Genomic DNA, 56287 nt, shown 5'->3' with positions numbered 1-56287 from the left:
AGCGCCACAGCTTCGAGCCCGTGGGGGCCACCAGCAGGTAAAGCCCCTTCTCGTCGGCCAGTTTCACGGGCTTGGCGCCCGGCTTGGCCTTCTTGATCGCGGTATCGGTCAGCGGCATGGAGCCCTCCGGAACCGGCCCGCTGCGGGTGGATACCCCCATGCGTCTGAGCCGGTACCCCTAACAATACCCCCAGCCCCCGCCGGCTTGCAATGCCCCCAACTGGACGACAGAAAACAAGAAAGCCCCGTGGTTAGGGGCTTTCAAGGGGGGTCGGGGGTCTGGATCGGACTACCGAAAACGCATTGCTGGCGGAGAGGGCGGGATTCGAACCCGCGGAGGGCTATTAACCCTCACACGCTTTCCAGGCGTGCGACTTAAACCGCTCATCCACCTCTCCGGCAAGCCTGCGATTGTAGCAGCGCGACCGAGGGGGCACCGGCAGGCCGGGCGAAAAAAAGCCACCCGAAGGCGGCTTGGCAGGCACGCCGGGGCAGCGCCCCGGCGGTCACGCAACAGCTTACATCGGGGCCTTCTTGCCACCCTTGTACGTGTACAGGGTGGTGGCGGCGTTCTTCAGCTCGCCGTTCGGCTCGAAGCTGATCGTGGAGGTCACGCCCTTGTAGGCCGACTTCGCCAGGAAGGGGGTGTAGACCTTCGGGTCGGTGGACTTGGCGGCCTTCATGGCTTCGACCAGCAGGAAGGTGGCGTCGTAGGTGTACGGGCTGTACACCTGGAACTGGCCGGGGTACTTCTTGTCGTACTTTTCCTTCCAGGCCTTGCCGCCGGGCATCTTGTCCAGCGAGGCGCCGCCTTCGGCGCAGATCACGTTGTCGAGCGACTTGGCGCCAGCGGCCAGCTTGATGATCTCGCTGGTGCAGATGCCGTCACCGCCGAAGTACTTGACGTTGCTCATGCCCAGCTGGTCCATCTGGCGCAGCATCGGGCCGGCCTGGGGATCCATGCCGCCGTAGAAGATGGCATCAGGCCCCTTGGACTTGATGGCGGTCAGGATGGCCATGAAGTCGGTGGCCTTGTCGTTGGTGAACTGCTCGTCCACCACCTGCATGCCCTTGGACTGCGCGGTCTTCTTGAACACTTCGGCGACGCCCTGGCCGTAGGCGGTGCGGTCGTCGATGATGGCGACCTTCTTCAGCTTCAGCGTGTCGGCGGCATACAGGGCCAGCGCGGCGCCCAAGGCGTTGTCGTTGGCGATGATGCGGAAGGTGGTCTTGTAGCCGGGCTTGGTCAGGTTGGGGTTCGTGGCCGCGCCGGTGACGTGCGGGATGCCGCAGTCGTTGTAGACCTTGGAGGCGGGGATCGTGGTGCCGGAGTTCAGGTGACCGACCACGCCGGCGACCTTGGCGTCGCACAGCTTCTGCGCGGCGGCGGTGCCCTGCTTCGGATCGGCGGCGTCGTCTTCGGCCTGGATCTCGAGCTTGACCTTCTTGCCGCCGATCGTCACGCCCTGGGCGTTCAGTTCCTCGATGGCCATGCGGACGCCGTTCTCGTTGTCCTTGCCGTAGTGGGCCTGGGCACCGGACAGCGGAGCCACGTGGCCGATCTTGACGACCATGTCTTGCGCGAAGGCCAGGCCGGATACGGTGGCGATCGCCGCTGCGGCAACCAACTTGATTTGCATAAAACCTCCAGAGTAGGGAAAGGGGTTGAGAACACTATTTTGCTCAACGGGCGCGACCATATCGCAATTTACAGGCCCGGGCCATAGGGAAACGTCTAGGAACCGGGCTGCCCACGCGGGCATCAGCCGAGCGAATGCGGGGCAACCCGTACTGATGCGGCAAGCGTCCGCCCGTTCAGGGCCCGGGCCGCTGACGCGCCTTCATTTCCTCGGCGACAGCATGGGCAACGGCCTCCCGCACCGCGACGTCGATGCGCTCGCGCAGACGCGGCGCGAGCGCCGCGGTCTGCTCCACGACCACGGTGGCGATGGCCTCGCGCAGCTTGCGATCGAGCACCAGGTCCACGCGCTGCAGCACGCGCTGCGCGATCTGGTCGGCCGATGGCGGCAGCGGCACCGGCGGCGTGGCCGGCGTGCTGGGCTTCTGGACCACCTCCGTGAGGGTGGGCACGAACCGGGGCGGTGCGCGGCCGGCCATCAGCGGGCCTCCCGTGCGGCGAGGTCGTGCCGCGTGATCGCATAGCCGCGGTCGGCGTAGTGCCGCCAGCGCTGGCGGGCCTGCGCACGGTCCCCGTCGTCGGCCGTGACGAGTTCGATCAGCCGCTCGAAGCGCTCGAAGGCCTCGGGCACCGGCCCGCCCAGGTTCACCAGCACCTGCTGGTGCGGCGCCGCCGCGGCCGAGGGCGCCAGCACCACCGGCGAGGCCGCCAGCACCGCCGGCTCGGCCCGCTGCGCGTGGCAGTGCGGGATGAACTCCAGCGCGGAGAAGGTCCACAGCGACACGTCGAGCGCCTCCAGGTCGTCCGGCTCGCCGGTGACGACGATCCGCGCACCGGCGCCACTGGCCTTGCGCACCAGGCGGCACGCGTAGGCCAGCTTGTCCGGCACGTTGAAGTGGAACGCGACTTCCGTCATGCCGGGCGCATCAGGCCGCCGCCGGGCGCGCGCGGCGGCGCGGGGCGGGCGCCGCCGGGGATGCGGCCGCGGAAGTGCCGGCCATCAGGTACTCCACCAGCAGACCCACGGGCCGGCCGGTCGCGCCCTTGGCGGCGCCGCCCTTCCAGGCCGTGCCGGCGATGTCGAGGTGCGCCCAGGGATAAGCCTGCGCGAAGCGGTGCAGGAACTTCGCCGCGGTCACGGCGCCGGCGGCGCGGCCGGCGACGTTGGCCACGTCGGCAAAGTTCGTCTTCAGGCCCTCGGCATATTCGTCGTCCAGCGGCATGCGCCAGCAGGGGTCGAGGGCGGCCTCGCCGGCGGCCTGCAGGCTGGCGGCCAGCGCGTCGTCGGAGGCGAACAGGCCGCTGCGCACCGCGCCCAGCGCGATCACGCAGGCACCGGTGAGCGTGGCGATGTCGATCACGGCCCGCGGCTTGAAGCGTTCGGCGTAGGTGAGCGCGTCGCACAGGATGAGCCGGCCTTCGGCGTCGGTGTTCAGCACCTCGATGGTCTGGCCGCTCATGCTGGTCAGCACGTCGCCGGGCTTGTAGGCATGGCCGTCGGGCATGTTCTCGCAGGCGGCGATGAGGCCGACCACGTTGACCTTGGGCCTGGCCTCGCCCAGCGCGCGGAAGGCGCCGAGCACGCTGGCCGCGCCGCTCATGTCGAACTTCATCTCGTCCATCTCGGGACCCGGCTTGAGCGAGATGCCGCCGGTGTCGAAGGTGATGCCCTTGCCCACCAGCACCACCGGCGCCTCGCCCTTGGGGCCGCCGTCGTGGCGCAGCACGATGAAGCGCGGCGGCTGCGCGGAGCCGCGCGCCACGCCGAGGAAGGACCCCATGCCCAGGCGTTCCAGCTCCTTCTGGCCCATCACCTGGCAGCCGAAGCCGTGCGCCTTGGCCAGCTTCTTCGCCTCTTCGCCCAGGCGGGTGGGCGTGGCCACGTTGGGCGGCAGGTTGGCCATCTCGCGCGCCAGCTCGACGCCCGCGGCCGTGGCCCGTGCACGATCGAAGGCGGCGCGGCGCGCTGCGGCATCCCACACGCCGACCACCACCTTGCGCAGGGCGCGGCCCTCGGGCTTGGACTTGGTGGCCACGTAGACGTAGCTCGCATCGGCCGCGGCGCAGACGGCGGCACGCACGGCATCGTCACCGGCGGTGGCGGGCAGCAGCACGACCAGCCGGCGCGCCGGCGTGCCGCGCACCGTGGCCACCGCGGCCTGCACGGCCGCCATCACGCGGCGGCCGCTGCCATCGCCCGCGCCGGCGAGCACCACGCGCGCCGCGGCCACGCCCTCGGCCCGCCAGGCCTGCAGCAGCTTGCCGGGCTTGGCCTCGAAGTGGCCGCTTTCCAGGGCCGTCGCGACCAGGTGCGAGACCGCGTCCTGCCCGTGCGACTGCCCCTCGGGCACCACCACCACGAGCACGTCGCACTTCTCGGCGGCCGCGGCCGCCGCATCCAGGGTCTTGAGTTCAAAGTCCATAATCCGGCGATGTTATTCCATTCGACCCTGCGCAAGGAGTTGGCGCGCAGCTTCGGGGCCACCCTGGTGGTGCTGGTGACCATCGTGATGACGATGACGCTCATCCGCACGCTCAGCCAGGCCAGCCGCGGCAGCGTGAACCCGCAGGAAGTGATGATGGTCATGGGCTACACGGTGCTGGGCTACCTGCCGCCCATCCTCACGCTGTCGCTGTTCATCGCCATCGTCAGCACGCTGTCGCGCATGTACCGCGACAGCGAGATGGTCATCTGGTTCGCGGCCGGGCGCGGCCTGTCGTCGCTGCTGCGGCCCCTGTTCGCCTTTGCCTGGCCGGTGCTGGTGGTGGTGGCCGCGCTCGCGCTGGTGGTCTGGCCCTGGGCCAACCAGCAGACGCAGGAACTGAAGGACCGCTATGGCCGCCGCGGTGACCTGGAACGCGTGGCGCCCGGGCAGTTCCAGGAGTCGGCCAGCGGCCGGCGCGTGTTCTTCCTGGACAAGGACACCCCGGACAACCGCTCGGGCCGCAACATCTTCATCTCCACGATCGAACGGGACCGCGAGACGGTAACCTCCGCCCGCAGCGGCCGCGTGGAGACCATGGGGGACAACCAGTTCCTGCTGCTCGCCAACGGCCAGCGCCTGGAAACCTCGCTCAAGGACGGCGGCCTGCGCATCAGCGAGTTCGAGGAGCACGGCAGCCAGGTGCGCTCCGGCACCCTGGCCGCCGAGCAGGAAAGCCCGGCCAAGACGCGCTCCACCCTCGCGCTGCTGCAGGAGCCAAGCCGCATCAACCTGGCCGAGCTGGCGTGGCGGGTGGGCCTGGCGCTGGCCGCGCTCAACTTCGTGGTGCTCGCCATCACCGTCTCCAGCGTGAACCCACGCGTGGGCCGCAGCGGCAACCTCGTCTTCGCGCTGTTCGCCTTCATCGTGTACTACAACCTGCTGAACCTGGGGCAAAGCTGGATCGGCTCCGGCCGCACCGGCTTCTGGGCCTTCATGCTCACCCTGCACGGCGGCACGCTGGCCGCCAGCGTGCTGTGGCTGGCCAAGCAGCACAACAACTGGGCCCTGGCGGGCACCCTGCGGCGCCTGCGCGCCGGCCGCGCATGAAGACCATCCGCCGCCTCATCTATGTCGAGGTCTGCTACGCCGTGCTGTTCGTGGCGGTGGGCTTCCTGGCGCTGTTCTTCTTCTTCGACTTCGTCGACGAACTGGGGGACCTGGGCAAGGGCGTGGAACCCTACCGCGTGACGCAGGCGCTGCTGTACGTGGCGCTGCGCATCCCCAGCCACCTGTACGAGCTGCTGCCCATCGCGGTGCTGATCGGCACCATCTTCGTGATGGCGCGGCTCGCGCAGTCGTCCGAATACACCATCCTGCGTACCAGCGGCCTCGGGCCGGTGCGGGCGCTGCGGGCGCTGCTGGTCCTGGGCCTGGCCTTCACGCTCATCACCTTCGCCACCGGCGACTACCTCGCTCCACTGGCCGACAAGACGGCGCAGCTGCTGAAGGCGCGCTTCCAGGGGCGCATCTCCGTCGGCCAGACGGGCGCCTGGCTGAAGGAGCGGCAGCAGGACCACTCGTTCAACGTCAACGTGACCGCGCTCTCGCCCGAGGGTGACCTGCAGGGCGTGCGCATCTTCGAGGCCGACGCCCGGGGTTTCCTGGTGGCCATCACGCAGGCGAAGCGCGCGCGCTTCGGCGACGACGGCGCCTGGCTGCTGCAGGACGCCGAGCGCACCGCTTTCCCGCCGCAGGATGCCGCCACCGCCCGGGTAGAGCGCACGCAGCACCCCACCCTGCGCTGGCCCACCGAGATCACGCAGGAGATGGTGTCCGTCGCCCTGCTGCGGCCCGACCGCATGAGCACCATCGCGCTGTTCCAGTACAGCCGCCACCTCGAGGCCAACCAGCAGACCTCGCAGCGCTACGAGATCGAGTTCTGGCGCAAGCTGTTCTACCCGCTGTCCTGCATGGTGATGGTGGTGCTGGCCCTGCCCTTCGCCTACCTGCACTTCCGCTCGGGCAGCATCACCACCTACGTGTTCGGCGGCGTGCTGATCGGCATCAGCTTCTTCCTGCTGAACAACGTCTTCGGCTACATCGGCAACCTGCGCGACTGGGAGCCCTGGCTGGCCGCCGCCGCGCCCGGGCTCATCTACACGGCGCTGTCGCTCGGCGCCTTCGGCTGGCTCGTCCTGAGGCGATGACCATGGGCAAGGCGATCATTCTCTTCGGCCACGGATCACGCGATCCGCTGTGGCGCCTGCCGATGGAGGCCGTGGCGGCACGCGTGCGCACCGCCCAGCCGGGCGTGCCGGTGCGCTGCGCGTACCTGGAACTGAACGAGCCCTCGCTGGGCGCCGCCTGCGACGAGCTGGTGGCTGCCGGCGCAACCACCCTCACCGTGGTGCCGATGTTCCTGGGCACCGGCCGCCACGCCCGGGAAGACCTGCCCGTGCTGGTGCGCGAGGTGGAGGCGCGGCATCCCGGCGTCACCGTGGCGCTGCGCCGCTCCGTTGGCGAGGACGACAGGGTGCTGGATCTGGTCGCCCGCATCGCGCTGGAGTAGGCCTGGATGGCATAATGAATTCTTCTCTTAGAAGAATTTCAGTATGAACCTTCACCAGTTCCGCTTCGTGCAGGAGGCCGTGCGGCGCAACCTGAACCTCACGGAGGCGGCCAAGGCCCTGCACACCTCGCAGCCCGGGGTGTCCAAGGCCATCATCGAGCTGGAGGAAGAGCTGGGGGTGGAGATCTTCGCCCGCCACGGCAAGCGGCTGAAGCGCGTCACCGAGCCCGGCCAGCACGTGCTGCGCAGCATCGAGCTGATCCTGCGCGAAGTGGGCAACCTCAAGCGCATCGGCGAGCAGTACAGCGCCCAGGACAGCGGCACGCTCTCCATCGCCACGACGCACACCCAGGCCCGCTACGTGCTGCCGGTGCCGGTGGCGAAGCTGCGCGAGGCCTACCCCAAGGTCAACATCAGCCTGCACCAGGGCTCGCCCGCCCAGGTGGCCCGGATGCTGATCGAGGAGGTGGCCGAGATCGGCATCGCCACCGAGTCCCTGGTCGACTACCCCGATCTCGTCACCCTGCCCTGCTACGAGTGGCAGCACGTGCTGGTGGTGCCCAGCGGGCATCCGCTGGCCCGCAAGGAGCGCGTGACGCTGGAGGACATCGCCGCCGAGCCGCTGGTGACCTACCACCCCTCGTTCACCGGCCGCACGCGCATCGACCACGCCTTCGCGGCGCGCAAGCTCACGCCACGCATCGTGCTGGAGGCCATCGACTCCGACGTCATCAAGACCTACGTGCGCCTCGGCCTGGGCATCGGCATCGTGGCCGAGATGGCCGTGCGCGACGAGTCGGCCGCCGCCGACCTGGTCGTGCGGCCGCTCGGGCCGCTGGTGGGGCAGAACGTCGCGCGCGTCGCCTTCAAGCGCGGCGCCTACCTGCGGCAGTTCGTGATCCGCTTCGCCGAGCTGCTGAGCGACCGCCTGGACCGCAACCTGATCGCCAAGGCCCTGGCCGGCCACGGCTCCGACTACGACCTCTGACCTTGCCACCATGACCACGCCCCGCACGCCCGCCGTCACCACCAAGCTGCCCGCCGTGGGCACCACCATCTTCACCGTCATGTCGGCCCTGGCCGCCGAGAAGGGCGCCGTCAACCTGGGCCAGGGCTTCCCGGATTTCGACTGCGACCCGAAGCTGGTGGATGCCGTGGCCGGCGCCATGCGCCAGGGCCTGAACCAGTACCCGCCCATGACCGGCGTGCCCGCGCTGCGCGAGGCGATCAGCGCCAAGGTCGAGGCCCTTTACGGCCGGCGCTACGACCCGGCGAGCGAGATCACCGTGACCGCGGGCGCCACGCAGGCCATCCTGACGGCGGTGCTGGCCATCGTGCGCCCGGGTGACGAGGTGATCGTGCTGGAGCCCTGCTACGACAGCTACGTGCCCAACATCGAGCTCGCGGGCGGCACCGTGGTGCGCGTGCCGCTGGTGCCCGGCACCTTCCGCCCCGACTTCGACCGCATTGCCGCGGCGATGACGCCGCGCACGCGCGCCATCATGATCAACTCGCCGCACAACCCCAGCGCCACCGTCTGGACGCGCGAGGAGATGCAGCGCCTGGAGGACCTGCTGGCCCCCACCGACGTGTTCGTGATCAGCGACGAGGTCTACGAGCACATGGTCTACGACGGGCGGCCGCACGAGAGCGCGGCGCGCTTCCCGGGGCTGGCGGCCCGCTCGTTCATCGTGTCCAGCTTCGGCAAGACCTACCACGTGACCGGCTGGAAGGTGGGCTACGTGGCCGCGCCCGCGGTGCTGACCACCGAGTTCCGCAAGGTGCACCAGTTCAACGTGTTCACCGTCAACACGCCGGTGCAGCACGGGCTGGCCACCTACATGGCCGATCCCGCGCCCTACCTGCAGCTGCCGGCCTTCTACCAGCGCAAGCGCGACCTGTTCCGTGACGGGCTGGCGCGCACCCGCCTGCGCATGCTGCCCAGCGAGGGCACCTACTTCCAGTGCGTGGACATCTCGCAGGTGAGCGACCTGGGCGAAGAGGCCTTCTGCCGCTGGCTCACCACCGAGATCGGCGTGGCCGCCATCCCGCTGTCGGCGTTCTATGGCGATGGCTTCGACCAGCGCGTGGTGCGCTTCTGCTTCGCCAAGAAGGACGAGACCCTGCGCACTGCGCTGGACCGCCTCGCCAGGCTCTGAGGCCCGGTCAGCAACGGACCAGGTTGCGACAGAAGCGGTCCAGCTCGCGCACCGTGGCCTGGCCGGCGACCGGGCGCTTCGCGTTCGAGCCCACGTCCAGGCTGAGCTTCACCTCGTACTTGCGGAAGAACTCGTCGAACAGCTCGCCGCCCAGGGTGCCCACAGCCGTGAGCGTGTCGGCGCGCGCATCGTGGTTCAGCAGCACGGCACACAGGGGCTGCGTCGCCGGGCCGGACAGCACCTCGGCGCCGCGCGCGGGGTCGTACTGGCTGTGGTCCGCGCAGCAGTGGATCAGGTCGTCCTGCAGGCCGCGCTGCGCGCGCTGGGCGCGAAAGCTGATGAAGCTGACGTCGCGCGTGGGGTACACGAGCTGGTGCGAACAGATGGCCGAGAACGCGACGATGCTGCGCCGCGCGCCCACGCCGCCCGGCCACTGGTAGACGCCGCCGGCCTTGCTGCTCAGGGCGACCGGCGCGGCCGCCTTGCCCAGGTCCAGCAGGAACACCGGCGTGGCCTCGAACGGGTAGTGGAACACGTAGTTGGTGCGCGGCTTGAGCGAAGCGGCCTTCAATGGATCACCGCGCTCGTCCACCAGCAGCGCACGGCCATGCGTGCGCGCCTGCACCGGCCCCTGCCAGGCGGCCAGGGCGGCGGCCAGACCGCCAGCGCCGGCGGCCCGCGCGGTGCACGATTCAAGAAAGCTGCGTCGATCCATCTGCGGTTCCATGAGAGCGCTGACGGTAGCCAAGGCGCGCGCCGGGCGGCATTCGGTTTTGTACCGCAGCCCAAAGTTGGCATGCGTATGATCGCGCTCCATGGAGAAGGAGCATGACCGCTGGCCACGGCCGGGCCTGCGAGACGTCACGGGGGGACTGATCGGCGGCGCCGTGGCGCTGGCCTACGCCTTTTCCTACGCGGCGCTGCTGTTCCCGTGGCAGTACCCCGGACTGCTCTCGCTGGCACTCGGGCTGGCGCTGGTCAACGCGGCCGTCGGCGCGCTCTGGCTGGCGCTGCGCAGCCAGCTGCCCTTTGCCGTGGCCGGACCGGACGGCAACACCACCTCCATCCTGGCCGGCATGACCGCCGCGGTCGCCGGCAGTGTGTCGACGGCCGTGCAGGGGCCCAACCTGCTCGCGCTGGTCATGGCCACGACCGTGCTGTGCGGCGTGCTCTTCCTGGTGCTGGGCACGGCGCGCCTGGGCTCGGCGGTGCGCTTCATTCCCTATCCCGTGATCGGCGGCTTCCTCGCCTCCACCGGCTGGCTGATCGCCACCGGCGGTCTCCGCGTGGTCACCGATTTCCCCGTTCCGGGCGTCTGGATGCTGTGGCTGTCCACCCGCGTGCGCGATCCGCTGGTGATGACCACCATCGCCCTCGGGCTGCTGTACGTGGTCATCCTGCGGCGATGGCGTCATCCGGCGGTCATGCCGGGAGTGCTGGTGGGGACGGCGGCGGTGCTGATCCTGGCGCTGAAGCTCCTGGCGATCCCGGTGGAGAACGCGCGTGCGGACGGCTGGCTGTTCGACGCGGGTGTGGCGGCCACGTGGTCGCCGCCCTGGGCACAGGACTGGTCGGCGCTGCAGTGGCAGCCGCTGCTCGTGCAGTGGGTGGACATGCTGGCCGTGGTCGCCGTGGCCGTGATCACGCTGCTGCTCAGCTCCTCGGGACTCGAAGTGATGGCGCGCCGCGACATCTCCTTCGACCGCGAGTTGCGCGAGCACGGCTGGCTGAACCTGGCCATCGCCGCCTGCGGCGGCTACCTCAGCATCGTCTCCGTGGGCCGGTCGGCCGTGCTGCTGGAAAGCGGCGTGACCAGCCGACTGGCGGGCGTGATCAGTGGCCTGGTCTGCCTGGCCGCCATCTGGCTCTCCCCCTGGCTGCTGGGCTGGCTGCCGCGCCCGGTGCTGGCGGGCTTCCTGCTGTACATCGGCATGCTGCTGCTGCACGAATGGGTGATCGTCGCGCGGTCCCGCCTCACCCGGTCGGACTGGCTGCTGGTGATCGTGATCCTGGGCACCACGGCCATGGTCGGCTTCACCGTGGCCGTGCTGGCCGGCATCCTGGCCAGCTGCCTGAACTTCGCGCTCAGCTACAGCCGGCTCGGCGTGGTCCAGCATGACCTGGATGGCACCGGCATCCGCAGCTCGGTGCAGCGGCCGGCCCGCCATCGGGACATGCTGTCACGCCACGGGGCGGCCATCCGCGTCATTGTGCTGCGGGGCGTGATCTTCTTCGGCACCGCCAGCACCGTGCTGGATCGCGTGCGCGGCTTCCTGCAGGCACCGGCCGGACCGATCGAGCGCGACCTGGTACTGGACTTCAGTCACGTGGACAGCGCCGACTCGTCCGCCGCACTCACCTTCACCAAGATCGCGCAGCTGGCGGCGGCCAACCAGGTGCGGCTGGTCGTCTGCGGCCTGGGGCGCGGGACGGAAGCCGCCTTTGCCCAAGCCGGCCCGGGCGTCGTCATCCGGGCCTCGCTGGACCTGGCCCTGGACGAAGCCGAGGAGGGCCTGCTGCTGTCGCAGGGCCTGGACCCGCAGGTCAGCGAGGAGTCTCTCGCCGGCTGGCTCTCGCGTGAGCTGGGCGGTGAGCAGCATTGGACCGCACTGGAGCCCTACCTGGAGCGCCGGCAGTTGCGCAGTGGCGAGACGCTGATGACCCAGGGCGACCCGTCCGACGACGGCCTCTACCTCATCGAGCACGGCCGGCTTGCGGTGCGGCTGCCGCACCAGGGCCGCGGCCAGCGGCTCGCCAGCCTGATGGGGGGCACCCTGGTGGGCGAAATGGCCCTGTACGACCGGGCACCGCGCTCGGCGAACGTGGTGGCGGAGCGCAAGAGCGTGGTCTGGGGCCTCAGCCGCGCCGGCATGGAACGGCTGCACGCGACGGCGCCGGAGACGGCGATCCAGGTGCACGCGTTCATCATGCGCACCATGGCCGAGCGCCTGCGGCTGGCCAACAGCGCCATCGCCGCGCTGCAGCGCGGGGCCTGACGCGGCCCGCGCGCCATCACGCGTCCAGCTGCGCCCAGACCTTGTCGAGCCGCTTCAGGCTCACGGGCTGCGGCGTGCGCAGCTCCTGCGCGAAGAAGCTCACGCGCAGCTCCTCCAGCAGCCAGCGGAAGTCTTCCATGCGCTCGTCCTGCACGCCCTTGCGCTCGGCCAGCAGACGCCAGTAGCGCTGCTCCTGCGGGCGCAGCTCGGCCAGCCGCGCCGCATCGCGCGCGGGGTCGCCGCGCAGCTTGTCCAGGCGCAGCACGATGGCCTTCAGGTAGCGCGGCAGGTGCTGCAGGCGGGGCCAGGGCGTGGCCGCGAGGAAGCGCCGCGGCATCAGGCGCTGCAGCTGCTGCGTGGCGTCGGCCACGGCCTCGGGGTGGTTCCGCGTGTCCTTGATCTTGCGCGCCGCTGCCGCGTAGTCGACGAGGATCGTTCCGGCCAGCCGCGCGACCTCCTGGGCGATCAGGTTCAGCCGGCCCCGGCCCTCTTCCACCCGCCGCTGGAAGTCGGCCGCCGTCGCCGGCAGGGGATCGAGCAGGAAGGCGCGCTCCAGTGCCACCTCGATGATCTGGTCGCGCAGTTCCTCCTGCGTGCCCAGCGGCATGAAGGCGACCGCCATGCGCTGCAGGTCCGGGATGTTCTTCTCCAGGTACTTCAGCGCGTCGCGCAACTGCAGCGCGAACAATCGGCGCAGGCCGGCACGGTGCTTCGCGGCCGCCACCTCGGGCTCGTCGAACACCTCGATGCCCACCGCATCCTGGCGGTCGATCAGCGCCGGGAAGCCGATCAGGCTGGTGCCGCCGCGGCGGATCTCCAGCAGCTCGGGCAGCTCACCGAACGTCCAGGCGGTGTAGCGCTGCTCGGCCTGCACCGCAGGGGCGGCGGCTGGCGCCGGCCCGGAGGCTCGCGTGGGGGTGCCGACTGGCGCCGGCGCCGGCGCGACGGACGCAGGGGACGGCCCCCCGGGCGCCGGCGCCTGCGACCGCAGGCCGGCGAGCGCCTGGAAGGCCCCGCGCGCCTGCGCGCCCAGCTCCGCCTTCAGCGCGCCGAGGTTGCGTGACTGGCCGAGCTGGCGGCCGTGCTCGTCGACCACGCGCACATTCATGAACAGGTGCGCGGGCACCATGTCGAGCTTGAAGTCGGTGCGCTTCACGTCCAGGCTGGTGGCATCGCGCACGATCTTGAGCAGGGCATCCGTCAGGCTGCCGCGGGCCCAGCGGTCCGGTTCGGCCAGGGACTGGGCGATGCGTGTCGCCGCCTCGGGCAGGGGCACGAAGCGCGAGCGCGGCTTCTGCGGCAGGCTCTTCAGCAAGGCCTGCACCTTGTCCTTCAGCATGCCGGGCACCAGCCATTCGGCGCGCTCCTCGGCCACCTGGTTCAGCACGAACAGCGGCACGGTCACCGTCACGCCGTCGCGCGGGTCGCTCGGCTCATGCAGGTAGGAGGCCGTGCAGTCCACGCCGCCCAGCTTCACCGTGCGGGGAAAGGCGTTGCTGGTGATGCCCGCGGCCTCATGCCGCATCAGTTCGTCGCGGGTGAGCCGCAGCAGCTCGGGCTTGCCGCGGCTCGCCTCGCGGTACCAGCGCTCGAACGAGGCGCCGTCGCACACGTCGCGCGGCACCTGCTGGTCGTAGAAGGCGTAGATCAGCTCCTCGTCGACCAGCACGTCCTGGCGGCGCGCCTTGTGCTCCAGCTCCTCCACCTGGCGCACCAGCTTCTGGTTGGCCGCCAGGAAGGGCAGCCGCGTCTCCCACTGGCCCGCGACCAGGCCTTCGCGCAGGAAGATCTCGCGCGCACCCGGCAGGTCCGCCCGGGCGAAGGGCGTGCGCCGGCCGCTGTAGATGACCAGACCGTAGAGCGTGGCCCGCTCCAGCGCCACCACCTCGGCGGCCTTCTTCTCCCAGTGCGGGTCGAGCAGCTGCTTCTTCAGCAGGTGGTCCGCCACCTCCTCCACCCACTGCGGGTCGATGTTCGCCATGCCGCGGCCAAACAGGCGCGTGGTCTCCACCAGCTCGGCGCACACCACCCAGCGGCCGGGGCGCTTCTTCAGGTGCGCGCCCGGGTGGCGGTGGAACTTGATGCCGCGCGCGCCGAGGTAGACGTCCTCGTCGTCGAGCTTGCAGCCGATGTTGCCGAGCAACCCGGCCAGCATCGACTTGTGCAGCGCCTCGTAGCTGGCCGGCTGCTCGTTCAGGCGCCACTTGTGCTCCGTCACCACCGTCAGCAGCTGGCTGTGCACGTCGCGCCATTCGCGCACCCGCCGCACGTTGATGAAGTTCTGCCGCAGCAGCTGCTCGTACTGGCGGTTGGAGAGCTTGTGGTCCTTCCCGTGGCCCCCACGGGCCTCGTCCAGCCACTGCCACAGCCGCAGGTAGCCCGAGAACTCGCTCTTCTCGTCGTCGAACTTCGCATGCTGCTGGTCGGCCTGCGCCTGCAGGTCGAGCGGACGATCGCGCACGTCCTGCAGGGCCAGCGCCGAGGCGATCACCAGCACCTCGTGCAGCGCCCCGCGGCCGCGCGCCTCCAGGATCATGCGGCCCACGCGCGGGTCGAGCGGCAGCCGCGCCAGCTCCGCACCGATGGGCGTGAGCTCGTTGGCGTCGTCCACCGCGCCGAGCTCGCCGAGCAGCTGGTAGCCGTCGGCGATGGCGCGCCGCGACGGCGCCTCGATGAAGGGAAAGTCTTCCACCGCGCCCAGCCGCAGCGACTTCATGCGCAGGATGACGCCGGCCAGCGACGAGCGCAGGATCTCCGGATCGGTGAAGCGCGGGCGGCCGGCGAAGTCGGCCTCGTCATACAGGCGGATGCAGATGCCATTGGCCACCCGGCCGCAGCGTCCGGCACGCTGGTTGGCGGCTGCCTGGCTGATCGGCTCCACCAGGAGCTGCTCCACCTTGCTCCTGAAACTGTAGCGCTTGACCCGCGCCGTGCCAGTGTCGATCACGTAGCGGATGCCCGGCACCGTGAGCGAGGTCTCGGCCACGTTGGTGGCCAGCACGATGCGGCGGCCGCCGTGGCTGTCGAATACGCGGTCCTGCTCGGCCTGCGACAGGCGCGCGAACAGCGGCAGCACCTCGGCGTTGCGTGTCATCACGTCGTGGGCCAGGTGCTTGCGCAGGTGGTCGGCCGCCTCGCGGATCTCGCGCTCGCCGGGCAGGAAGACGAGGATGTCGCCGGGTGCGTTGCCGCGCCACAGCTCGTCCACCGCCTCCGCGATGGCATCGTTCAGGTCGAACTCGCGCGATTCCTCGAACGGCCGCCAGCGCTGCTCCACCGGGTAGGTGCGGCCGGAGACCTGGATCACCGGCGCCGGCCCGCGGGCCGATGCGAAGTGCCGCGCGAAGCGATCGGCGTCGATGGTGGCGGAGGTCACCACCACCTTCAGGTCGGGCCGCCGCGGCAGCAGCTGTCGCAGGTAGCCGAGCAGGAAGTCGATGTTGAGGCTGCGCTCGTGGGCCTCGTCGATGATCAGCGTGTCGTAGGCCGACAGCAGCGGGTCGGTCTGCGTCTCCGCCAGCAGGATGCCGTCGGTCATGAGCTTGACCGAGGCCGTGCGCGCCAGGCGGTCCTGGAAGCGCACCTTGTAGCCCACCACCTCGCCCAGCGGCGTGGCCAGCTCCTGCGCGATGCGCTTGGCCACGCTGGAGGCCGCGATGCGCCGCGGCTGCGTGTGGCCGATCAGCCGGCCCTTGCTGCCCGCGGCCGCGTTCAGACGGCCTCGCCCCAGCGCGAGCGCGATCTTGGGCAGCTGCGTCGTCTTGCCCGAACCGGTCTCGCCGCAGACGATGACGACCTGGTGCGCCGTCATCGCCGCCATGATCTCCTCGCGCCGGGCGGACACCGGCAGGTGGTCCGGGAAGGTGATCGAGAGGGGGGCGGGTGCGGATGCGGGGGCGGGAACGGGGGCGGCAGCCAAGGCGGCGATGGCGCACGGCGCGCCGGGAAAAGCCCTGGATTATCGGGCCGGCGGCGTTTCGTCCAGCGGCAGCTCGGTCATGCGGCCCGTGACGGGGTCGGACACGGCCAGCCGGCTGGCGTAGCTGAGCGCCGTGCGGGCATTGGCCCGGGCAGCGGCCACCGCCTGCGAAGGCCGCACCTCGGTGTGCGCCGCCACGAGGCCGATGCCCACCTCGGCCACCCAGTCGGTGCGCTCGGCATCCAGCGCGGCGGCCTGCCCCGAGGTGCTGAGGCCGACCGGCCGCGACAGGCGCCGGCGCAGGGTGCGCGCGAGCTCGTGCATGCGCTGCAGGTCCGAGGGGTTGCGCAGCAGCAGCAGGAAGCCATCCTCCCCCAGGCGCCCCATCTCCACCTGCGGCGGCACGCAGCGGCGCAGGCGGCTGGCACAGATGAACAGCGCATGGTTGAAGGCGGCGCGGCCGTGCAGGCTCTCCAGGGCGTGCAGGTTGGCCACGCAGATCGCGATCAGGCCCACGGGGCGGACGCCCTCCTCGCGGCGGAAGAAGACGCTGCCCACCATCTGCCCGGTTTCACTGTGCGAGCGCATGCGGGTGACAGGGTCGTAGCTGGGCCCATGGGCCATCACCGCCGCCAGTTCCAGCAGGTAGCTGTAGCGCGTCCACAGCGCGGTGGCCATCACGCCCAGGTAGGCGATGCCGGCGACGGCGCTGGCCGCATGCACCGTCCAGGGCGCATCGCGGTCCAGGGCGATCCAGCACAGGCCGCTCACCGCGACCAGCATGCAGGCCACGCCGGTGACGGCGATCCAGGCCTGCCGGTCGCCGCGCACGGCGGAACGCAGCGTCATGCCCAGCATGACCGCGCCCACGCTGAACGAATAGCCGGCGCCCCAGGCCAGGGCACTGAGCGCGTCGTCGGCCCAGCCCAGGCCCAGCGCGGCCAGGCCGGGCACGCCCAGCAGGAGCAAGGCGCGGCGCGTTACACCGGGCTGGCGCGTCAGACCCAGCATGGCCAGCAGCATCATCGCCAGGCCGATGGAGGAGAAGACCGCCACGTGCGCGAGCAGCCTCGACTCGACAGTGCCCGTCACGGGCAGCAGGCCGAGGAAGGCGATGACGTACAGCGCCGACAGGCCGGCCGAGACGGCCGCCATGTTGGCCACGCGGCGATGCGCGCGCGCAAAGGCCGCGATCGACAGCACCATCATCAGGGCGGCGGTGCCGAAATAGGCCCCCCAGAAGCCCGCGACCAGCGTGTTCATGACCGCGACGATACGACGGTCGCTGCGCTTACACTGTGCCGTTTCTCACGATTGACCGTCCCCTCCGGCCGATGTCCGCCATCTTCAACTTCACTTTCGTCCCCTGGTTCCGGTCGGTCGCGCCCTACATCCACATGCACCGTGGCAAGACCTTCGTGGTCGGTGTCGCAGGCGAGGCCATCGCCGCTGGCAAGCTGCCCGCCATCGCGCAGGACCTGGCGCTGATCCAGAGCATGGGCGTCAAGGTCGTGCTGGTGCACGGCTTCCGCCCCCAGGTGAACGAGCAGCTGCGCGCCAAGGGCCACGAGGCCCGCTACTCGCACGGCATGCGCATCACCGACAGCGTGGCGCTCGATTGCGCCCAGGAGGCCGCGGGCCAGCTACGCTACGAGATCGAGGCCGCGTTCAGCCAGGGCCTGCCCAACACGCCGATGGCCGGCTCCACCGTGCGCGTGATCTCCGGCAACTTCATCACCGCGCGGCCGGTGGGCATCGTCGACGGCGTCGATTTCCAGCATTCGGGCCTGGTGCGCAAGGTCGACATCGCCGGCATCCGGCGCACGCTGGACCACGGCGCGATGGTGCTGCTGTCGCCGTTCGGCTTCTCGCCCACCGGCGAGGCCTTCAACCTCACGATGGAGGAAGTCGCCACCAGCGTGGCCATCGCCATGCAGGCCGACAAGCTGCTGTTCATGACCGAGGTGCCGGGCGTGCGGCTGAACCCCGACGAACCCGAGGGCGAGGACAACCCCATCGACACCGAGCTGCCGCTGGCCGCGGCCGAGCGCCTGCTGGCCGCGCTGCCCACGCCGCAGCAGCCCACCGACATCGCGTTCTACCTGCAGCACTGCGTGAAGGCCTGCAAGGCCGGTGTGGAACGCAGCCACATCATCCCCTTCGCGACCGACGGTGCCCTGCTGCTCGAGATCTACATGCACGACGGCATCGGCACCATGGTGATCGACGAGAAGCTGGAGGAGCTGCGTGAGGCCACGGCCGACGACGTGGGCGGCATCATCCAGCTGATCGAGCCGTTCGAGCGCGACGGCACGCTCGTCAAGCGTGACCGCACCGAGATCGAGCGCGACGTCGCCAACTACACGGTGATCGAGCACGACGGCGTGATCTTCGCGTGCGCCGCGCTCTACCCCTACCCCGAGGCCCGCACCGGCGAGATGGCCGCACTCACGGTGTCGCCGCAGAGCCAGGGCCAGGGCGATGGCGAGAAGGTGCTCAAGCGCATCGAGCAGCGCGCCCGCGCGATGGGCCTGGACAGCATCTTCGTGCTGACGACCCGCACCATGCACTGGTTCCTGAAGCGCGGTTTCGCGCAGGTCGACCCCGAGTGGCTGCCCGAGGCGCGCAAGCGCAAGTACAACTGGGACCGTCGCAGCATGGTGTTCGTGAAGAAACTGGTGTAAACCCCGGTTTCACGGCCGCTGACAAGTCGGCGCGGCTGCTCTATCGTGGGTGCGTGGGTGCGGCCCGCACCCGCCATCGAGGAGACGACGATGCGCAGCCTCATGAGCGCCGCCCCGCCGGTCGAAATCCGCATTCCCTGCGGCAGTGCGTGGTTGCCGGGTGACCTGACCGTGCCGGTCGAATTCATCGGCCTGGTGGTGTTCGCCGACGCCGGCCCCGACGGCCGCCACAACGCCTGCAGCCGCCGCATCGCCCACCGCCTGCACGATGCCGGCATCGCCACCCTGCTGTTCAACCCCCTCACCGCGACCGAGGCCGAGGCGGAAGGCCATCGCGACCCGCACCGCCCCGACGTCGCCCTGCTCACCCGCCGGCTGGAGCTGGCGACCGCCTGGGCCGCCGCGCGCGCGGACGTGCGCGGCATGCCGCTCGGCTTCCTGGCCAAGGGCGCGGGCAGCGCCGCCGCGCTGATCGCCGCGGCGCAGCTCGGGCCGCGCGTATCGGCCATCGTGGCGCACTCCGGCCGGCCCGAACTGGCCGGCGCCGCGGCACTGGGCTCGGTCAGCGCCCCCACCCTGCTGATCGGCGGCCACGAGGATCCATCCGGCCTCGCCCGGCTGGAGCGCGTGCTGGATCTGCTGGGCGGCGTCAAGCGGCTGGCGGTGGTGCCGCGCGCCGGCACGCACCTGGATCACGGCGAGCCGCTCGAACAGGTAGGGGATCTGGCGGCGGCCTGGTTCAGCCGCCATCTGCTGCGCACGGAGCAGCTCGCCTGAGGCGCGCCAGCCGCCCGGGCCGGCGCTGCCCGCTTCAGGCCATCACAGCCTGCGAGCCACCGCGCGGGTCACGGCGGCGCCACTGGCGCAGCACGAGCACCAGGCCGACCACGGTGAAGATCGTGAACCACACGAACGACCAGTTCGCGATGGAGCCGCCGAGGAAAGTCCAGTCGATCTTGGTGCAGTCGCCGCTGCCGCGGAAGATCATCGGGATCGCGCGCTTGAGCGGGAAGGTCTCGATCATCCCGTAGAAGTCACGCCCGCATGAGGCGATCTCGGGCGGGTACCACTGCAGCCAGCTCTGGCGCGCGGCCACGAAGGCGCCGAAGCCGGCGAACAGCACCAGCAGGCCGCCGCTGGCGAGATGGGCCCCGCGACCCTTGAGCGCGGCACCCACGGCCGCGACCACGGCCACCAGGATCAGCGCATAGCGCTGCACGATGCACATGGGGCACGGCTCCAGCTGGGCGGGGCCATGCTGCAGGTAGAGCCCGAAGGCGAGCATGGCCACGCAGATCGCGGCCACGGCGGCCAGCACGCGACGGGGCGCGCTGTCGAACCATTGGAAGAACATGACTGTGATTTTCCCTCAACCGGCGCGGCCGCCGGCGGCAGGGGCCGTCAGCTGGCGCTTTCCACGAACACGCGGGCACGGCGCGGCGTCACCACCAGGGTCTCGCCCTCGCGCAGGCCCAGCGAACGGAAGTGTTCCGCGGGAATCTGCGCCTCGATGATCGGGTCGGCCGCGCGCGGCTCGCCTGCTTGGGTCCCTTCGGCGGGCAGAAGTTCCAGCCGCGCGATGGGGCCGACCACGATGGCGCGGGCGAGCTGCGCCACGATGCCCCGCGGGCGGCCCTGGGCGTCCAGCCCGCCGCCCGGTGCGTAGCGTTCCACGTCCAGGTCGTGCGGGCGCACGTAGGCGGCCGCACGGGCATTCTGCGCCGCCGCATGCTCCGGCGCGGCGAGCTGCAGGCCCGGCAGGTGCACCTCGCCCTCGTGGGCGCGGCCCTGGAACAGGTTCACGTCGCCCAGGAAGCCATAGACGAACGGGCTGGCCGGATGGTCCCACACCTCCTGCGGGGACCCGACCTGCTCCACATGGCCGGCGTTCATCAGCACCACGCGGTCCGCCACCTCCAGGGCCTCTTCCTGGTCATGCGTGACGAAGATGCTGGTGACGTGCAGGTCGTCGTGCAGCCGGCGCAGCCAGCGGCGCAGCTCCTTGCGCACCTTGGCATCGAGCGCGCCAAAGGGCTCGTCGAGCAGCAGCACCTTGGGCTCCACCGCCAGCGCGCGGGCGAGCGCGATGCGCTGCCGCTGGCCGCCGGAGAGCTGCGACGGGAAGCGGTCCGCCAGCCAGTCGAGCTGCACCAGGTTCAGCAGGTCGTGCACCTTGCGGCGGATCACCTCCTCCGACGGCCGTGAGGCGCGCGGCTTCATGCGCAGGCCGAACGCCACGTTGTCGAACACCGTCATGTGGCGGAACAGCGCGTAGTGCTGGAACACGAAGCCCACCTGGCGCTCGCGCACGTGCACGTCGGTGGTGTCCTCGCCGGCGAAGAGGATGCTGCCGGCGTCGGCCGTCTCCAGCCCGGCGATGATGCGCAGCAAGGTTGTCTTGCCGCAGCCCGAGGGCCCCAGCAGCGCCACCAGCTCGCCGGAGCCGATGTCCAGCGACACGTTGGCCAGCGCCTGGAAGTCGCCGAAGTTCTTGCTGACGTTGCGGATCTCGATGCTCATGCGGTCACTCCAGGGGCCAGGGTCCGGGGATGGGACGGGTCGCGCAAGCCAGGCGCTTCCGGCGGCAGCACGGCGGCCGTTTCGAACGCACGCGCCTGCTTCCACTCCGCCACCGACTTGATCGCCAGCGTCACCAGGGCCAGCAGCGCCAGCAGCGAGGCCACCGCGAACGCGGCCACCGACTGGTATTCGTTGTAGAGAATCTCCACGTGCAGCGGCATGGTGTTGGTCTGGCCGCGGATGTGGCCCGACACCACCGACACCGCGCCGAACTCGCCCATGGCGCGCGCGTTGCACAGGATCACGCCGTAGATCAGGCCCCACTTGATGTTGGGCAGGGTGACATGCCAGAAGGTCTGCCAGCCGGTCGCGCCCAGCACGATGGCGGCCTGCTCCTCCTCGTTGCCCTGCGACTGCATCAGCGGAATCAGCTCGCGGGCGATGAACGGGAAGGTGACGAACACCGTGGCCAGCACGATGCCCGGCACCGCGAAGACGATCTTGATGCCGTGCGCAGCCAGCCACGGGCCCAGCCAGCCCTGCGCGCCGAACACCAGCACGTAGATCAGGCCCGCGACCACCGGCGACACCGAGAACGGCAGATCCACCAGCGTGGTGAGGAAGGCCTTGCCGCGGAACTCGTACTTGGCGATGCACCAGGCGGCGGCGACGCCGAACACCAGGTTCAGCGGCACGGCGATGGCCGCCGTGATCAGCGTGAGGCGGATGGCCGACCAGGCATCCGGCTCGCGCAGGCCGTCGAGATAGGCGCCGAAGCCCTTGCGCAGCGCCTCGGCGAACACCGCCGCCAGCGGCAGCACCAGGAACAGCAGCACGAACCCCAGCGCCACCGTGATCAGCGTGTAGCGCACCCAGGCGGGTTCGGTCGTGCTCACGCGCTGGCGGCTCAGGTCCACGGTGCTCATCTCACTGCCCTCCCGAACGGCGCCGCTGCCAGGCCTGCAGGCCGTTGATGACCAGCAGCAACGCGAATGAGAACAGCAGCATCACCAGCGCCACGGCGGTGGCACCGGCGTAGTCGTACTGCTCCAGCTTGCCGATGATGATGAGCGGCGTGATCTCCGAGACCATGGGCATGTTGCCGGCGATGAAGATCACCGAGCCGTACTCGCCGACGGCGCGCGCGAAGGCCATGGCAAAGCCGGTGAGCAGCGCCGGCGCGATGGCCGGGAAGATGACGTGGCGGAAGGTCTGCCAGCGCGTGGCGCCCAGGCAGGCCGCGGCCTCCTCCAGCTCGCGCTCGGACTCCTCCAGCACCGGCTGCACCGTGCGCACCACGAAGGGCAGGCCGATGAAGATGAGCGCGATCAGCACGCCATTGGGGTTGAAGGCGAGCTGGATGCCATGCGGCTCCAGCAGCGAACCGATCCAGCCATTGCCCGCGAGCAGCGCCGTGAGCGAGATGCCGGCCACCGCGGTGGGCAGCGCGAACGGCAGGTCCACCAGCGCATCGACAAACTTGCGGCCAGGAAAGTCGTAGCGCACCAGCACCCAGGCGAGCAGCAGCCCGAAGACCACGTTGACCAGCGCGGCGATGAAGGAGGCGCCGAAGGTGAGCCGATAGGACGCGACCACGCGCGGAGAGGACACCGCCGCCCAGAACTGATCCCAGGTGAGCGTGAAGGTCTTGAACACCAGCGCCGACAGCGGGATCAGCACGATCAGGCTCAGATACAGCACGGTGTAGCCCAGCGTGAGGTGGAAGCCGGGCAGCACCTGGCGGGTGGCCGCGCCCGAGCGGGCCGCGCGCGCGGCGGCCGGTGCGGGCAGCGGGAGGGCAGCAGCGGTCATGGCAGACGGCCCGTCACTTCACCGTGTAGAGCTTGTCGAACTGCCCGCCGTCGTTGAAGTGCACCTTCTGCGCCTCGGACAGCGAACCGAACAGCTCCTGCACCGTGAACTGGGCGATGGGCTTGAACGAGGCCTGGTACTTCTTCAGGATGGCCGGGTTGCGCGGGCGGATGTTGTGCTTCGCTGCGATCTCCTGGCCGGCATCGGAGTAGAGGAAGTCGAGGTACGCCTTCGCGGCTTCAGCCGTGCCCTTCTTCGCCACCGTGCGCTCCACCACCGCCACCGGGTTCTCGGCCACGATGCTGATGGAGGGGTAGACCACGTCGACCTTGTTGGCACCGAATTCACGGTCCACCGAGACCACCTCGGACTCGAAGGTGATCAGCACGTCGCCGATGTTGCGTTGCAGGAAGGCGGTGGTGGCGTCACGCCCGCCACGCGCGAGCACCGGCACGTTGGCGTAGAGCTTGCCCACGAAGACGGCCGCATCGGCGTCGGAGCCGCCCTTCTTCTTCACATAGCCCCAGGCCGCGAGGTAGGCATAGCGGCCGTTGCCACCGGTCTTGGGGTTCACCACCACGACCTGCACACCGGGCTTGACCAGGTCGTCCCAGTCCTTGATGCCCTTGGGGTTGCCGTTGCGGGTGAGGAACAGCATCGTCGACGTCGTGGGCGCCGCGTTGTGCGGGAAGCGCTTGGCCCAGTCCTTCGCGACCACGCCCTTGTCGGCCAGGAACTCCACGTCGGTGGTGGTGTTCATGGTCACCACATCCGCATCCAGGCCGTCGGCCACGGCGCGTGCCTGGGCGCTGGAGCCGGCGTGCGACTGCTCGATCTTCAGGTCCTTGCCGGTCGTCTTCTTGTAGTGGGGCACGAAGGCGGCGTTGATGTCCTTGTAGAACTCGCGCGCCACGTCGTAGCTGACGTTCAGGAGGGATTGCTGGGCGCTGGCCACGCTGCTGGCGGCGATGAGCGCGGCTGCCAGCACGGTCTTGATTCGGGGGTTCATGCTCGGATTCCTCAGGGATGGCACCGGATTCTGGGGATGCGGTCATGAAAACCCAACGAATCATTCGTTGTTTGCATATGCAGGCGATCGGCCTCACAGGAGCGGGCGCAGCTCCCTCGCAGCTTCCTGCAGCATCGGCAGCAGGCCCTCCCGAAGCGCGTCGGCGGTGAGCCGATGCGGGGCCGCCACAACGTTCAGTGCCGCGACGGTACGGCCCTGCATGTCGCGCAGCGGCACGGCCAGGGCGTTCACGCCGAGTTCGTGTTCCTCGCTGGCGACGGCCCAGTCCTGCTCGCGCGCGGTGGCAACCGCGGCGCGGAAGGCCCGGCCATCGACCAGCGTGTGCGGCGTGAGCCGCGGCAGATCCCGCCCCTTCATCCAGGCCTGCAGTTCCGCGCGGGTCTTGGCGGCCAGCAGCACGCGCCCGGTGGAGGTGGCATGGGCCGGCAGGCGCGCGCCCAGGTGCAGGCCGTAGGCGAGCAGGCGCGTCGGGCCGCTGCGGGCAATGATGACGACCTGCTCGCCGTCCAGCACCACGGCGGAGAACGACTCACCGGTGTGCGCGGCCAGCCGGTTCAGCGTGGGCTGGATCACGCGCGGCAGCCGGGCCGAGGCCAGGTAGCTGCCCGAGAAGCGCAGCACCTTGGGCGCCAGCCAGAAGAAGGCCCCGTCGGTCTCCAGGTAGCCGAGCTCGGTGAGCGTGAGCAGATGGCGCCGTGCGGCGGCGCGGGTGAGCCCGGCGCGCTGCGCGGCCAGGGTGGCGTTCAGGCGCTGGCGCTCGGTGTCGAAGCTCTCCAGCACGGCCAGGCCCTTGGCAAGGCCGGCGATGTAGTCCGCGTGGGCAATGGGCATGGCGCCTCCGGTGCGCAGGCATTGCGCGATGATCGCGCAAGCGGGGCGATGATCGCACAACGGATGCCGTGGGCGATGGCAGGATCCTGCCGGAGCCTCCTACAGTGAGCGGCATTCCAGGAGACATTCATGCGTACCCAGGTTGCCATCATCGGCGCCGGCCCCTCGGGCCTGCTGCTCGGCCAGTTGCTGCACAAGGCCGGCATCGACAACGTGATCCTCGAGCGCCAGACCGGTGACTACGTGCTGGGCCGCATCCGCGCCGGCATCCTGGAGCAGGTCACGGTGGACCTGCTGCGCGAGGCGGGCGTCGGCGAGCGCGTGGGCCGCGAGGGCGTGGTCCACCACAGCATCGAGCTGGTCTTCTCCGGCGCGCGGCATCCCATCGACGTGCACGGCCTCACCGGCGGCAAGGTCGTCACCGCCTACGGCCAGACCGAGCTGACGCGCGACCTGATGGAAGCGCGGGCCGCCCAGGGCCTGACCACGGTCTACGAGGCCGCGAACGTGAGCCTGCACGACTTCGACGGCACCCAGCCGGTCGTGCGCTACCAGAAGGACGGACAGACCCACGAACTCGCCTGCGACTTCATCGCCGGCTGCGATGGCTTCCACGGTGCCAGCCGCGCCGCGGTGAAGGACCGCATCACCGAGTACGAGAAGGTCTACCCCTTCGGCTGGCTGGGCGTGCTGGCCGACGTGCCGCCCGTGTCGCCGCACGCCATCGTCTATGGCAACAGCGAGCGCGGCTTCTCGCTGTGCTCCATGCGCAGCCTGACGCGCAGCCGCTACTACGTGCAGTGCCCGCTGGACGACCAGGTGGCAGACTGGAGCGACCAGCGCTTCTGGGATGAACTGCGCCGCCGGCTCGACCCGGAACTGGCCGAGCGCGTGATCACCGGCCCCACCATCGAGAAAAGCATCGCGCCGCTGCGCAGCTTCGTCGCCGAGCCCATGCGCTTTGGCCGGCTGTTCCTGGCCGGGGATGCCGCGCACATCGTGCCGCCCACGGGGGCCAAGGGCCTGAACCTGGCGGCGACCGACGTGAAGTACCTGTCCGGCGCCTTCATCGAGCACTTCCAGGAGCGCTCCGACGCCGGCATCGACACCTACTCGCAGCGCTGCCTGCGCCGCATCTGGAAGGCCGAGCGTTTTTCGTGGTGGCTCACCAGCCTGATGCACCGCTTCCCGGATACCGAGGGCATCGGCCAGAAACTGCAGGAGGCGGAGCTGGACTACCTGGTGAACTCGCGCGCGATGTCCACTGCGCTGGCCGAGAACTACGTCGGCCTGCCGCTCTGAGGCACCGCGCCGGGCCGCGCGCCTACTGGCACGCCGGCGGTGACTGGGGTGGGCCGCACTTCTCCAGGGCGCCTTCCTTGAAGCCCCCATTGGCGAGGCGGAAGCCGCCCCAGCAGGCAGCGCTGGCCTGGTAGGCGCGCTGCCGGAAGGCACAGTCGGACTCACCCGGCTGCTTCGCCGCGGTGCCGGCCGCGCCGCCCTTGTCCGCATCGCCACCGGCGGCGGATGCGGCAGCCTGCGCCGCGACCGCGGCCCGTTGCGTGTCGATCTGCTGCAGGCGGGCACGGTCGGCCGCGGCACGGGTCTGCGCGGCCGCGCGGTCACTGGCCGGCACGTCGTCGCGCGGCATCGGCACCACCTTCACATCCTTCGCGTTGGCAGGCGGCTTGTCGGACAGGTGGACCTGCCCCTTGTCGTCCGTCCAGCGGTACAGGGTCTGGGCGATGGAAGGGCTGGCCAGCACCAGCAGCACGCCGGCGATGGCGCAGACCACGAAGAGACGCGGTGTCATGGGAAGCCTCCGATCCCCATTGTGCGCCCCTCCCTGCGGCCCGTTCAATCGGCGAACTTGCCCCCGGCCTTGATGATCGGCCCCCACTTGTCGATCTCGGCCTTCAGCCAGGCCTGCAGGCCCTCCGGCGTGAGCTTGGCGTCCGGCACGATCTCGGCGCCCAGGTCATCCATGCGCTTGACCACGTCGGGGTCCTTCAGCGCGGCACGCACGGCGGCGTTCATCTTCTCGATCACCGGCTTCGGCGTGCCCTTGGGCGCGTAGATGCCGTGCCAGACCACGACCTCGAAATCCTTCAGGCCCTGCTCGGTCAGCGTGGGGGCGTTGGGCAGCGACTTGATGCGGCTCTTCGTCGTGACGCCGTACAACTTGACGTTGCCGGCCTTGATCTGCGGGATGGTCTGCGTGGTCTGGTCGCACAGCAGGTCGACCTGGCCACCCAGCAGCGCATTCATGGCGGGGGCGGTGCCCTGGAACGGGACCTCGGTGAACTTCAGACCCACGGCGCGCTGGAACAGCATGCCGCACAGCTGCGACACCGCGCCCAGGCCGGCGGTGGCGAGGTTGACCTTCGATTCGTTGGCCTTCAGGTAGGCCAGCAGTTCCTGCAGGTTGGCCGCCGGCATGTCCTTGCGGGCGAGCAGGGTCATGGGCACGTCCACCGCCTGGCTCACGTACTCGAAGTCGGCCAGCGGGTCATAGGCCAGCTTGCGGTACAGCGCGGTGGAGGTCGCCATGCCGTTGTGGTGGATGAAGAAGGTGTAGCCATCGGGTGCCGCCTTGGCGACGGCGCCCGCTGCCACCGTGCCGCCCGCGCCCAGGCGGTTTTCCACCACCACGGACTGGCCGAGCGTCTTGGTCATCGATGCCGCGAACGTGCGGGCCACGACGTCGGTGGGGCCGCCGGCGGCGAACGGCACGACGAGCGCGACGGGCTTGGAGGGCCAGGCGGGCTGCGCCTGCGCGAGGGCCGCGGCGACCACGCCGAGGGCCACGACCATGATCTGCCTGATCTTCATCCGGAGTCTCCTGCTGGGGTTGGAATGCACTGGAAGGTTAGCAAGCCAACGATCCAGCGGCATCCGGGCCTACCCGCCCCGGGCGCGGTGCGCCGGCGCCCATGCTAGGCTCATTGCCCATGAGCAAGACCCCGCCCGCCCTGCACGGCATCCGCATCCTCAGCCTCGCCCTCAACCTGCCCGGCCCCGCCGCGCTGATGCGGTGCCGCCGCATGGGCGCCACCTGCACCAAGATCGAGCCGCCCGCCGGCGACCCGATGGGCCTCTACAACCGGCCGGCCTACGAAGAGCTGCATGAAGGCGTGAAGGTGCTCGTGGCCGACCTCAAGTCGCCGGATGGCCAGGCGGCGCTGCACCAGGAACTCGCGCGCACCGACGTGCTGCTGACCTCGTTCCGCCCGTCGGCGCTGGTCAAGCTGGGCCTCGGCTGGCCCGAGCTGCGCGCCCGCTACCCGAGCCTGAGCCAGGTAGCCATCGTCGGGGCGCCGGGTGATCGCGCCGAGGAGCCAGGCCATGACCTCACATACCTGGCGGACAACGGCCTGATCCCCGGCCTGGAGCTGCCGGCCACGCTGTATGCCGACATGGCCGGCTCGCTGATGGCCGCCGAGGCGGTGCTGCAGGCCGCGCTGCGCCATCATGAGCGCTACGGCGCCAGCGGCGAGGCGCACCCGGCCGGGATGTACCTGGAAGTGGCACTGTCGGATGCCGCCGGCTACCTCGCCCTGCCCCGCCGCTGGGGCCTGACGCAGCCGACCGGCTCAGTCGGCGGCGCGCACGCGGGCTATCGCGTCTATCCGTGCCAGGACGGCCGGGTGGCCGTGGCCGCCCTGGAGCCGCACTTTGCGGCCGCCCTGTGCGCAGCAGCGGGCGTGGCGGCCAGCGACGTGAAGGCCATGTTCGCGCCGGCCACGCACCAGGCCATCGCCGCCTTCCTGGCGGGCCGCACGCGGGCCGAGCTGGATGCGCTGGCCGTGGAGCGCGACATTCCCCTGCACACGATGCCCACCTGAGGCGATCGGCGCACCCGGGCCGCCTCAGCGCGACTTGCGTGGCGGCAGGCCGGTGTGCTGCGTGAGGATGCGGCCCTTGCGCGGCTGCGCCGGCGTGGCGTTCTTGCGCCGCGGGCTGGCATAGCTGCCATCGGTGGCCGGCTGGAAGGTCGGGATGAGGTGCTGCTTGCCGTTGCCGATGAGATCGGCACGGCCCATGGCCTTCAGCGCCTCGCGCAGCAGCGGCCAGTTGTTGGGATCGTGGTAGCGCAGGAAGGCCTTGTGCAACCGCCGGCGTCGATCGCCCTTCACGATGTCCACCGTCTCGCTGGCGCGGCCCACCTTGCGCAGCGGGTTGCGACCGGAGTGGTACATGGCGGTCGCCGTGGCCATCGGGCTCGGGTAGAAGGTCTGCACCTGGTCGGCGCGGAAGCCGTTGCGCTTGAGCCAGAGCGCCAGGTTCATCATGTCCTCATCGCTGGTACCCGGGTGGGCGGCGATGAAGTACGGGATGAGGTACTGCTCCTTGCCCGCCTCCTTCGAGTACTTCTCGAACATCTGGCGGAAGCGCTCATAGCTGCCGATGCCGGGCTTCATCATCTTGCCCAGCGGCCCGGCCTCGGTGTGCTCGGGCGCGATCTTCAGGTAGCCACCCACGTGGTGCTGCACCAGCTCCTTCACGTACTCGGGCGACTGCACCGCCAGGTCATAGCGCAGGCCGGAGCCGATGAGGATCTTCTTGATGCCCTTCAACGCGCGCGCCTTGCGGTACAGCTGCACCAGCGCGCTGTGGTCGGTGTTCAGGTTCGGGCAGATGCCCGGGTACACGCAGCTCGGCTTGCGGCAGGCGGCCTCGATCTCCGGTGAGCGGCAGCCGATGCGGTACATGTTGGCGGTGGGGCCGCCCAGGTCCGACACGACGCCGGTGAAGCCGGGCACCTTGTCCCGGATCTCCTCCACCTCCTGCAGGATGCTCGCCTCGCTGCGGCTCTGGATGATGCGGCCCTCGTGCTCGGTGATGGAGCAGAAGGTGCAGCCGCCGAAGCAGCCGCGCATGATGTTCACGCTGAAGCGGATCATCTCCCAGGCGGGGATCTTGGTCGCCCCGTCGTGCCGGCCGTTCTCGTCGGCGTAGGCCGGGTGCGGGCTGCGCGCGTACGGCAGGCCGAACACGTGGTCCATCTCGGCGGTGGTCAGCGGGATCGGCGGCGGGTTCAGCCACACGTCACGTTCGCCATGCGCCTGCACCAGCGCGCGCGCGTTGCCAGGGTTCGTCTCCAGGTGCAGCACGCGGCTGGCATGGGCGTAGAGCACCGGATCGGACTTGACCTGCTCGTACGACGGCAGACGGATGACCGAGCGGTCGCGCGGCGGCACCGTCACCCGCGCGTTCGCCCGCGGCAGCACGGTGATCGGCTGCGCGCCCGTGTCGTCCTTCGCGCACGCACCGCCCTGCCCCTTGGCCTGCTCGCTGACGGTCTGGTAGGGATTGACGTGCGCCTCCACCCGGCCTGGCTGGTCGACCTCGGTCGAGTCGATCTCGAACCAGCCCTCGGGCGTGGACCGGCGCACGAAGGCGGTGCCACGCACGTCGGTGATCGTGTGCACCGGCTCGCGCGCGGCCAGCCGGTGCGCCACCTCGACCAGCGCGCGCTCGGCGTTGCCGTACAGCAGCAGGTCGCACTTGGCGTCGAGCACGATGCTCTTGCGCACCTTGTCGGACCAGTAGTCGTAGTGCGCGATGCGGCGCAGGCTGCCCTCGATGCCGCCCAGGACGATGGGCACGTCCTTGAAGGCCTCGCGGCAGCGCTGGCTGTAGACGATGGCCGCGCGATCCGGGCGCCGGCCCGCCACGTCACCCGGCGTATAGGCATCGTCGCTGCGCAGCTTGCGATCCGCCGTGTACCGGTTGATCATCGAATCCATGTTGCCGGCGGTCACGCCCCAGAACAGGTTCGGGCGGCCCAGCACCTTGAAGGGTTCGGCGCTCTGCCAGTCGGGCTGGGCGATGATGCCCACGCGGAAGCCCTGGGCCTCCAGCACGCGGCCGATCACGGCCATGCCGAAGCTCGGGTGGTCCACGTAGGCATCGCCAGTGACGAGGATGACGTCGCAGCTGTCCCAGCCGAGCGCGTCCATCTCCCTGCGGCTCATGGGCAGGAAGGGCGTGGGGCCGAAACGGTGCGCCCAGTACTTGCGATAGGCGGTGAGCGGTTTGGCCGCGCGCGGGAAGAACGAGACGTCGACGAGGGCGTTCATGGCGGCGGGCAGAGAGGGCGGATTGTAGGTGCGCCCCTGCCTGCGTGCCGGCCGGATGGGTATTACGTGGGGAAGGCGCGCGCGCCGTGCCTCAGGGGCGGTCGGCGCGCGGCGCGTCCGGGTAGCGGCTGTCCCAGCCGCTGTTGGGGTCGTTGCGCAGGGGCCGGGCCGCCGGTGCGGCGGGTTCGGGCCGCTGCGGGGCCGGGGCGGGCTGCACGCGGTCACGCCGCGGCGGCGGCTGGCTGGGGCGCGCGTGCGGATCCGGCGGCGCCAGCCGGGGCGGGCCGTACGTCGGCGGATGGCCATGGCGGTGACCCGGCGCAGGCACCACCTGGCGGGGCGGCTCCCGGTAGACGGGCGGGTGCGGCGCGTAGGGCAGCGGCCGGGCCGGCACGGGATGCGGGCGCACCCACCGGTCGCGGTCGCGGTACCAGGTGCGGTCCCGGTAGTGGTCGCGCCAGTAGTCGTGCAGGACGAACGCGAGGATGCCCACGCCCACCACGGCCGCCACCGCGGGCAGCGGCTCCCAGTGGTCCTGCCAGGGCACCTGGAGGTTCATGCCGTAGACCCAGCCCCGCGTGGGGCCATAGCTCACGTCGCACCAGCGGTAGTCGGCCAGGCAACCCTGCACGATGACCTGGATGCCGGGGCCCAGCACGGCCACCAGCGGGTAGTCCATGTCGGGGCCGGCGCGCAGGTGCAGCTCCTGCCCGGCCGTGACGACCTGCTGGGCCGAAGCCGCCAGCGGCGCCGCGGCCAGCGCGCCCGCGAGCGCCAAGCGCATGAGATGAGGGGTCATGACCCCGTAGCGCGCGAGCCCCGCGATCCGTTGACACCGTCCGGCGGCGGATGGCCGCGCCGTGCGAAACCGCACGCGGCATACACTGCCGCGGCCCCATCCGGAGACACGCATGCCCGACTTCAGCACCCTGCGCATCACCCAGGACGAGACCCACCCGCGCGTGGCCCGCCTGCTCCTCAACCGGCCCGAGCGCCTGAACGCGATCAATGACGCCATGCCGCGCGAGATCCGCGCCGCGGTGGAATGGGCGAACGCCCAGGACGAGGTGCATGTGATCGTGGTCGAGGGCGCCGGCAAGGGCTTCTGCGGCGGCTACGACCTGGCGCAGTTCGGCGAGGGGCGCATCGACCACCCCTGCCAGCAGGAGCGCCACCCCTGGGACCCGCTCGACGACTACGCCTACATGAAGCGCAATACGGAAGACTTCATGAGCCTGTGGCGCAGCCCCAAGCCCACCATTGCCAAGGTGCACGGCTACGCGGCCGCTGGCGGCAGCGACATCGCGCTCAGCTGCGACCTGCTGGTGATGGCCGAGGATGCCCGCATCGGCTACATGCCCACGCGCGTGTGGGGCTGCCCGACCACCGCGATGTGGACCTACCGCCTCGGCCCCACGCGCGCCAAGCAGCTCATGTTCACCGGCGACACCATCGACGGCCGCAAGGCCCTGGAATGGGGCCTGGCCAACGAGGTGGTGGCGGCCGAGGCGCTGGATGCCGCCACGATGGCGCTGGCCACGCGCATCGCCGGCGTGCCGCGCAGCCACCTGGCCATGCACAAGATGGTGGTCAACCAGGTGCTGCTGAACATGGGCCTGGAGCAGACCCAGAGCCTGGCCACGCTGTTCGACGGCATCACCCGGCACAACCCGGAGGGCCTGTGGTTCCGACGCTATGCCCAGGCCGAAGGCTTCAAAGCCGCGGTCGCCTGGCGCGACAGCGGCCGGCCGATCCCGGAAGGCGACGAGGCCCGCGCGGCCATCCGTGAACTGGAGGCGCGACGGCCCGGCTGACCTGCGGCGGCGACCGGGACTGCGCGGGATGGTATCTTCCAAGGTTTTGTCAACCCGCAGGAGTCGCCCCATGGGCAACAAGATCGTCACCGAAGCCGACCGCAAGCGCACCCCCGCGCCCAAGACCGCCGAAGGCTACCGCATCGCCAAGGAAGGCACCGGCCAGCGCATCAGCCGCGAGCGCGGCACGGCCACGCGCAGCAAGAAGAACCCCGGCAAGCGCGCCGGCAAGGGCGGCTGAGTCCCCGCGGGCCCGATTGCGGCCGGCGGGCGGAACCTTTTGCCCGCCGGCGCGATCTGACCTTCGCAGCGGTTCGTTTCCCTGCGCGCTGCAAGCTTCTCATCAAGGGCTCCGGGGTCGGCATGCCGGCCCCTTTTTTCGCCTGCCCGTTTCATGTCGCGCCCGCGCACCGGCATGTGCGCGCGGGCTTGTGGAAATCTCATGACCCGATCCATCCTGATCTCGTGGCTCCTGGCGCTGGCCGCCGGCGTCGCCTCGGCCCAGACGGCCACCCCCGCGCCCGCCGCCGCCGCTGCCGGCAATGGCAACGGCAAGAAGGAACTCATCAGCCGCATCCTCAAGGTGCAGCAGCCCGGTATCGAGGCCATGGCCCGTGACCTGGCGCGCCAGCCCGCCAACGAACTGCTGTCGCAAGTGGCCGACTACCTGGACAGCCAGGTGCCCGCGGACAAGCGCGAGGCCCTGGCCAAGGGCGCCCAGCAGGACGCCGACCGCTTCTTCCAGGACGTGCACCCGATGGTGCGGGAGCGCGCGCTCAAGCTCGCCCCCACCACCATCGGCACGCTGCTGGAGGAAAGGCTGACCGAGGATGAGCTGCGCCAGGTCGCCGCCATGCTGGAATCGCCGGCCTTCTCGAAGTACCAGGCCCTGGGCGGCGACATGCAGCGGGCCCTGCTCGCCAAGCTGGTGCCCGAACTCAAGCCCCAGGTCGACACCCGCCTGCGCGCGCTCGACGAAGCGCTGGCCAAGCGCCTGGGCGTGGCGCCCGCACTGGCTCAGCCGGCCGGCAACGGAACCGCCGCGCAGCCCGCGCCGGCCGCCGCCGCGAAGCCGCCTGCCAAGAAGTAGCCCCTTCAACGGGCACGCGACTTGCGTGTCCAGTGAACCTGCCGGGGTCTTTTCAAGTTTCTTCCCCGGCTGCTTATCCCCTCGGGGCCTGCGCTCCCAGGGGATTTTTTCGTTCCGTGCCACGCCGCTGGCAGGCCGGGACTGACAAGACACGCGCGCGTTCGAACAGTTTTGTCAGCTGAGCGCTGGCAAACCCTGGACGCACGCGCCCGGTTGCCATCATTTTTGTAGCGCCCAGCCCACAGAATGCGGGCCTGAACGCCTCCGGGACTGGACGAGTCCGGCGCAAGCTACAAAAATTGTAGCGATGGCCGCCACCACGCCCACTTCTGCCTTCGCGACCTACTACGACGTGCTCCAGGTCGAGCGCGGCGCGCCGCCCGAGCGCGTGCGAGCCGCCTATCGTCGCCTCGCCCAGAAGTACCACCCCGACAAGATGCCCGGCAACGCCAACGCCCCCCGTGCGATGGCCGCGATCAACGCCGCCTACGACGTGCTGAAGGACCCGGACCGTCGGGCCGAGCATGACCGCTGGATCCGTCGCGCCGAGGAAGCCAGCCGACCCATGCCGCTGGAAGTGCCGGAGGCACCGGCCGACCTGTGGACCTTCATGCACCCCGCCCGCAGCTGGCCCTGGTACCTGCTGTTCGCCACCCTGCTGGCGGCCGTGGGCACCATCACGGCGGCGGTGTACCTCACGGCCATGCCGGCGCGGTCCGGCGCGCATCCGCCCGGGTTGATGGCGGGCGACCCCTGCCGACCGGCCGCCGCCGGCCAGCCGGCCTGCGCACCGCGCCGCTGAGCCCCCGCACCGGCCCGTCCGCTCAAGCCGGGCGGTTGCCCGTTGCGTGCTGATGCGCCAGGCGCGCCTCTTCCCGCAGGGCCTGCGTGCTGCGCTGCTCGCGCAGGCGGTGATCCACCAGCAGCCGGAAGAACCAGGGCACGAAGAAGATCGCCAGGAAGGTCGCGGCCAGCATGCCGCCCATCACGCCCGTGCCCACCGACACCCGGGCGCCGGCACCGGCACCCGATGAGAAGGCGAGCGGCGCGACGCCCAGGATGAAGGCGAGCGAGGTCATCACGATCGGGCGGAATCGCAGGCGCGCGGCCTCCAGCGCGGCGGCCGACGCGCTCATGCCCTCCGCGACCTTCAGCGACGCGTACTCCACGATCAGGATGGCGTTCTTCGCGGCCAGGCCGAGCAGCGTGACCAGCCCGATCTGGAAATACACGTCGTTCGTCAGTCCGCGCAGCGACACCGCGGCCAGGGCGCCGAAGGTGCCGAAGGGCAGCGCCAGCAGCACCGACAGCGGCAGTGACCAGCGCTCGTACTGGGCCGCCAGGATCAGGAACACCATCAGCGCCCCGAGCGCCAGCGCCAGGCCCGATGTACCGCTGGAGCGCTTCTCCTGGAACGAGGCGCCGCCCCAGTCGAAGCTGAAGTCCAGCGGCAGCACGCGCGTGGCGATGCGCTCCACCTCCGCGATGGCCTGGCCCGAGCTGACCCCGGGCGCGCCCTGGCCGAACAGCTTGACCGCCGGCAGGTTGTTGAAGCGGTCCAGCGTCTCCGGGCCGGCCGCGTGCCGCACCGTCGCCAGCGCGGAGACCGGCACCATCTCGCCCTTGTCGGACCGCACCCACATGCGGCCGATGTCCTCGGGCTGGCGGCGGTAGGCCGGATCCGCCGACATCAGTACCTGCCAGGTGCGACCGGCCTTGTTGAAGTCGTTCACGTAGTAGGAGCCCAGCGTCGCCGCCAGCGTGTCGAACACGGCGTCCACCGGCACGCCGAGCGCCTTGGCACGCGCGCGGTCCACGTCCACGTAGAGCTGGGGCGTGGCCGCCCGCCAGAGCGTCTGCACGCCCGCGAGCTGCTTGCTCTGCATCACCGCGGCCTGGAACTGCTGCGTCACTTCGGACAGGCGGGCCGGGCCGCCCTCGCCCCGGTTCTGGATGTAGAACTCGAAGCCGCCCGCGTTGCCCAGGCCGAAGATCGGCGGCGGGTTGAAGGCGAGCACGAGCGCCTCCTGGATGCCCGCGGTCTTCATGAACAGTTCGCCCACCAGGGCCTGCACCGGCACCTGGCGCTCGTCCCAGTGCTTCTGCGTCACGAAGATGGTGGCCGCGTTGTTGCGGAAGCCCCCGCCCAGGAAGTCGAAGCCGGCAAACGAGACGGCGTCCAGGTTGTTGGGGTTGGAGCGGATCACCTCCAGCACCTGGTTGACCACCTTGTCGGTGCGCTCGAGCGAGGCCCCATCCGGCAGGATGACCGCGGCAATGTAGAAGCCCTGGTCTTCATCCGGCACCAGCGATCCCGGCGTGGCGCGCCACAGGCCGGCGGTGACGGCCACCATGCCCACGAACAGCGCCAGCGCGATGCCGCCCCGGCGCAGCAGGAAGCCCACGCCCGAGGTGTAGTGGTGGGTGACCGCGCCGAAGCCGCGGTTGAAGGCCGCGAAGACGCGGTTCTCGCCCTTGTGCTCGCGCTTGAGGATCAGCACGCACAGCGCCGGCGTCAGCGTGAGCGCCACCACGCCGGAGATGACGACGGCGATGGAGATGGTGATGGCGAACTGGCGGTACAGCTCGCCGGTGAGGCCGCCGAGAAAGGCGATGGGCACGAACACCGCGCACAGCACCAGCACGATGGCGATCACCGGGCCAGTCACCTCCCGCATGGCCTGCACGGCGGCCTCCCGCGCGGGCAGGTGCTCCTCGTGCATGATGCGTTCCACGTTCTCCAGCACCACGATGGCGTCGTCCACCACGATGCCGATCGCCAGCACCATGCCGAACAGCGTGAGCGTGTTGATCGAGTAGCCCAGCAGCAGCAGGCCGGCAATGGTGCCGATCAGCGACACGGGCACGGCCAGCGTGGGGATCAGCGTGGCGCGCCAGTTCTGCAGGAAGACGAACACCACCAGGAACACCAGCACCATGGCCTCGGCCAGGGTCTTCAGCACCTCGCGGATGGAGACCTCGACGAAGCGTGTGGTGTCGTACGGGATCGAGTAGCTCAGGCCGTCGGGAAAGCGCTGCGAGAGGCCGGCCATGACCGACTTCACCTCGCCCGCCACCTCCAGCGCATTCGCGCCGGGCTGCAGGAAGATGCCCACCAGCGTGGCCGGCTTGCCGTTGATGCGACCGATGAAGTCGTAGTCGCGGCTGCCCAGCTCCACCCGCGCCACGTCTCGCAGGCGCACCGCGGAGCCGTCGGGCTGCGAGCGCAGCAGGATGTCCTCGAACTGCGCCGGCTCGGTCAGTCGCCCGCGGGTGGTGATGGTGTAGACCAGCTCCTGCCGGCCGCTGGTGGGCGCCTGGCCCACCTTGCCCGCGGCGAACTGCGCGTTCTGCTCGTTGATGGCGCGCGCCACGTCCGCGGTGGTCAGCTTCAGCTGCGCCAGGCGATCGGGCTTGAGCCAGATGCGCATGGCGTAGTCCTTGGCGCCGAAGATCTGCACGTTGGTGGTGCCGGGCACCCGCTTGAGCGCGTCCAGCACGTTCAGGGTGACGTAGTTGCTGGTGTACAGGTCGTCGTAGCGGCCGTCCGGCGCATAGAACGCCAGCACCTGCAGGAAGGAAGACGAACCCTTCTCCACCGTCACGCCCTGGCGGCGCACCTCCTGCGGCAGGCGTGGCTCTGCCTGCTTGACGCGGTTGTTCACGTTCAGCGCGGCCTGGTTGACGTCGGTGCCGATCTCGAACGTCACCTGGATCTGGACCACGCCGTTGCCCGCCGAGGTGGAGCTCATGTAGAGCATGCGCTCGACGCCATTGATGGCGTTCTCGATCGGCGCGGCGACGGTCTGCTCCAGCACCTGGGCGCTGGCGCCGGGGTAGATCGCCTGCACCGTGACGACCGGGGGCGCGATCTCGGGGTACTGCGCCACCGGCAGCACGCGCATCGCGGCCAGGCCGGCGATCATGATGAAGATGGAGAGCACCGCCGCGAAGATCGGGCGGTCGATGAAGAAGCGGGAGAACATGTGCCCCCCTTACTGCTTCACGGGGGCGGAGGCCGCGCCGGCCGGCGGCGCCACCTGCACCGGCGCACCGGGCCCGATGCGCATGAGGCCGTCCACGATGACCTGGTCGCCGGCCTTCAGGCCGGAACGGATCACCCAGCCCTTGCCATCCGGCAGGTCCACCCATTCGCCCGCCTGCACCGGCCGCATGGTGGCCACCGGCGCGCCCTTCAACTCCGGCTTGTCGGAGGGCGCCAGCACGTAGACGAACTTGCCCTGCGGCCCCTCGAGCACGGCACGTTGCGGCACGTGCATCACGTCGGGTCGCGTGGCGCCAGTCAGCCGCACGCGCACGAACTGGCCGGGCTTGAGCCGGCCGTCGGCGTTCGGCAGCTCGGCCTGCGAGCGCACGGTCCCCGTGCCGGCGTCGACCAGCGGCTCGCTGAAGACCAGCCGGCCGCCCGCGCCCAGCGGCGTGCCGTCGGCGGCCTGTACCTGGACCGAGAAGCCCTGCGGCGGCAACAGCAGGCGGCCTTCGCGCTGGTCGGCCTGCATGCGGGCCTGCTCGGCGTCCGGGACGCCGAAGACCACCTTCAGCGGGTGCAGCTGCACGATCGTCGTCAGCAGGACGTCCGGGCCGGACACGAGGCTGCCTTCCGACTTGGCGGCTCCCCCAGCGACGCCGGCCACCGGCGCCACCACCTGGGTGTAGCCGAGGTTCAGCCGGGCCTCGCTCACCCGCGCCGCCGCCGCCTTGGCATCGGCCTCGGCCACGTCGCGCGCGGCCAGCGCGTCATCCAGGTCCCGCCGGCTCACCACGCCGCTTTCCGCCAGCGGCTGCAGGCGCTCCACCAGGCGCCGGGCGTTGGCCCCCCTCGCCTGCACGGCGGCGAGATCGGCCTCGGCGCGGGCCAGCGCCGTCTGGAAAGGCACCGGGTCGATGGTGAACAGCGACTGGCCGGCGCGCACGGGCTGGCCCTCGGTGTAGTTGCGCTTCTGCAGGATGCCGGTGACGCGCGCGCGCACCTCGACTTCGCGCGAGCCCTGCGTCTGGCCGGAGAACTCGAAGGCGACCGGCAGCGTGCCCGGCTGTACCGTGACCACGCTCACCGCTGGCGGCGGGCCACCGAAGCCGGGCGGCGCGCCGCCGCCCTGTCCGCCGCCGCACGCGGCCAGCAGCAGCGCAGCTGCCGTCGCCGCCCAAGCGGCCATCGTCCTCCCTGTCGCGCGCTCCCGGCGTGCGATCGATCCGTCTTGCATGTCTGGCATCCTCGTGAGATGGAAATCCCGCGGGGGTGCTGCGGGTCAGGCGGGCGATGTTACCGAGGCTTGCAGGATCTTGCTGGCCACCCGCCTGCAGCCTGCTGACATAGCGGCGTCAGGGGCGTGGTGACTCCCGGGCGAGCAGCACCGCCTTGTGATCCATGAAGTGCACCCGCCAGCCGTCAGCGCGCAGGTTCGACATGCGCCGGACGCGCTCATCGAAATCCTCGCGCATCAGCAGCATGTAGCGCACGTCATAGTGGGCGACGAAGGCGCGCAGGCGCTCCTCGTCGTTCAGCAGGTCGAGGATGGAGATGAAGTAGGAGTCGCCATAGGAGTCCATGCGCGAGTCCATCACCGGCTTCAGGCGCGGCCAGGCCCGGTGGATCAGTTCGGCGCCGAGCACGAAGTGGTTCAGCACGTTGCCCTGCAGCGCCGGATCCTCGATCTTCTCGCGCATCATCAGCGTGAAGTTGGCCGAGGGCGCGAAGTACGGCCAGGCACCGTAGCCATTGCCGTGTTTCACCACCAGCGCGATGCCCAGCGCGGCGAGCGCCGTGGTGCCTGCCAGCAGGGCCCGCTCAACCGCGGCGCGCGGCCGCCAGCCGATCGCGCGCGCGCAGGGCAGGAGGGCGATGAACCCGAACAGCACCGGAAAGCGCAGCGCCCGGAAGGCCAGCACGCTGAAGGCGGCCAGCAGCAGCCAGTCGGCCCAGCGGAGGCGGTCCCGCCGCAGCACGGCCACCAGCCAGCTCAGGGCGAACACGGCCAGGAACAGCAGCACGAACCGGGTGTCGATGTACTTCGGCGTCAGCGTGGGCAGCCACTCGGTCAGGAAGGTCCGCGCCACCTGGGAGCGCGTCAGTTCGAAGGCGAACGTGTACATGCCCCAGCCGAGCGGATTGACCAGGCTCGCCAGCGCCATGGCAAGGGCCAGCAGCGCATACGGCCCACCGGCACGAAGGGCGGCCGGCAGCCAGACGGTTCGGTCCCGGGACCGCAGGGGCCAAGCAGCCTGGGCGCCCTCGCCGGTGGCGAACAGCCCGGCGACGACTGGCCCGAGCAGGAACGACCCGTGCGAGTTGGCCCAGATCAAGGCGATCGGCAGGCCCCAGAGCAGCCGCCGCCAGCGGCCGTCCTGCTGGCAGGCCACAAGAAGGTGCAGCAGCCACAGCAGCAGGAGCAGCGCCACGATCTCCGGCCGCAGGTAGTGGCGATAGTTCGCGACCGCGACCGCAACCAGCCCCAGCAGAAGGCTGGCGCCGAGGCTGTGCGTCAGGCGCCAGGCCAGGCGGGCCGCCAGGCCGAACAGCAGCAGACCGAGCGCGCCCAGCACCAATCGCAGGTTGTCCTCACCCACGGTCACGATGAACCCATGGAACAGGACCGAAGGCAGCCACTCGTGGACGTTGAAGGGCCGGTCACGCACCTCGGTGAAGGGGAACAGCAGGGTGCGCGGGATCTCACCGTTCTCGATGATCCAGCGACCCACGCGCGCCTGCAGCCAGAAGTCGTTGCTCTGCATCGGCACGCAGGTCGCGATGGTGACGAGGACCAGCGTTGCCACGAGGGCGGCGATGGCCAGCGGCCCGCCGCGCTCGCGCCGACGTGGGGCCGACCCTGCCGGATCCGGAGGGGTCGCTTCGGCAGCGGCGCTCATCCGCGCCTCCAGGTGACTGCACGGCTCGCCACGTAGTTCCACACCGTGCCGACGAAGACGCCGGCCACAGCCGCGAGCAGCCAGGCGCCCTGCGAACGGTCGAAGATGGCACTGGCCACGCCGACGTTGGCCACCACGCCCAATCCGCAGACGCCGTAGAAGCTGAGCAGGCCGCGCAGCCAGCCCAGGCCGCGGTGGCGGCGGTCCCGGTAGGTGAAGACGTTGTTCAAGGCATAGTTCGTGGTCATCGCGGTCATCGTCGCCGCCGTCTGCGCCGCGTCGAAGCCGACGCGCACGCCGCGGAAAAGGGCCCACAGCACGGCCATGTGCACCAGCACGCCCGAGGCGCCCACCAGTGCGTACATCACGAAGCGCGCAGGCACCCAGCGGCCGATGCGCTTGTCGATCAGCAGCAGGGCGAACTCCCACGCCACGGCCGAATCCAGCTTGCTGACACCGGCCAGGCGCGGACGGAACTGGTACGGGACCTCCGCCACGCGGGGCGGCTGGGGCGCGGAGGCCAGGATGTCCAGCAGGATCTTGTATCCCTCGCCGGACAGACGCCGCACGGCGCCCTCGAACACGCTGCGGCGCAGGGCGAAGAAGCCGCTCATCGGATCGGCCAGCGGCACATGGAGAACGGCGCCCGCGAGCCAGGTGGCGACGCGGCTCATGGCCTCGCGGCCGGCGTCGAAGCCCTCGCCCACCCCGCCGCCGGCGACGTAGCGGCTGCCCACCACCACTTCGGCCTGGTTCGCATCCAGCAGGGCCAGCATGCGCGGCAGCACCGACTCGTCATGCTGCAGATCGGCATCCATCACCGCCACCAGCGGCGCGGACGTGCTGAGGATGCCCTCGATCACCGCGCGCGAGAGACCGCGCCGGCCCAGGCGCAGCAGGCAGCGCACATGGGGTTTTTCCCGGGCCAGCGCCTGGACGACGGCCGCCGTGCCATCGGGTGAATCGTCATCGACGAAGACCACCTCCCAGGGGCGCCCGGCCAATACCTGCTCCAGCCGCGCGACCAGCGGGGCGATGTTCGGGGCCTCGTTGAACGTGGGCACGACCACGGCCAAGGCCGGCTGCGCGACCGCAGCGTGCTTCTCGACAGGCGAGACCATCAGTGCCTGGACAGAAGCCGCAGCACCGCCTGGGCGAACAAGGCCGGCTTCTCCTGCGGCAGGTTATGGCCTGCGCCCGGGACGATGTGGTGCTCGCGCGGCCCGGTGAAGCGCGCCGCGTGGGCGGATGCGGGCGATGGGGGCCGCACGCCGTCATCCTCGCCGTCGAAGGTGATGGTGGGCACGGTGATCGGCGGCTGCGCCGCGAGCTGCCGCTCGATCTCGGCATAGGCCGGATCGCCGGGCACCAGGTTGTAGCGGTGCCGGTAGGAATGGATCACGACCTCGACGAAGTCCGAGTTGTCGAACGCCGGCGCCGTGCGCTCGAAGGTCGCGGCGTCGAAGCGCCAGGTGGGCGACCAGGTCTCCCACAGCAGCCGGGCGATGCCGCGGCGGTGGCGCCGCAGGCCCTCGCGCCCGCGCTCGGAGTGGAAGTAGTACTGGTACCAGAGGCTGCGCTCGTTGGCGGGCGTGTCGGGCTCCAGCGCCCGCGAGTGGTCGAAGAGGTTGTAGTTCTTGTAGGAGACGAGGCCTGTGCAGCGCGCGGGCCACAAGGCCGCGACCACGCAGCAGGCGCGCCCGCCCCAGTCGTAGCCCGCCAGCACGGCGCGCGGGATGGCAAGCGCATCCATCAGCGCCAGCAGATCGGCGCCCAGCGCGGCCTGCTCGCCCGAGCGCGGCGTGGCGGCGTCCCGGAAGCGGGTGGGACCATAGCCGCGCAGGTAGGGCACGATCACGCGGCAGCCCGCCTGCGTGAGCGGCGGGACGACTTCGGCGAAGGCGTGGATGTCATACGGGAAGCCGTGCATCAGGAAGACGACCGGCCCGTCAGCAGGGCCGGCGTCCACGTACGAGACGTCGAGCGGACCGGCCTGGATGGACTTCAGGGGCGCGAAAGCGGACATGGCGGAAGCTTGCCACAAACGCGTGTCTGCAGCGCTACCACCCCAGCCCGAACCGCAGCGCCAGCATCACGCCGGTGCCGCAGACGATGGTGCCGAACAGGCTGGGCCGCCAGATGTAGAACGCCAGGCCCGCCGCCGCGCCGAACACACGTGGGTCGCGCCAGTCCGTGATGAGGTGGCCCCGCGTGAGCACCAGTTCCGGCGCCACCACGGCCGTGAGCGCCGCCACCGGCGCATAGCGCAGGCCCTCGCGCAACCAGGCCGGCATGGGCAGTTCGTCCCGGGTGAGCATGAAGGCCGAGCGGCACAGCAGCACCACCAGCGCCATGCCGATGATGGTGATCAGCATCTCCCCCTGGCTCATCGGCTGGCGCGCCCCCGCAGCGCCGCGACACGCTCGCCCAGCACACCCACCGCCACGGCCGCCGCGATGGCCACCACCACGTTCAGCTTCATGGGCAAGGCGTAGGCGGCCACCGCGGCGCAGGCCGCGACCACGGCCGCGGCCCACGACGACGGCGTGCGAAGCTGGGTGCAGGTCAGCGCCAGCAGCGCCATCACCCCCGCGAAGCCGAGTCCCCAGGAGGCCGGGATGCCACTGCCCAGCAGGATGCCGGTGCTGATGGCCACCTGCCAGAAGCCGAAGCTCACGATGGCGCTGCCCAGGAAATAGTCCGTGTAGGCCACGCCCGGCAAGGCCTGCGTCTCCGGAAACCGCCGCGCGAACACGGCGAAGTTGGTGTCCCCCATCAGGAAGCTGATGCCGATGCGACGGCCCAGCGGCAGGTGCCGGAAGAAGGGTCGGAAGTGGAAGCTGAAGGCCATGAAGCGCAGGCTGACGCACAGCGTGGTGCCCCACACGACCCACACCGGCGCATCCGCTGCGATCAAGGGCAGCGCCGCGATCTGCGCCGAGCCGGCGTAGGTGACCAGGGACATCAGCAGCGCCAGCGGCACGCCCATCCCGCTCTTGGCCATGGCGACACCGGCCACCAGGCCCCAGGAGGCGATGCCCAGGGCGATGGGCAGCGTCTCGCGCGCACCTTCGCGCACCAGCGGGCGGCGGCTGAACGCGAGCGCCTGGGCGCGCAGCGAGGCAAGACGGGAACTCAGGGCGCGGTCCTCCTTGGAGGAGCGATTGTCGCCTGAGGCCGCACCGCCCCTGGCACGGGGCGCATTGGCTGCCCGGGTGTATCGCCGGCTATTGGCCCTGCTTCGGGCGGCGCCTCATACTGCGCGGGATGAGTGATGACGACATTTGCCACCTGTCGGCCACGGCCATCGTGGCCGCCGTGCGCGCCCGTGAGCTGACCGCCACGCGCGTGCTCGAGAACCACCTTGCCCGCACCGCGCGTCTCGAGCCGGCCCTGAACACCTACGTGACACTCGACACCGAGGGCGCGCTGCGCGCCGCCGACCGGGTGGACCGGGCGATAGCGGAGGGCACCGACCCCGGCCCGCTCGCGGGCCTGCCGGTCAGCGTGAAGGACCTGATCGCCGTCGGCGGCCTGCGGCAGACCTTCGGCTCGCGCCTGTTCAAGGACAACGTGGCCGCGGCGGATGCACCGTCCGTGGAGCGGCTGCGCCGGGCGGGCGCCGTCATCACCGGCAAGACGACCACCAGCGAGCTGGGCTCCAAGGCCGTGGGCGACTCCCCCTTGACGGGCGCCACCCGCAACCCGTGGAACCGGCAGGCCACGCCCGGTGGCTCCAGCGCCGGCGCCGCAGCCGGAGTCGCCGCCGGATTGGTGCCCGCGGCGCTGGGCACCGATGGGGGCGGCTCCATCCGCATCCCGGCCTCCTTCTGCGGCCTGGTGGGCTTCAAGGCAAGCTTCGGCCGCGTGCCGGTGTGGCCTGCATCCGCCACGCCCTCGGTGGCGCATGTGGCCCCGATCGCCCGCGACGTGCAGGATGTCGCCCTGCTGCTGGACGTGATCACAGGCCATGACTCGCGCGATCCGGGCAGCGTGCCCGCGCCGCCAATGGCCGCCAGCGCGCAGATCGGCTTGCCGATTCGCGGCCTGCGCATCGGCTGGGTTTCCTCGCTGGGCTACGGCACCGCGGACAGCGAGATCATCGGCCTTTGCCTGGCAGCGGCCCGCCGGCTGACGGACGAGGGGGCCATGGTGGCGGCGATGGACCGCCCCCTGTTCGATGCGGACCCGAACGGCGCCTGGAACGAGGTGTTCTACGGCGCCATCGGCGCCCGCGTGCGGCAACAGGCCGGTGATGACATCGCCCAGGCCGACATCGACGAGGCCTTGAAGCGCGTGTTGCTGCAGCGCGGCCCGGACCGCCCGCCGGAAGAAGTCGCGCGGCTGCGCGCCGATGGCGTGCGCCAGGTCGAGGAAGCCTTCACGCGCTTCGATGTGCTCGCCATGCCCACGATGCCCGTCACGGCCCCGCCACTGGGGGTCGACGTGCCGGGCGGTCACGAGGGCCGCAACCCGGTGGACTGGTCGTACTTCACCTACCCGTTCAACCTGAGCGGGAACCCGGCGGTTTCGATGCCTGTCGGCCTGGCATCGAACGGCATGCCCTTCGGCCTGCAACTGGTGGCAGCGCGCGGCAACGATGAGACGCTGATCGCCGTGGCGTCGGCCTTCGAGCGCATCAACCGCTTCAGGGACCGGCCTTCAATCGCCTGACAGCTGCGCGAGCACCGCCCGGGCGGGTGCCTCCCGCCACGCGATCATCGGTCCCGTGTTCACCCGCGTGCGGCCATACACGAGCCAGACCACGTCCACCTCGCCGATTTCCTTGTCGATGCGGAAACGGCCAGGGTGGTCGTGCGCGACGTCCAGCGAGGTGAAGCCCGAGTCGAACTCGCCAGCCAGCAGGCGGCGCGCGGTATCGGAATTGGAAAGCGTATGCACCTCCCGCTTGTAGCGGGACGGCTCGAAGTAGCCTGCGGTGGGCAGGATGTAGCCCACGGACTCCGGCGTCTCGACATCGGCGCGCGTGAGCAGGCCCATGGGGCGCGTGCGGCCGATGAAGCAGTCGATGATGAAGACCTCCCGGTGATGCACCTCGATGGTCTCGGCGACGTGGTGATGCGCGCAGACCTGGATCATCAGGTCCACCTCGCCGCGGCGCAGCATCTCCACCGCCTCGATGAAGTTGTCGATGAACACCACCTCAGCACCGTGCAGCGCGTGAAAGTCGATGTAGCGCCGGGTGTTCAGGTCGTGGTTGCTGCCAGCCGGGCCGAGGGTTGCAATTTTCAAGGCCGTTCCAGTAGAGTCGAAAGCGCCAGCCTAGCGCCAAGGCGCGGCCAGTGCTGTATCTGGAGAGCGTGACCGTGTCCCCCCATCCCACCATCCTTGCATCATGGGACGCCTGCCTGGGCCACACGGCCGAGTGGCTCGCCACGCCGTCCCTCGGCCAGGTGCGCCAGATGACGGCGGGGACCCTGCTGTACGCGCAGGGCATGCCCCACAGATGTTTCTACCTGATCCGCGAAGGCTATGTGCAATGCGCCATGCTGCATGGCAGTGGCCGCCGTCTCCTGCTGGAGCTGATGGGGCCCGGCACGATGTTCGGCGAGGGCGCGGCGTTCGACGGCCTGCCCCGCTACGTCGATGCCCAGGCCGTGACCGACGTCGTGGTGTCGGCCTATGCACCGGAAGACATCGTCGGCGCGGGCGAACGGGCCACCGCGCTGATGGCGGACATCATCCGCATCATGGCCAGCAAGCAGCGCGTGCTGGCCAGCAAGCTGCTGGCCTTCAACAGCGAGGATCCCGAGGAGCGACTTCGCCACCTGCTGCACAAGCTGGTCTCGGTGCAGCGACGCGCCAGCCCGGACACGGCACGCGCACGCCAGGTGTGGCTGAGCCAGGAGAACCTGGGCGAGATGTGCGGCATGAGCCGCATCAGCGCGGCCAGGGCCCTGCGGCGACTGGCCGAACTCGGCCTCGTCCGCACGCATCCGCGCTTCGTGGAGGTGCTGGACCCCGCTGGCCTCGCCGTCGGCTGACCGCGCGCTGTATCTCCAGCTATAGAGGCGGACCCAGGGCGGCGCCTAGCATGAGGGAGACGCCCCCATGAGGACACCCATGCTTCGAACCCTCCGCCTGGCACTTGCCTTTGTCGCCGCCGCGCTGGCCTGCGCGCCCGCCCTCGCCCAGACCTATCCCGCCCGGCCCATCAGCCTGGTCGTGCCCTACGGCGCCGGTGGCGGCACGGATCTGTTCGCCCGTGCCTATGCCACGGAACTGGGCAACCGGCTGAAGCAGTCCGTGGTCGTGGAGAACGTGCCGGGCGCCGGCGGCACCATCGGCGTGCAGCGGGTGAGCGGCGCCACGCCCGACGGCTACACGCTGGTGGTGAGCAACGGCATCGAGTTCGAGATGCTCCAGATGGCGGACCCCGACAGCGCCAAGGGCCGCAGGACCCAGCTGCAGCCGGTGGCGCTGATCGGCACCCAGCCGATGGTGCTGGTGGCCCGGGCAGGCCTCGGGTTCAAGGCAGCGGACGACCTCGTCAAGGCCGCCAAGGCGAAGCCCGGCGCCCTGTCGCTGGCCTCGTCTGGCCCCGGCACGAGCCTGCACCTCGCCGGCGAGATGATCAAGAAGGCCGCCGGCATCGAGCTGCTCAACGTCCCCTACAAGAGCGCCCCGCAGATCGTGACCGATCTGGTGGCAGGGAACGTGGACCTGGCCGTGCTGACCGTGCCATCCGCCGCCGCGCACATCCGCAGTGGCGCCCTGTCCGCGCTGGGCGTGACCGATGTGGCGCGGTCGCCCGCGCTGCCTGATGTGCCAATGCTCAGCGAGTCGGCCACCTTCAAGGGGATCGACACGAAGGTCTGGTACGCCATCTTCGGCCCGCCCGGCCTGCCGGCCGGCATCGCCCAGACCCTGGCAGATACCACCCAGGCGATGACGAAGGACCCGGCCTTCCGGGACAAGCTGGTCGCGATGATGATCACGCCGGCGACCAGTGGCAGCGCGGCCGAGCTGGAGGCGATGCGCGCCACGCAGCTCGCGAACTTCCAGCGGGCGCTGGCCGGCGGCAAGTAGCGCCGGCCCGCTGCTGACCTACCGCCCGCCCAACCCCATCGCCCGCGTGATCACCTCCTTCATGATCTCGTTGGTGCCGCCGTAGATGCGCTGCACGCGCGCGTCGGCATAGGCGCGGGTGATGGGGTACTCCCACATGTAGCCGTAGCCGCCGTGCAGCTGCACGCATTCGTCCATCACCTTGCACTGCAGGTCGCTCGTCCAGTACTTGGCCATGCTGGCGGTGGCGGTGTCCAGCTTGTCCTGCAGCACCAGCTCCAGGCACTTGTCGACGAAGACGCGGGCCACCTGCACCTCGGTCTGCAGCTCGGCCAGCGTGTAGCGCGTGTTCTGGAAAGCGGCGACCGGCTGGCCGAAGACCTTGCGGTCCTTCACGTACTGCACCGTCCAGTCAATGGCGGCCTGGGCGGCGGCCACCGCGCCGATGGCGATCTGGATGCGCTCCCAGGGCAGCTGCTCCATCAGACAGATGAAGCCGCGGCCCTCGAAGGCGGCGCCGCCCAGCAGGTTCTCCGCCGGCACGCGCACGTTGTCGAAGAACAGCTCCGAGGTGTCCTGCGCCTTCAGGCCCAGCTTCTTCAGGCGCTTGCCCTTCTCGAAGCCGGGCATGCCGCGCTCCACGAGCATCAGGCTCGTGCCCTTGGCGCCGGCGGCCGGATCGGTCTTGGCCACCACGATCACCAGGTCGGCATGCCAGCCGTTGGTGATGAAGGTCTTGCTGCCATTGAGCAGGTAGCTGCCGTCGGCCTGCCGGATGGCCGTGGTCTTGATGCCCTGCAGGTCGCTGCCGGCCGCCGGCTCGCTCATCGCGATGGCGCCCACCAGCTCCCCGCTGGCGAGCCGCGGCAGGTAGCGCTGCTTCTGCTCCTCGGTACCGTAGTGCAGGATGTACGGCGCGACGATCTCGCTGTGCAGCCCGAAGCCGATGCCCGACCAGCCGCCGCGCGACAGCTCCTCCATCTGCACCACCGAGTACAGCTTGTCGGCACCCGCGCCGCCATAGGCCTCGGGCAGCGTGGCGCACAGGTAGCCGTTGGCGCCCGCCTTGCGCCAGACCTCGCGGTCCACGTAGCCCACCTCCTCCCAGGCGTCGTGGTGCGGCGCGATCTCGCCCTCGCAGAACTTGCGGAAGGCGTCACGGAAGGCCTCGTGGTCGGCGTTGAAGAGCGTTCTCTCGATCATGGCGGTCTCGGTTGGGGTTGCGGTTCAGGATGCGGTGGCGCCGCGCATCGCGGCCTGCACGACACGCGCGTAGTTGCCGGCGAAGATGCCGCGCAGGTCGGCTTCGGCCAGGCCACGCTGCGCCAGCAGGTCCGCCACGGCACGCAGATCCACGTAGTCGGACAGGATGGGCCCGGGGCCGGCGCCCTCCATGTCGGTGCCGAAGGCCACGTGGGCGGGGCCGATCAGATCGGCCATGCGAAGGATCTCCTCCGCATACGCGCGGACGCTGTGCACCGGATAGGCCGGGTCGCCCCGCACGCGCACCGACCAAAGGCCGACCACGCCCCCCGCCGCGGCGATGCGGCGCGCGCTGGCGGGCGCGAGGGATCGGGCGACGTAGGGGACGTCCTGCCAGGTGCCGCCTTGCGGGCTGATCCAGGAATGCGACCACACCAGCGGCCGGTCGGTGGCGTCGAGCGCGGCATCCACGAGGCCGGCCGTGCCGTGCGCGAGGTCGACCACGATGCCGAGCCGGCGGCAGGCCCGAACCACCTCCACCCCCGTGGGCGTGAGGCCGCCGTGGCGCGGCTCGGCCGTCTGATGATCGCCCAGCGGGCTCTGGATGAAATGCACCAGCTGCAGGTGGCGGATGCCCCAGGCGTGCGCCTCGGCCAGGCGCTCGACGCGGCCCTCCAGGAAGTTGGCGCCTTCGGTGGCCATCAGCACCATCGGCTGGCCGGCCAGCGCCGCATCCACGTCGGCCGGGGTCAAGGCACGTGGCACGCCCCACGCGGCCCGCTTCTCCTCATAGCCGGCCAGGCGGCGCTGGAAGTTCTCCCACAGCTCGCCCGGGGCCGGCACGCGCGTCTGCCGCCAGCCGCCGCCACCGACCGCGATCCAGCGGTGATCGTCCGTCACGGACCAGGCCAGCAGCACCGTGCCCGTGTCGGCCAGATGCCGCGCGAGATCGAGCCCGAACAGGCGCGGCAGGAACATGCCGTAGTGCGAATGCATGTCGGCCAGCGGCAGGCGCTGGCGCGATGGGGCAACTGCCTGGGAGGGCGTCGCATCCTGTGCCGCGGCCCCCGTGGCCAGCCCGGCCGCGGCGAGCGCCCCGCCCAGGACGAAGCGCCTGCGTTCGCGGCCTGGGAAGCGGGCGTGGGGGATGCCTTCGGGTGTCGCCATTTTTACAGAGCAGTTGCTTGGTGAAATGAATATACTGCAAGGCGCCCCGGAGCGAGCCTTGTGACGCTGCGCGCGCCCCCACCCCGGCCCTCCCCCAGAGGGGGAGGGAGAACGACAGCCTGGAGACCATCATGACCGAAGCCTATGTCTACGACGCCATCCGCACCCCGCGCGGCAAGGGCAAGAAGGACGGCAGCCTGCACGAGGTGAAGCCCGTCAACCTGCTGGCCGGCGTGCTGACCGAGCTGCAGCGGCGCAATGACTTCGACACCGGCCAGGTGGACGACGTGGTGATGGGCGTGGTCTCGCCCATCGGCGAGCAAGGCTCGGTGATCGCCAAGGTGGCCGCGCTGAAGGCCGGCTGGGACTGGCGCTGCGCGGGCGTGCAGCTCAACCGCTTCTGCGCCTCGGGCCTGGAGGCGGTGAACATGGCCTCGCAGAAGGTGCGCAGCGGCTGGGAGGACCTGGTGGTCGCCGGCGGCGTGGAGAGCATGAGCCGCGTGCCCATCGGCTCCGACGGCGGCGCCTGGGCGCAGGACCCGGAGACGAACTCGCAGACCGCCTTCGTGCCGCAGGGCATCGGCGCCGACCTGATCGCCACGCTGGAGGGCTTCAGCCGCGAGGATGTGGATGCCTTCGCGCTCGAATCGCAGAAGCGCGCGGCCCAGGCGCGTGAAGGCGGCTTCTTCGCTGGCTCCGTGGTGCCGGTGAAGGACTTCCTGGACCAGACCATCCTGGACCACGACGAGTTCATCAAGCCCCACACCACGCTGGAGGGTCTGGGCTCGCTCAAGCCCGCGTTCGAGCAGCTCGGCGCCATGGGCTTCGACCAGGTCGCCATCAGCCGCTACCCGCAGGTGGAGCGCATCCACCACGTGCACCACGCCGGCAATTCGTCGGGCATCGTCGACGGCGCGGCGGCCATCCTGATCGGCAGCGAGCAGGCGGGCAAGACGCATGGCTTCACGCCCCGCGCGCGCATCGTCTCGGCCGCGCTCTCCGGCGCCGACCCCACCATCATGCTCACCGGTCCCATGCCGGCGGCCCGCAAGGCGCTGGCCAAGGCCGGCCTCACCATCGACCAGATCGACCTGTTCGAGGTGAACGAGGCCTTCGCCGCCGTGCCCATGAAGTTCATGAAGGAAATGGGCGTGCCGCACGAGAAGGTGAACGTGAACGGCGGCGCCATCGCCATGGGCCACCCGCTGGGCGCCACCGGCGCCATGATCCTCAACACGCTCATCGACGAGCTGCACCGCCGCCAGCTGCGCTACGGCATGGCCACGCTGTGCGTGGGCGGCGGCATGGGCATCGCCACCATCGTCGAAAGGGTCTGACCTTCTCATGAAAACCATCCGCTACGAACTCGCCGACGGCATCGCCACCCTCACCTTCGACGAGCCCGGCTCGCCGGTCAACACCATGTGCCTGCAATGGCAGCAGGACCTGACCGAGGCCACGCAGCAGGTGCTGAAGGACAAGGACGCGATCCGCGGCATCGTGCTCGCGTCGGCCAAGAGCACCTTCTTCGCCGGCGCCGACCTCAAGGGCACGATGCGCCTGCAGCCCTCGGATGCGGCAGCCGTGTTCCGCGAGATCGAGCAGGTCAAGAAGAACTTCCGCACGCTGGAGACACTGGGCAAGCCGGTGGTGAGTTGCCTGAACGGCAGCGCGATCGGCGGCGGCTGGGAGGTGGCACTGATCGGCCACCACCGCATCGCCGTGGACAACCCCAAGATCCAGTTCGGCCTGCCCGAGATCACGCTCGGCCTGATCCCCGGCGCCTCCGGCATCACGAAGATGGTCCGCCTGCTGGGCCTGATGGGCGCGCAACCCTACATCCTGGAAAGCAAGCTCTTCGCCCCGCGCGAGGCGCTGGAGCTGGGCCTGGTGCACGAACTGCTGCCCGATGCGGGCGGGCTGCGAGCTGCGGCCCTGGCCTGGATCCACGCGCATCCGACCGCCCAGCACCCCTGGGACGAGAAGGGCTACAAGATGCCCGGCGGCACGCCTGCCAACCCCAAGGTGGCCGGCATGCTGGCCGTGGCGCCCGCAGTGCTGAAGCAGAAGACCCGCGGTCTCTACCCCGCGCCCGAGGCGGCGCTGGCCGCCATGGTGGAAGGCGCGATGGTCGACTTCGACACCGCCCTGCGCATCGAGAGCCGCTACCTCGCCAAGCTGATCGTGTCGCCGGTGGCGAAGAACATGATCAACACGTTCTTCTTCAACCTCAACGCCATCAAGAGCGGCCAGTCGCGCCCGGCGTTCCAGGGGCGCTTCAAGCCGCGCAAGGTGGGCCTGCTGGGCGCCGGCATGATGGGCGCGGGCATCGCCTACGCGCAGGCGAGCCGGGGCATCGAGACGGTGCTGAAGGATGTGTCCGCCGAGAAGGCCGAGCACGGCAAGGCCTACAGCCTGAAGCTGACCCAGCCGAAGGTGGACAAGAGCCGCATGAGCCCGCATGACCAGGCCGCCCTGCTGGCGCGCATCACGCCCACCGCATCCGCCGCCGACCTGAAGGGTTGCGAGCTGATCATCGAGGCCGTGTTCGAGAACCGCGAGCTGAAGGCGCGCGTGACGCAGGAGGCCGAGCCCATGCTGGCCGAGGGCGGCTTCTTCGCCAGCAATACCTCCACCCTGCCGATCTCCGGCCTGGCCAAGGCCAGCGCGCGGCCGCAGAAGTTCGTGGGCATCCATTTCTTCAGCCCGGTCGACAAGATGAAGCTGGTGGAGATCATCCGCGGCAAGGAGACGGACGACGAGACCGTGGCGCGCGCCTTCGACTACGTGCAGGCCCTGGGCAAGATCCCCATCGTGGTGAACGACTCGCGCGGCTTCTTCACCAGCCGCGTGTTCGGCACCTTCGTGATGGAAGGCGCGGCGATGCTGGGCGAAGGCATCCCTGCGCCAGTCATCGAGCAGGCCGGCATCCAGGCCGGCATGCCGGTGGGTCCGCTCGCCGTGCTGGACGAGACGGCCCTGTCGCTCTCGGTTCACGTGCTGGACCAGACGCGCGCCGACTACCGCGCCGAGGGCAGGACCTACATCGCCACGCCGGGTGAGCTGCTGGTGGAGCGCATGGTCAAGGAGTTCGATCGCAACGGCCGCGCCGCTGGCGGCGGCTTCTACGACTACCCGGCCGAGAAGGGCGCGAAGAAGACGCTGTGGCCCAAGCTGGCGGAGCTATTCGGCCAGCCGGGCGCCACCTGGGAGATGCAGGACCTGAAGGACCGCCTGCTCTACCGCCAGGCGGTGGAGACGGCCCGCTGCCTGTCCGAAGGCGTGCTGACCACGGTGCACGACGCCAACGTGGGCTCCATCTTCGGCATCGGCTTCCCCGCCTGGACGGGCGGTGCGCTGCAGTTCATCTATGGCACGGGCATCGACGCCTTCCTGGCTCGTGCGGAAGTGCTGGCCTCGAAATACGGCCCCGGTTTCGTGGTGTCGCCCGAGGTGAAGGACGCGATCCGCCGGCACGCGCCACAATAGAGACTCTGCCCTGAAGGGAGTCCCCCATGGACCGCGCGCCCCACGCCCCGCAACTCGACACCCTGCTCGCCACCCAGCGCGAGGCGTACCGGCGCGACCCGTACCCGGACCGCGCCACGCGGCTCGACCGGCTGGCGCGGGTGGAAAGCCTGCTGCGCGACGGCGGGGACCGCATCGCGCAGGCCATCTCCGCCGACTTCGGCAACCGCTCCGTGCACGAGACGGTGATCGGGGAGATCTTCTTCGTGCAGGCCGGCATCGCCCACACCCGCAGCCACCTGCGCAAGTGGATGAAGCAGCGGCGGGTGGCCACCAGCTTCCACTCCCTGCCCGGCAGCAGCCGCATCCTGCCGCAGCCGCTGGGCGTGGTGGGCATCGTGAGCCCGTGGAACTACCCGCTGCAGCTGGCGCTGGCGCCGGCGGTGGCCGCGCTGGCAGCGGGCAACCGCGTGATGCTCAAGCCGAGCGAGCTGACGCCCCGCCTGTCCGCCCTGCTGGCCGAGCTGGTGGGCGCGCGGTTCGGCGCCGACGAGATGGCCGTGGTCGAGGGCGACGCGGAGGTCGGCAAGGCCTTCACCGCCCTGCGCTTCGATCACCTCTTCTTCACCGGCTCCACGCAGGTCGGCCGCATCGTGGCCCAGGCCGCCGCGGCCAACCTGGTGCCCGTGACGCTGGAGCTGGGCGGCAAGTCCCCCGCGATCATCGATCCGTCAGCCGACCTGGACGAGGCCGCGGCGCGCATCGCGGCCGGCAAGCTCTTCAACGCCGGCCAGACCTGCATCGCGCCTGACTATGTGCTGGTGCCCACGGCCCGGCGCGAAGCCTTCGCGCAGGCCTTCCTGCAGGCGGCGCGCCGCATGTACCCGGCGCTCGCAGGCAACCCCGACTACACCACCATCGTGAGCGAGCGCCACTACCAGCGCCTGGAACGCCTGGTGGATCAGGCCGCCGCCACCGGCGCCCGCGTGCTGCGGGCCGAGGGCCATGCGGCACAGGCGTCCACGCGCGTGCTGCCGCCCACCGTGCTGCTGGACGGGCGCGACGACCAACCGGTGATGCAGGAAGAGATCTTCGGCCCCGTGCTGCCCGTGGTGGGCTACGAGCAGCTCGACGAGGCCATCGGCTACATCAACGCCCGCCCCCGGCCGCTGGCGCTGTACTTCTTCGGCAGCGACAGCGCCGCGCAGGAACGCGTGCTCACGCGCACCGTCTCCGGCGGTGTGACGGTGAACGACTGCCTGCTGCACATCGCCCAGGAAAACCTGCCCTTCGGCGGCGTGGGCGACAGCGGCATCGGCAGCTACCACGGCGAACACGGCTTCCGCCTCTTCAGCAAGGACAAGCCCGTCTTCGTGCAGTCCCGCTTCGCCGGCACGGCGCTGCTGCGCCCGCCGTATGGGCCGCGGACGGAGCGGGTGATCGGGTTGTTGCGGAAGCTGGTTTAAGGCTGGCTGGCGGGCCTCTGCCGTCGCTAATTTAGCCACGGCACACAGCAGTCCTTCCTGGGTCGAGCTCGCCGTAAAAGTGCCATTCCCGCGAAGGCGGAGATCCAAGAGGGCGTACGGGCTGACCGTGAAAGATCTGACTTGTCCAGTCATGCACCGGGCCAGGAAAACTTGCGTTTAAAGTTTCCGTAATAACGCTGCTTTAGCCATTTCAGATCTTCAGCCCAATGCTCCCTAGCTTGTGGCCTGCGTGCATCCTTCCCCACAGTATCTGCCAGATACTTCAAATGATAAGCCATGCGATACAAGCGTTGTGCGCTATGCTGCTTGCCCCATTTTCTCTTGTAGGAATCTTCACATTCTTCGGAAAATTCCAGAATTTTGGCCTCGAAGCAATCTACGAGTACTTTCCTTCTTTCCGACAATGTAAGCGGTGAAGTAACTCCAACTCTGTAGCCCATAATGTGCAATGGAGATTCCCCTGCTAATTCGTGCAAAGGAGGGGCCTCAATACCTCCCGAATCCTCGGAAACTTCTGGCCAAGGTTGGGGCAGTGAGCGTAGAAATTCCAGCGCGGGGTGCCCATCAGCGAACGCATCAAACAAATCTTGATCGGGCTCCTCGTCGTCGAATGGATCGAGGCCTGTCATTAGCTTAATGACAAACATCTCCTGAGAATAGATTTTTAGGCCACCCACCCCACGAAGATCGATCTGGCTCAGTAAGTCAGACTCCGACCATCCTTCACGCCCAACCACCACGTACTCAACATCTTCATCAGGAAGCGACCAAGGATCATAACCAAGCTCCTCAAGGTACGTTTGAAAATTGCCAGCCTCCCATGGCCCTTCGCCTGAAATGGATATATACCCATGCTCAACACTCATGCTCTCGGGCTCTGAGCCTTGAAACAGCCATGATCTGACATTTGGTCGTTGCAGAAGAAGGGCAATCCCATCACCGCCCAACCCTCCCAATTTTCCGATCAATTCATTGCACTTTCTCTCCAAATTCTTATTCTTCTTATCCTTGAGTGCCAACTGTCCATTCAGCGAAGCAACCTCAGCTCTCAAATCAATTTCCAGATCGAGCAGGCGCCTAGAATCTCTTCTCAACTCCGCACTTTCTTCCCTTTCCCTTTCGATCTTTTTCAGGCCAACTTCGACAAGCTTGACTTTTTGCTCTAGCACTGATCGCTCTTGTGCTATTTGAGCCTCGCGCTTGGATAGATTCAGTTGCTCAGCGTGGATGTGAGCGAGACGTTGGGAATGTAGCTCTTGAGCATTCGCTTCCTGCTCTTCGAACTTGGCACAGCTCTTTTTCAGCTGCTCCTCATCTCTATCTAACCGCTCAACGCGACCTTGAAATACTTGAAGTCTATTGGCCCACTGCGCTAACTCGGCCTCTTTTCGGCCAAGCTCTTGCTGCCTCGCCCTCAGCGCTTGCCATTCCACCCTCGCGGCATCTTCTTTGGCACTAAGCGCCTCCCGTCTT

At 69.8% G+C, this 56287-nt stretch carries 49 protein-coding genes and 1 tRNA gene (2 of these 50 cut by a window edge); 20 read left to right on the top strand and 30 right to left on the bottom strand.

The annotated features are described in order from the left end of the window. From ACE3T5_RS00505 to ACE3T5_RS00480, 6 genes are all read right to left on the bottom strand, one after another. Positions 1–118, bottom strand: partial view of a tyrosine-type recombinase/integrase gene (locus tag ACE3T5_RS00505; RefSeq protein ID WP_374663290.1) — the 5' portion only. Its footprint begins 1097 nt before the window's first position; the window shows 118 of its 1215 coding nt (coding positions 1–118); it begins with the start codon at positions 116–118; its stop codon lies beyond the left edge, outside the window. A 189-nt stretch (positions 119–307) separates the two neighbouring features. Further along, positions 308–398, bottom strand: a tRNA-Ser gene (locus tag ACE3T5_RS00500). A 120-nt stretch (positions 399–518) separates the two neighbouring features. Further along, a complete protein-coding gene (locus ACE3T5_RS00495) occupies positions 519–1640 on the bottom strand; it encodes a branched-chain amino acid ABC transporter substrate-binding protein (protein ID WP_374663288.1) in 1122 nt (373 codons plus the stop codon). Between the two features lie 175 nt (positions 1641–1815). Then, entirely contained in the window at positions 1816–2118 is a 303-nt protein-coding gene (locus ACE3T5_RS00490; RefSeq protein WP_374663286.1) for a hypothetical protein, read from the bottom strand. Then, the gene (locus ACE3T5_RS00485; RefSeq protein ID WP_374663284.1) at positions 2118–2555 is read right to left on the bottom strand and encodes a DNA polymerase III subunit chi; all 438 of its coding nucleotides are present in this window, start codon (positions 2553–2555) and stop codon (positions 2118–2120) included. The genes ACE3T5_RS00490 and ACE3T5_RS00485 overlap by 1 nt, the downstream gene beginning before the upstream one ends. A 10-nt stretch (positions 2556–2565) precedes the next feature. Then, entirely contained in the window at positions 2566–4062 is a 1497-nt protein-coding gene (locus ACE3T5_RS00480; RefSeq protein ID WP_374663282.1) for a leucyl aminopeptidase, read from the bottom strand. A 9-nt stretch (positions 4063–4071) separates the two neighbouring features. Between ACE3T5_RS00480 and lptF the strand changes: the two genes are divergently transcribed. Genes lptF through ACE3T5_RS00455 form a run of 5 tightly spaced genes read left to right on the top strand, consistent with a single transcriptional unit; the run spans position 4072 to position 8793 of the window. Next, positions 4072–5172: an LPS export ABC transporter permease LptF gene (lptF, locus tag ACE3T5_RS00475; RefSeq protein WP_374663280.1), complete on the top strand. Its 1101-nt coding sequence runs from the start codon at positions 4072–4074 to the stop codon at positions 5170–5172. Further along, positions 5169–6272, top strand: a complete 1104-nt coding sequence (gene lptG / locus ACE3T5_RS00470; RefSeq protein ID WP_374663278.1) for an LPS export ABC transporter permease LptG — start codon at positions 5169–5171, stop codon at positions 6270–6272. The genes lptF and lptG overlap by 4 nt, the downstream gene beginning before the upstream one ends. 2 nt (positions 6273–6274) lie before the next feature. Then, entirely contained in the window at positions 6275–6634 is a 360-nt protein-coding gene (locus ACE3T5_RS00465; protein ID WP_374663276.1) for a sirohydrochlorin chelatase, read from the top strand. Between the two features lie 43 nt (positions 6635–6677). Next, positions 6678–7622 carry a CysB family HTH-type transcriptional regulator gene (locus tag ACE3T5_RS00460; RefSeq protein WP_374663274.1) on the top strand — a complete coding sequence of 315 codons (945 nt, stop codon included), beginning with the start codon at positions 6678–6680 and terminating at the stop codon, positions 7620–7622. Between the two features lie 10 nt (positions 7623–7632). Beyond that, on the top strand, positions 7633–8793 hold the full coding sequence (locus ACE3T5_RS00455; protein WP_374663272.1) for a pyridoxal phosphate-dependent aminotransferase: 1161 nt from the start codon (positions 7633–7635) through the stop codon (positions 8791–8793). Positions 8794–8800: 7 nt separating this feature from the next. Here ACE3T5_RS00455 and ACE3T5_RS00450 read toward each other — a convergent pair whose 3' ends face one another. After that, positions 8801–9508 carry a (2Fe-2S)-binding protein gene (locus ACE3T5_RS00450; RefSeq protein ID WP_374663270.1) on the bottom strand — a complete coding sequence of 236 codons (708 nt, stop codon included), beginning with the start codon at positions 9506–9508 and terminating at the stop codon, positions 8801–8803. Between the two features lie 100 nt (positions 9509–9608). On the opposite strand from ACE3T5_RS00450, the gene ACE3T5_RS00445 reads away from it, so the two are divergent. After that, positions 9609–11789, top strand: coding sequence for a SulP family inorganic anion transporter (locus ACE3T5_RS00445; RefSeq protein WP_374663268.1), 2181 nt, complete (start codon positions 9609–9611; stop codon positions 11787–11789). A gap of 16 nt (positions 11790–11805) precedes the next feature. On the opposite strand, the gene hrpA is transcribed toward ACE3T5_RS00445, so the two are convergent. Next, positions 11806–15609 (bottom strand): ATP-dependent RNA helicase HrpA, encoded by a 3804-nt coding sequence (hrpA, locus tag ACE3T5_RS00440; RefSeq protein ID WP_374663335.1) that lies wholly within the window; start codon positions 15607–15609, stop codon positions 11806–11808. 138 nt (positions 15610–15747) lie between these two features. Next, the gene (locus tag ACE3T5_RS00435) at positions 15748–16971 is read right to left on the bottom strand and encodes a GGDEF domain-containing protein (protein ID WP_374663266.1); all 1224 of its coding nucleotides are present in this window, start codon (positions 16969–16971) and stop codon (positions 15748–15750) included. A gap of 71 nt (positions 16972–17042) precedes the next feature. Here ACE3T5_RS00435 and argA point away from each other — a divergent pair, with 71 nt between their 5' ends. Beyond that, entirely contained in the window at positions 17043–18392 is a 1350-nt protein-coding gene (argA, locus tag ACE3T5_RS00430) for an amino-acid N-acetyltransferase (protein WP_374663264.1), read from the top strand. A 90-nt stretch (positions 18393–18482) separates the two neighbouring features. After that, a complete protein-coding gene (locus ACE3T5_RS00425) occupies positions 18483–19169 on the top strand; it encodes an alpha/beta hydrolase (protein ID WP_374663262.1) in 687 nt (228 codons plus the stop codon). 34 nt (positions 19170–19203) lie between these two features. Here the strand turns inward: ACE3T5_RS00425 and ACE3T5_RS00420 are convergent, their stop codons facing one another. From ACE3T5_RS00420 to ACE3T5_RS00395, 6 genes are all read right to left on the bottom strand, one after another. Continuing rightward, the gene (locus tag ACE3T5_RS00420) at positions 19204–19746 is read right to left on the bottom strand and encodes a disulfide bond formation protein B (protein WP_374663260.1); all 543 of its coding nucleotides are present in this window, start codon (positions 19744–19746) and stop codon (positions 19204–19206) included. Positions 19747–19793: 47 nt separating this feature from the next. Continuing rightward, positions 19794–20912 carry a sulfate/molybdate ABC transporter ATP-binding protein gene (locus tag ACE3T5_RS00415; protein ID WP_374663258.1) on the bottom strand — a complete coding sequence of 373 codons (1119 nt, stop codon included), beginning with the start codon at positions 20910–20912 and terminating at the stop codon, positions 19794–19796. Beyond that, complete coding sequence (cysW, locus tag ACE3T5_RS00410; RefSeq protein ID WP_374663256.1) at positions 20909–21838, bottom strand: sulfate ABC transporter permease subunit CysW; 930 nt, start codon at positions 21836–21838, stop codon at positions 20909–20911. The genes ACE3T5_RS00415 and cysW overlap by 4 nt, the downstream gene beginning before the upstream one ends. 1 nt (position 21839) lies before the next feature. Next, positions 21840–22724 carry a sulfate ABC transporter permease subunit CysT gene (gene cysT, locus ACE3T5_RS00405; protein WP_374663254.1) on the bottom strand — a complete coding sequence of 295 codons (885 nt, stop codon included), beginning with the start codon at positions 22722–22724 and terminating at the stop codon, positions 21840–21842. A gap of 13 nt (positions 22725–22737) precedes the next feature. Beyond that, positions 22738–23733 (bottom strand): sulfate ABC transporter substrate-binding protein, encoded by a 996-nt coding sequence (locus tag ACE3T5_RS00400; protein WP_374663252.1) that lies wholly within the window; start codon positions 23731–23733, stop codon positions 22738–22740. 93 nt (positions 23734–23826) lie between these two features. Next, entirely contained in the window at positions 23827–24585 is a 759-nt protein-coding gene (locus ACE3T5_RS00395) for an IclR family transcriptional regulator C-terminal domain-containing protein (protein WP_374663250.1), read from the bottom strand. Positions 24586–24714: 129 nt separating this feature from the next. Between ACE3T5_RS00395 and pobA the strand changes: the two genes are divergently transcribed. Continuing rightward, positions 24715–25887, top strand: coding sequence for a 4-hydroxybenzoate 3-monooxygenase (pobA, locus tag ACE3T5_RS00390; protein ID WP_374663248.1), 1173 nt, complete (start codon positions 24715–24717; stop codon positions 25885–25887). Between the two features lie 22 nt (positions 25888–25909). Here pobA and ACE3T5_RS00385 read toward each other — a convergent pair whose 3' ends face one another. Together ACE3T5_RS00385 and ACE3T5_RS00380 are read right to left on the bottom strand one after the other, a co-directional pair. Next, positions 25910–26398: a DUF4124 domain-containing protein gene (locus tag ACE3T5_RS00385; protein ID WP_374663246.1), complete on the bottom strand. Its 489-nt coding sequence runs from the start codon at positions 26396–26398 to the stop codon at positions 25910–25912. Positions 26399–26442: 44 nt separating this feature from the next. Next, positions 26443–27417: a tripartite tricarboxylate transporter substrate-binding protein gene (locus ACE3T5_RS00380; protein ID WP_374663244.1), complete on the bottom strand. Its 975-nt coding sequence runs from the start codon at positions 27415–27417 to the stop codon at positions 26443–26445. 119 nt (positions 27418–27536) lie between these two features. Between ACE3T5_RS00380 and ACE3T5_RS00375 the strand changes: the two genes are divergently transcribed. Beyond that, positions 27537–28430, top strand: a complete 894-nt coding sequence (locus ACE3T5_RS00375; RefSeq protein WP_374663242.1) for a CoA transferase — start codon at positions 27537–27539, stop codon at positions 28428–28430. A gap of 24 nt (positions 28431–28454) precedes the next feature. Here ACE3T5_RS00375 and ACE3T5_RS00370 read toward each other — a convergent pair whose 3' ends face one another. Both ACE3T5_RS00370 and ACE3T5_RS00365 read right to left on the bottom strand, forming a co-directional pair. Then, positions 28455–30668: a YgiQ family radical SAM protein gene (locus tag ACE3T5_RS00370; RefSeq protein ID WP_374663240.1), complete on the bottom strand. Its 2214-nt coding sequence runs from the start codon at positions 30666–30668 to the stop codon at positions 28455–28457. A gap of 91 nt (positions 30669–30759) precedes the next feature. Then, on the bottom strand, positions 30760–31467 hold the full coding sequence (locus tag ACE3T5_RS00365; RefSeq protein ID WP_374663238.1) for an SH3 domain-containing protein: 708 nt from the start codon (positions 31465–31467) through the stop codon (positions 30760–30762). 112 nt (positions 31468–31579) lie between these two features. Here ACE3T5_RS00365 and ACE3T5_RS00360 point away from each other — a divergent pair, with 112 nt between their 5' ends. The 4 genes from ACE3T5_RS00360 (at position 31580) to ACE3T5_RS00345 (ending at position 34374) form a co-directional block, all read left to right on the top strand. Next, positions 31580–32482, top strand: coding sequence for a crotonase/enoyl-CoA hydratase family protein (locus tag ACE3T5_RS00360; RefSeq protein ID WP_374663236.1), 903 nt, complete (start codon positions 31580–31582; stop codon positions 32480–32482). 70 nt (positions 32483–32552) lie between these two features. After that, positions 32553–32723, top strand: coding sequence for a hypothetical protein (locus tag ACE3T5_RS00355; protein WP_374663234.1), 171 nt, complete (start codon positions 32553–32555; stop codon positions 32721–32723). 201 nt (positions 32724–32924) lie between these two features. Then, on the top strand, positions 32925–33572 hold the full coding sequence (locus ACE3T5_RS00350; protein ID WP_374663232.1) for a hypothetical protein: 648 nt from the start codon (positions 32925–32927) through the stop codon (positions 33570–33572). Between the two features lie 307 nt (positions 33573–33879). Then, positions 33880–34374, top strand: a complete 495-nt coding sequence (locus ACE3T5_RS00345; protein WP_374663230.1) for a J domain-containing protein — start codon at positions 33880–33882, stop codon at positions 34372–34374. A gap of 22 nt (positions 34375–34396) precedes the next feature. On the opposite strand, the gene ACE3T5_RS00340 is transcribed toward ACE3T5_RS00345, so the two are convergent. From ACE3T5_RS00340 to ACE3T5_RS00310, 7 genes are all read right to left on the bottom strand, one after another. Then, complete coding sequence (locus tag ACE3T5_RS00340) at positions 34397–37558, bottom strand: efflux RND transporter permease subunit (RefSeq protein WP_374663228.1); 3162 nt, start codon at positions 37556–37558, stop codon at positions 34397–34399. Positions 37559–37567: 9 nt separating this feature from the next. Next, entirely contained in the window at positions 37568–38749 is a 1182-nt protein-coding gene (locus ACE3T5_RS00335; RefSeq protein ID WP_374663226.1) for an efflux RND transporter periplasmic adaptor subunit, read from the bottom strand. 166 nt (positions 38750–38915) lie between these two features. Further along, the gene (locus ACE3T5_RS00330; RefSeq protein WP_374663224.1) at positions 38916–40460 is read right to left on the bottom strand and encodes a hypothetical protein; all 1545 of its coding nucleotides are present in this window, start codon (positions 40458–40460) and stop codon (positions 38916–38918) included. After that, positions 40457–41581: a glycosyltransferase gene (locus tag ACE3T5_RS00325; protein WP_374663222.1), complete on the bottom strand. Its 1125-nt coding sequence runs from the start codon at positions 41579–41581 to the stop codon at positions 40457–40459. The genes ACE3T5_RS00330 and ACE3T5_RS00325 overlap by 4 nt, the downstream gene beginning before the upstream one ends. Next, positions 41581–42486 carry an alpha/beta fold hydrolase gene (locus ACE3T5_RS00320; RefSeq protein ID WP_374663220.1) on the bottom strand — a complete coding sequence of 302 codons (906 nt, stop codon included), beginning with the start codon at positions 42484–42486 and terminating at the stop codon, positions 41581–41583. The genes ACE3T5_RS00325 and ACE3T5_RS00320 overlap by 1 nt, the downstream gene beginning before the upstream one ends. Before the next feature lie 34 nt (positions 42487–42520). Then, entirely contained in the window at positions 42521–42835 is a 315-nt protein-coding gene (locus ACE3T5_RS00315) for an AzlD domain-containing protein (RefSeq protein WP_374663218.1), read from the bottom strand. Positions 42836–42846: 11 nt separating this feature from the next. Next, entirely contained in the window at positions 42847–43539 is a 693-nt protein-coding gene (locus ACE3T5_RS00310; RefSeq protein WP_374663216.1) for an AzlC family ABC transporter permease, read from the bottom strand. A 188-nt stretch (positions 43540–43727) separates the two neighbouring features. Here ACE3T5_RS00310 and ACE3T5_RS00305 point away from each other — a divergent pair, with 188 nt between their 5' ends. Then, positions 43728–45134 (top strand): amidase, encoded by a 1407-nt coding sequence (locus tag ACE3T5_RS00305; RefSeq protein WP_374663214.1) that lies wholly within the window; start codon positions 43728–43730, stop codon positions 45132–45134. Here the strand turns inward: ACE3T5_RS00305 and ACE3T5_RS00300 are convergent. Beyond that, on the bottom strand, positions 45123–45713 hold the full coding sequence (locus ACE3T5_RS00300) for a hypothetical protein (protein WP_374663212.1): 591 nt from the start codon (positions 45711–45713) through the stop codon (positions 45123–45125). The genes ACE3T5_RS00305 and ACE3T5_RS00300 overlap by 12 nt on opposite strands. Positions 45714–45787: 74 nt before the next feature. On the opposite strand from ACE3T5_RS00300, the gene ACE3T5_RS00295 reads away from it, so the two are divergent. Then, positions 45788–46465: a Crp/Fnr family transcriptional regulator gene (locus ACE3T5_RS00295; RefSeq protein WP_374663210.1), complete on the top strand. Its 678-nt coding sequence runs from the start codon at positions 45788–45790 to the stop codon at positions 46463–46465. Between the two features lie 79 nt (positions 46466–46544). After that, a complete protein-coding gene (locus ACE3T5_RS00290; RefSeq protein ID WP_374663208.1) occupies positions 46545–47510 on the top strand; it encodes a tripartite tricarboxylate transporter substrate binding protein in 966 nt (321 codons plus the stop codon). Between the two features lie 18 nt (positions 47511–47528). Here ACE3T5_RS00290 and ACE3T5_RS00285 read toward each other — a convergent pair whose 3' ends face one another. Beyond that, positions 47529–48692 carry an acyl-CoA dehydrogenase family protein gene (locus tag ACE3T5_RS00285; protein ID WP_374663206.1) on the bottom strand — a complete coding sequence of 388 codons (1164 nt, stop codon included), beginning with the start codon at positions 48690–48692 and terminating at the stop codon, positions 47529–47531. Between the two features lie 24 nt (positions 48693–48716). After that, positions 48717–49859, bottom strand: coding sequence for a dipeptidase (locus ACE3T5_RS00280; RefSeq protein WP_374663204.1), 1143 nt, complete (start codon positions 49857–49859; stop codon positions 48717–48719). A 131-nt stretch (positions 49860–49990) separates the two neighbouring features. On the opposite strand from ACE3T5_RS00280, the gene ACE3T5_RS00275 reads away from it, so the two are divergent. The 3 genes from ACE3T5_RS00275 to ACE3T5_RS00265 are packed head-to-tail and all read left to right on the top strand — an operon-like array spanning position 49991 to position 54793. Next, the gene (locus ACE3T5_RS00275; RefSeq protein WP_374663202.1) at positions 49991–51196 is read left to right on the top strand and encodes an acetyl-CoA C-acetyltransferase; all 1206 of its coding nucleotides are present in this window, start codon (positions 49991–49993) and stop codon (positions 51194–51196) included. Positions 51197–51203: 7 nt separating this feature from the next. Next, positions 51204–53348 (top strand): 3-hydroxyacyl-CoA dehydrogenase NAD-binding domain-containing protein, encoded by a 2145-nt coding sequence (locus tag ACE3T5_RS00270; protein ID WP_374663200.1) that lies wholly within the window; start codon positions 51204–51206, stop codon positions 53346–53348. Between the two features lie 26 nt (positions 53349–53374). Continuing rightward, positions 53375–54793, top strand: a complete 1419-nt coding sequence (locus ACE3T5_RS00265; protein ID WP_374663198.1) for a coniferyl aldehyde dehydrogenase — start codon at positions 53375–53377, stop codon at positions 54791–54793. 149 nt (positions 54794–54942) lie between these two features. On the opposite strand, the gene ACE3T5_RS00260 is transcribed toward ACE3T5_RS00265, so the two are convergent. After that, positions 54943–56287, bottom strand: the 3' portion of a protein-coding gene (locus ACE3T5_RS00260) for a hypothetical protein (RefSeq protein WP_374663196.1). The gene runs 782 nt beyond the window's last position; only the last 1345 of its 2127 coding nucleotides appear in the window; the start codon falls outside the window, past its right edge; its stop codon occupies positions 54943–54945.

The organism is Ramlibacter sp. (assembly GCF_041916345.1).
In the GTDB taxonomy this organism is placed as follows: domain Bacteria; phylum Pseudomonadota; class Gammaproteobacteria; order Burkholderiales; family Burkholderiaceae_C; genus Ramlibacter.
Note: the sequence above shows the minus strand (reverse complement) of the source record. Positions and strands in the feature narration are given on the sequence as shown.

Excerpts from the sequence above, each read along its gene's own strand:
- ACE3T5_RS00305 (WP_374663214.1), top strand. The coding sequence starts at position 43,728 with ATGAGTGATGACGACATTTGCCACCTGTCGGCCACGGCCATCGTGGCC.
- ACE3T5_RS00270 (WP_374663200.1), top strand. The coding sequence starts at position 51,204 with ATGAAAACCATCCGCTACGAACTCGCCGACGGCATCGCCACCCTCACC.
- cysW (WP_374663256.1), bottom strand. The coding sequence starts at position 21,838 with ATGAGCACCGTGGACCTGAGCCGCCAGCGCGTGAGCACGACCGAACCC.
- ACE3T5_RS00420 (WP_374663260.1), bottom strand. The coding sequence starts at position 19,746 with ATGTTCTTCCAATGGTTCGACAGCGCGCCCCGTCGCGTGCTGGCCGCC.
- ACE3T5_RS00490 (WP_374663286.1), bottom strand. The coding sequence starts at position 2,118 with ATGGCCGGCCGCGCACCGCCCCGGTTCGTGCCCACCCTCACGGAGGTG.
- ACE3T5_RS00450 (WP_374663270.1), bottom strand. The coding sequence starts at position 9,508 with ATGGATCGACGCAGCTTTCTTGAATCGTGCACCGCGCGGGCCGCCGGC.
- ACE3T5_RS00415 (WP_374663258.1), bottom strand. The coding sequence starts at position 20,912 with ATGAGCATCGAGATCCGCAACGTCAGCAAGAACTTCGGCGACTTCCAG.
- pobA (WP_374663248.1), top strand. The coding sequence starts at position 24,715 with ATGCGTACCCAGGTTGCCATCATCGGCGCCGGCCCCTCGGGCCTGCTG.
- ACE3T5_RS00345 (WP_374663230.1), top strand. The coding sequence starts at position 33,880 with ATGGCCGCCACCACGCCCACTTCTGCCTTCGCGACCTACTACGACGTG.
- ACE3T5_RS00480 (WP_374663282.1), bottom strand. The coding sequence starts at position 4,062 with ATGGACTTTGAACTCAAGACCCTGGATGCGGCGGCCGCGGCCGCCGAG.
- ACE3T5_RS00325 (WP_374663222.1), bottom strand. The coding sequence starts at position 41,581 with ATGGTCTCGCCTGTCGAGAAGCACGCTGCGGTCGCGCAGCCGGCCTTG.
- ACE3T5_RS00335 (WP_374663226.1), bottom strand. The coding sequence starts at position 38,749 with ATGGCCGCTTGGGCGGCGACGGCAGCTGCGCTGCTGCTGGCCGCGTGC.
- ACE3T5_RS00360 (WP_374663236.1), top strand. The coding sequence starts at position 31,580 with ATGCCCGACTTCAGCACCCTGCGCATCACCCAGGACGAGACCCACCCG.
- lptF (WP_374663280.1), top strand. The coding sequence starts at position 4,072 with ATGTTATTCCATTCGACCCTGCGCAAGGAGTTGGCGCGCAGCTTCGGG.
- lptG (WP_374663278.1), top strand. The coding sequence starts at position 5,169 with ATGAAGACCATCCGCCGCCTCATCTATGTCGAGGTCTGCTACGCCGTG.
- ACE3T5_RS00350 (WP_374663232.1), top strand. The coding sequence starts at position 32,925 with ATGACCCGATCCATCCTGATCTCGTGGCTCCTGGCGCTGGCCGCCGGC.
- ACE3T5_RS00315 (WP_374663218.1), bottom strand. The coding sequence starts at position 42,835 with ATGCTGATCACCATCATCGGCATGGCGCTGGTGGTGCTGCTGTGCCGC.
- argA (WP_374663264.1), top strand. The coding sequence starts at position 17,043 with ATGTCCGCCATCTTCAACTTCACTTTCGTCCCCTGGTTCCGGTCGGTC.
- ACE3T5_RS00445 (WP_374663268.1), top strand. The coding sequence starts at position 9,609 with ATGGAGAAGGAGCATGACCGCTGGCCACGGCCGGGCCTGCGAGACGTC.
- ACE3T5_RS00280 (WP_374663204.1), bottom strand. The coding sequence starts at position 49,859 with ATGGCGACACCCGAAGGCATCCCCCACGCCCGCTTCCCAGGCCGCGAA.
- ACE3T5_RS00485 (WP_374663284.1), bottom strand. The coding sequence starts at position 2,555 with ATGACGGAAGTCGCGTTCCACTTCAACGTGCCGGACAAGCTGGCCTAC.
- ACE3T5_RS00455 (WP_374663272.1), top strand. The coding sequence starts at position 7,633 with ATGACCACGCCCCGCACGCCCGCCGTCACCACCAAGCTGCCCGCCGTG.
- ACE3T5_RS00340 (WP_374663228.1), bottom strand. The coding sequence starts at position 37,558 with ATGTTCTCCCGCTTCTTCATCGACCGCCCGATCTTCGCGGCGGTGCTC.
- ACE3T5_RS00365 (WP_374663238.1), bottom strand. The coding sequence starts at position 31,467 with ATGACCCCTCATCTCATGCGCTTGGCGCTCGCGGGCGCGCTGGCCGCG.
- ACE3T5_RS00460 (WP_374663274.1), top strand. The coding sequence starts at position 6,678 with ATGAACCTTCACCAGTTCCGCTTCGTGCAGGAGGCCGTGCGGCGCAAC.
- ACE3T5_RS00495 (WP_374663288.1), bottom strand. The coding sequence starts at position 1,640 with ATGCAAATCAAGTTGGTTGCCGCAGCGGCGATCGCCACCGTATCCGGC.
- ACE3T5_RS00465 (WP_374663276.1), top strand. The coding sequence starts at position 6,275 with ATGGGCAAGGCGATCATTCTCTTCGGCCACGGATCACGCGATCCGCTG.
- ACE3T5_RS00265 (WP_374663198.1), top strand. The coding sequence starts at position 53,375 with ATGGACCGCGCGCCCCACGCCCCGCAACTCGACACCCTGCTCGCCACC.
- cysT (WP_374663254.1), bottom strand. The coding sequence starts at position 22,724 with ATGACCGCTGCTGCCCTCCCGCTGCCCGCACCGGCCGCCGCGCGCGCG.
- ACE3T5_RS00355 (WP_374663234.1), top strand. The coding sequence starts at position 32,553 with ATGGGCAACAAGATCGTCACCGAAGCCGACCGCAAGCGCACCCCCGCG.
- ACE3T5_RS00320 (WP_374663220.1), bottom strand. The coding sequence starts at position 42,486 with ATGTCCGCTTTCGCGCCCCTGAAGTCCATCCAGGCCGGTCCGCTCGAC.
- ACE3T5_RS00400 (WP_374663252.1), bottom strand. The coding sequence starts at position 23,733 with ATGAACCCCCGAATCAAGACCGTGCTGGCAGCCGCGCTCATCGCCGCC.
- ACE3T5_RS00435 (WP_374663266.1), bottom strand. The coding sequence starts at position 16,971 with ATGAACACGCTGGTCGCGGGCTTCTGGGGGGCCTATTTCGGCACCGCC.
- ACE3T5_RS00395 (WP_374663250.1), bottom strand. The coding sequence starts at position 24,585 with ATGCCCATTGCCCACGCGGACTACATCGCCGGCCTTGCCAAGGGCCTG.
- ACE3T5_RS00285 (WP_374663206.1), bottom strand. The coding sequence starts at position 48,692 with ATGATCGAGAGAACGCTCTTCAACGCCGACCACGAGGCCTTCCGTGAC.
- ACE3T5_RS00290 (WP_374663208.1), top strand. The coding sequence starts at position 46,545 with ATGCTTCGAACCCTCCGCCTGGCACTTGCCTTTGTCGCCGCCGCGCTG.
- ACE3T5_RS00385 (WP_374663246.1), bottom strand. The coding sequence starts at position 26,398 with ATGACACCGCGTCTCTTCGTGGTCTGCGCCATCGCCGGCGTGCTGCTG.
- ACE3T5_RS00425 (WP_374663262.1), top strand. The coding sequence starts at position 18,483 with ATGCGCAGCCTCATGAGCGCCGCCCCGCCGGTCGAAATCCGCATTCCC.
- ACE3T5_RS00370 (WP_374663240.1), bottom strand. The coding sequence starts at position 30,668 with ATGAACGCCCTCGTCGACGTCTCGTTCTTCCCGCGCGCGGCCAAACCG.
- ACE3T5_RS00380 (WP_374663244.1), bottom strand. The coding sequence starts at position 27,417 with ATGAAGATCAGGCAGATCATGGTCGTGGCCCTCGGCGTGGTCGCCGCG.
- ACE3T5_RS00275 (WP_374663202.1), top strand. The coding sequence starts at position 49,991 with ATGACCGAAGCCTATGTCTACGACGCCATCCGCACCCCGCGCGGCAAG.
- ACE3T5_RS00375 (WP_374663242.1), top strand. The coding sequence starts at position 27,537 with ATGAGCAAGACCCCGCCCGCCCTGCACGGCATCCGCATCCTCAGCCTC.
- ACE3T5_RS00330 (WP_374663224.1), bottom strand. The coding sequence starts at position 40,460 with ATGAGCGCCGCTGCCGAAGCGACCCCTCCGGATCCGGCAGGGTCGGCC.
- hrpA (WP_374663335.1), bottom strand. The coding sequence starts at position 15,609 with ATGGCGGCGATGACGGCGCACCAGGTCGTCATCGTCTGCGGCGAGACC.